This is a genomic window from Actinoplanes sp. NBC_00393 (genome assembly GCF_036053395.1).
GTDB lineage: Bacteria > Actinomycetota > Actinomycetes > Mycobacteriales > Micromonosporaceae > Actinoplanes.
Genome location: NZ_CP107942.1, coordinates 400,069 through 455,716, shown reverse-complemented (window position 1 = coordinate 455,716; position 55,648 = coordinate 400,069). Strand labels below are relative to the sequence as shown.

Here is a 55,648-nt window from a genome sequence, read left to right as displayed (position 1 = left end):
TAGTTCGGAGTCGAGGTCGAGTTCGGAGGGTTGCACGCCGAGCAGCTCGGCCAGCTGCCGGATGGCGAACTCGGGGCGGATCAGGTTCTCGAGTTCCGCCTCCAGGGCACGGGCCTCGGACTCCGTGGCGCCGATGATCGGCACGATGCCGGGGAGGATCTTGATGTGCGAAGGGTCGCGGCCGTGTTCGGCGGCCCGCCGCTTGAGGTCGTCGTAGAACTCGGTCGCGTCGGACCGGGTCTGGTGTGCGGTGAAGACCGCTTCCGCGTACCGGGCTGCGAAGTTGCGGCCGTTCTCCGACGAGCCTGCCTGGACCAGCACGGGGTGGCCCTGCGCGGAGCGCGGGACGTTGAGCGCGCCCGCCACCGAGTAGTACCGGCCACGGTGAGCGGGCGGATAGATCTTCTCGTCGTCGCCCCAGACACCGCCGGCCTTGTCGGCGACGATGGCCTCGTCGTCCCAGGAGTCCCAGAGCTTGAGTGAGACGTCGACGAACTCGGCGGCCCGCTCGTAGCGCTCCTTGTGGGCCGGCAGCGCGTCCAGGTTGAAGTTGCGGGCCGCGTCCAGACCGGCCGTGGTGACGATGTTCCAGCCGGCCCGGCCGCCGCTGATGATGTCCAGGGAGGCGAACCGGCGGGCCAGGTTGTACGGCTCGTTGTACGTGGTGGAGGCCGTAGCGATGAGGCCGATGTGTGAGGTTGCGCCGGCCAGGGCGGTGAGCAGAACCGTCGGCTCGAGGACGCCGGAGGGACGGCGTCCCACCTGGTCCCAGAGCACCGGGCCGTCGGCGAGGAAGAGCGAATCGAGTTTGCCGCGCTCGGCGATCCGGGCCAGGTTCTTGAAGTGCTCGACGTTCAGGTCGGCGTAGGGGTCGCTCTCCGGAAGACGCCAGGACGCCTCGTGGTGCCCGACGCTCATCAGGAACGCGTTGAGGTGCAGCTGTCCAGGACGGGTCATCACTGCACCTGCGGGGTGTAGTGGGTGGCCTCGTCGCCCTCGAGGATGTAGCTCTTGGTGCCGTCGAGGCTGACCGGGACGTCGCCGGCGACGGTCACCCGGTGCAGCTTGCGGGCCAGGTCCCCGTAGTCGTCGGCGGCGTAGTGCTGGGTGCTGCGGTTGTCCCAGACGACGATGTCGCCGACCTGCCACTTGTGGCGCAGGGTGTTCTCCGGCCGGGTCACGTAGTGCTGGAGCAGCCGCAGGATGTCCCGGGACTCGGTCCTGGACAGGCCGAGGATGCCGGTGACGAAGTTGCCGATGAACAGGTTCGGCACGCCGGAGTCCGGGTTGACGCGGACCACCGGGTGGGCGGTGCGGTAGCGGGTGGACTGGAAGACCTTCTGGTAATCCTCGGCCTCGGAGGAGCGGAACTGCGGGTGCTCGGCGTAGTCGTAGGCGTTGGAGTGCTCGGCCCACGCCCGGTCGGCCAGCAGGCGCAGGTGTTCGGGCAGGTCGGCGTACGCGGCGGCGGTGTTGGAGAACAGGGTGTCGCCGCCGTACGGCGGGATGACGAGGCTGCGCAGCGTGGTGGCCTTGGGCGGGGCGACCACGAACGTGACGTCGGTGTGCCAGGCGTTGGCCCGGGCGCCCTCGCCGCCGGCGACCTCGAGAACGCTGGCCTGGCCGTCGACGGACGGGACGGTCGGGTGCGCCAGGGTCAGCTCGCCGAAGACCGAGGCGAAGCGCTGGTGCTGCTCGTCGTCGAGGTGCTGGCCCCGGAAGACGAGGACCTTGTGCTCGACCAGGGCGTCGTGGATCGCCTCGGCATCGAACTCCGCTTTCAGGTCCACGCCGGTGATCTCGGCGCCGATGCGTCCGCCGATGCGGTTGACAGTGATGCTCATGACTGGGTCCTCCAGGTAGAGAAGCGGCGTTCGGTGACGACGAGGAGCTGGTTCACGGCCAGGCCGATGGCGGAGATCGTGATGATTCCGGCGTACATGTCGGGGACCGCGAAGTTGTACTGGGCGTAGTTGATGAGGTAGCCCAGGCCGGCCTTCGCGCCGACCATCTCGGCGGCGATCAGGATCAGGATCGAGGCGGCGCCGGCCAGCCGGATGCCGGTGAAGATGGTGGGCACGGCCGCGGGGAGGACGACCTTCTGGAAGAGCCGTACCGGGCCGAGCCCGAGGGACCGGGCCGATTTGATCAAGAGCGGATCAACGGTACGGACACCGCTCACCGTGTTGAGCAGGATGGGCCACGTGCACCCGTAGAAGATGATCGCGACCTTGGACGTCTCGCCGAGCCCGAGGATCAGGACGAAGACCGGCAGGATGGCCAGCGCCGCGGTGTTGCGGAACACCTCGAGCAGCGGGTTGAGCAGGTTCGCCACCGGGGTGTACCAGCCGATCAGCAGGCCGAGCGGAACTCCGACGGCGACCGCGAGCCCGAACCCGGCGGCCGATCGGGCGAGGCTCGCCGACGTGTGGCTCCACAGCTCGCCGGAGACGAGCAGGTCCTTCCAGGCGACGAGCACCTCGGACAGCGGTGGCAGGAAGACCGCGTCGACCAGGCCGAACCGCGGGAACACCTCCCAGATCACGGCCAGGGCGGTGATCGCGGCGATCCGGGTCAAGACGTTGCCGCCGGCACGCAGGATCCGGCGTGGCCAGTGCCGAGCCGGCGCAGCTGCGGCGACCGGTGGTGCCGGTGCAGGATGGACCACGACCGGGGTAGCGGTGAGGCTAGGCACGGGTGACCTCCAGTTCTTCGCTGCGGGCCTTGGTGACCTCGTCGCGCAGCAGCGTCCAGATCTCGTGGCGGTAGTGGGTGAACTGCGGGTCGGAACGCAGGTCCTCGGTGGCCGAGCGGGCGTCGATCGGGATGTCGACGATCTGCTTGATCCGCCCCGGCCGGGACGTCAGCACGGCCACCCGCTGGCCGAGGTAGACGGCCTCCTCGATGCCGTGGGTGATGAAGACGATGGTCTTGCCGGTCTTCTCCCAGATCCGCAGCAGCTCGTCCTGCAGGCCGTCGCGGGTCTGCGCGTCGAGGGCGGCGAACGGCTCGTCCATCAGCAGCACGTCCGGGTCGAAGGCGAGGCTGCGGGCGATCGCCACCCGCTGCTTCATGCCGCCGGAGAGCTCGTGCGGGTAGCGGTCGTGGAAGCCGGCGAGGCCGACCAGGTCCAGGTATTCGCGGGCCTTCTCGGCACGTTCCTTACGGGGTACGTGCTTCGCCTCCAGCCCGAACTCGACGTTGCCCTGTGCGGTGCGCCAGGGCAGGAGCGCGTACTGCTGGAAGACGATGCCGCGGTCCAGGCCGGGGCCGGTGACCGGTTCGCCGTCGACCAGGATCCGGCCGCTGCTGATCTCGGCCAGACCGCCGAGCAGGTCGAGCAGGGTGGACTTGCCGCAGCCGCTGGGGCCGACGATGACCAGGAACTCGCCCTCGTTCACCTCGAGGTTGATGTCCTGCAGCGCGGTGACCGTGGTGCCGCGGGCCTGGAAGGTCTTGCCGACGTTCTCGAAGCGGATCTTGCTCATGATGCGGCCACCTCGTTGTACTCGTTGGTGTAGAGGTCAGCCGGCTCGAGGTCGTTCTTCTTCAGCTCGCCGGTGTTGTTCAGCCACTCGATCCAGACGCTGAAGTCGGTGTCGGCGATCTTGCCGCCCGGGCTGACCACGCCGTAGCTCTTCCAGAACTTGACCTGGTTGGTGTCCTCGTTACGGCCGCGCTTGGAGATGATCTCCTCGAACTTGGCGTGGACTGTCTCGATCGGCTGCGAGCGGGACCAGTCGACGGCCTTCGCGACGCCGGTGGTGAACGCCCGTACCGTGTCCGGGTTCTCCTTGATGAAGTCGTTGCGCAGCACGTAGCTGCCGCCGTTGAAGTCGCCCAGCAGGTCGACGTCGGTGTAGAGCGGGCGGATGCCGCCGTGCTCCAGCGCGACGTCGCGCAGCGTTCCGCTCAGCGCCGCGACGTCGATCTGGCCGGCCCGCAGCGACTGCTCGGTGTTGACCGGCGGCACCACGATCAGCTCTACCTGCTTGATCTCCTCGGGGGTGAGGCCGGCCCGGGTCAGGTAGGTCTTGGTGATCGCCTCGGCGTGCGCGCCCAGCGTGTTGACGCCGATCTTCTTGCCGATCAGGTCCTTGGCGCTCTTGATCGGGCCGTCCTCCAGCACGAAGAAGCCGCTGTAGTTGCCCTTGTCCGACCCGTAGTAGCTGACCACCGCGGTGATCGGTGCCTTCGACACCTTGAGCTTCACGATCGCGCCGTTGAAGGCGCCGCCGAAGTCCGTGTCGCCGGTGGTCGCGGCCTGGATGTCCTGCGGGCCGCTGATGGTGTTGCCGATCCATCTGAGTTTCACGTCGCCGAGGTATCCGAGATCCTCGGCGAGTTCGGCGGGTGTGACGGCGCCGACCCAGCCCTGGTAGCGCAGTTCTTTGGCCTGCTCGCCGGAGGCGGCGGCGCCGGCTGATCCGCAGGCGGAGAGCAGGGAGACAGCGAGGACACCGGCTGCGGCGGCAGCGAGAACGGATCTGCGGGTGGTCATGGGACTCCTTCGCGGGTATGGGTCATCGACCGCGCGGCGGGCACGCCGTCGGTGGGAAGGCAGGGTTCATCGCGCCGGCAGGGGCCGGCGGTGTGGTGTTTCTGCGCCCGAGCGGGCATGGGCCGGGCGACGATGTGTGGCGAGGCGTGGAGCAGTCAGGGCGGCGGGGGCTTCGCCGTCGGACTCAACAGGCGCAGGTGCACACCCGGAGGTAGTCGACGAAGCGGCGCCGGGTCAGGCGCTTGCTTCGGTTCATGCCCTGAAACGTAGACGGCCCGGGGCATTGCCGTCAGCCACTTTGTGACCCAGCTCACATACATTTCCCATAGGGTGAGTGGGATATGGTTTCCGGCATGGATTGATCACCGCTCGTCATCGGCAGGCTGAGCAGCGCTTTCCGGCGGATTGACGGCCCGGAACACCAAACCTCCGACGAGAGGCCCGCGCCCGGATGGGGTAACCGGGACCACGCTGTGTTTCCCGGCGGCCGCGCTGGGGCCGCAACCAGGCTGGTGACCGCGTGGTGGCCCGGGGAGGTGTGGTCCGATCCGCTTGCGAGCGGCGGGGGCGGCGAAAAGGCGTACCGGAACGGGTTGTTGACCAAAAGCGAAGGGCGAGGGTCCGCAGACCCCCGCCCTCTGTGTGCCTCGATCTGGCTACTCGCCGAAGTCGCCGAACTCTTCCATGCCTTCCTCGATGGCCTCACCGGCCAGGTAGCCGGCAGCGAGACCGCCGGCGACGCCGAGCGCGGCGCCGCCCATGCCCATCCCGCCGCCGTGCCGGCGGTAGTGGCCGTGGTGACCGTGCCCGTAGCCGGGCTGAGGGTGACCGTAGGCGCCGTGGCCGCCGCCGAAGCCGGGCATGGACTTGCGCTTGTCGACCGCCTGGCGCACCCAGCCCTCGACGACCTGGCGCCAGTCGGTGGTGTCGGCGTCGGCGTGCGACACCGTGTAGCGGCCGTAGGTGTCGTGGCCCTGGGTGAACAGGCCGCCGCGCTTGTCGAACTCCAGCACCACCTCGACGGCGTGCGGGCTGGTCACGAAGGTCAGCTCGACCTCGTTGATGCCGGCATGCGCGTACTGAGCGGGCGGGTAGTACTCGATCTCCTGGTAGAACGGGAGCGTCTGGTGCACGCCGTAGATCTGGCCGTGCTCCAGGTCGGCGGACTTGAACTGGAAACCGAGCTGGGCGAACGCGTCCAGGATGCGCTGGTGGATCGGCAGCGGGTGGACGTGCACCGGGTCCAGGTCGCCCTTGTCGATCGCCCGGGCGATGGCCACCTCGGTGCGCACGCCCATGACCATGCCGCGCAGCTGCTGGCCGTAGACCGTGGTGATCGGCGTCTCCCACGGCATGTCGAACCGGAACGGCAGGGAGAGCTGCTGGCCGGCGGCCAGGCGCATCGGGCCGGTCACCGGCACCCGGAGGAAGTCGGCCACCGCGGAGTAGTCACCGCCGCCGCCCTCGACCTCCATGCGCGTGACCAGGCCGAGGGTGATGTGCTCGATGTCGGCGTCCTGGGTGCCGCCCACCAGGTTGACCTGGCCGGTCAGCGGCGCGCCCGGATAGGTGCTGGGGTTGGACAGCACAGTGTCCACGCTGAGGCCGCCCACCCCGAGGGCACCCAGCAACTTCTTGAAGACCACGATGTTTCTCCCGCTCGGAAACCGTCAGGATCGGAAAAGTAACAACGCCCGCTGAACAAACGCTGAGAACACTATTGTGCAAGGTCATGGAGCCCGTCGCCGTATTTCCCCTGGCCGAGATTGTGGTGCTGCACGAGCCGGCGGAGGCGGTGGTGAGCGGCAGCCCGACCACCGGCGCGGTCGCGGTCACCACCCTGCCGGGGCTGGGCGCGGAGATCGGCGTCTGGGAGATGACCGCCGGCGCGGCCCGCGACGTCGAGGCGGAGGAGGCGTTCGTGCTGCTCTCCGGGCGCGCCGAGATCGAGGTCGAGGGCGGCGGCCGGGTGCCGATCGGGCCGGGCGACCTGGTGCGGCTCGCCGCCGGCACCCGGACGGTCTGGCATGTCACCGAGCCGTTGCGCAAGGTCTACGTCACCGGCGCCTGAGATCCACTGAGGACGGCTTCCCCGGCCGCCGGGGACGGCATATTCTGCGCGGGCGACCTTCGGAAAGGGTTAGCGTTGCCCACGCTCGCGCCGCCCGTGCTGCCCGGCCTGCCGCCGGTCGATACCTCGCGCGGCAGCGGTGGTTCGACCATCGCCGTGACGATGCGGTACGCACCTCTCGCCTTCCTGCTCGGCCTGTTCACCCCGGTCCTGGAGGTGGACGGGCAGGACGTGCCGGCCACGTGGGGCCGGGTGGTGACGTCGGTGGGTCTCGGGCCGCACCTCGTCCACGTGCACGTGCCCTACCTGGTGCCGGCCCGGATCGGCACCGCGGAGACGACCGTCGTGGCCGCGCCGGGAAAGACCGTCGAGCTGGAGTACCGGGCGCCCCTGCTCTCCTTCATGGGTGGCGCGCTGGGGGCCCCGCCGCAGCGCTATCCGGGCCTGGCCGCCGCGGTCATCATGCTGATCTTCGCCGTGGTGCTGGCCGTCTGCGCCTGCCTCGGCCTGATCCTGTCGGCCGTCGAACCGGTCCCGTGATCACGGCTTGGCCTGCAGCTCGTCGTGCAGGGCGCGCATCAGCTCGGCGCTGGTGAACGGTTTCTCCAGCAGGTGCACGTCGGCCGAGAGGGTGCCGTGGGTGGTGAGGACCGGCTGGGCGTACCCGGACATGAACAGCACCTTGGTGCCCGGCCAGGACGCGAGGACCGCGTCGGCCAGATCCTTGCCCAGCATCCCCGGCATGATCACGTCGGTGAGCAGGACGTCCACCGGGTTCTCCCCGGCCAGCCGCAGCGCCTCCTCGCCGCCGCCCGCGGCCAGCACGGTGTAGCCGCCGCGACGCAGGATCCGGCAGGTCACCTCCCGCAGCGCGTCCTCGTCCTCGACGACGAGCACAGTCGCGCCGTGCCCGGTGAGCCCGGCGGTGGACTCCTCCGCCGTCACCTCCTGGGCCTCCACCTCGGTGGCGGGCAGCAGGATGGTGAAGGTGGTGCCGATCCCCGGCTCGGAGTAGATCTGCACGGTGCCGCCGGCCTGCGTCACGATGCCGTAGACGGTGGCCAGGCCGAGCCCGGTGCCCTGCCCGCTCGGCTTGGTCGTGAAGAACGGCTCGAACGCCTTGTCGATCACCTCCTTCGGCATGCCGGTGCCGGTGTCGGAGACCCGAAGACGGGCGTAGCGGCCCGGAGTGAGCCCGGCCCGGGCGGCGGCGTGCTCGGTGTCCACCTGCACCAGGGCGGTGTCGATGGTGAGCCGGCCGCCGGTGGGCATCGCGTCACGGGCGTTGACCGCCAGGTTGACCAGGACCTGTTCGAGCTGGCCGGGGTCGGCCATCACCGACGGCAGGCCGGCTGTGGTGCGTACGGTCAGCGAGATGTGCTCCCCGAGGGACCGCTCGAGCATCTGGTGCACCTCGGTGACCACGGTGTTCAGGTTGAGCGGGCGCGGCCGGATCACCTCGCGGCGCGCGAAGGCCAGCAGCTGGTGGGTCAGGTCGCTGCCACGCCGGGCGGCCCGGGCGATCTGTTCCGCGTCCACGGCCGGCTGGCTGCCCGCGGAGTCCTCGATGATGAACGAGGCGTAGTTGAGGATGACCGCCAGCAGGTTGTTGAAGTCGTGCGCGATGCCGCCGGCCAGCTGCCCCAGGCTCTCCAGACGCTGGGCCTGCTGCATCCGGGCCTCGAGACGCTGCCGGTCGGTCTCCTCGCGCAACCGGCGGCGCTCCTCCTCGGCGGCGAGCCGTTCGGTGATGTCGCGGACCACCACCACGATCACCACGCCGCTGTCGGTGTGCAGCGCGCTGCAGGCGATGTCCACGGGCAGCTCGGCGCCGCCGCGGCGCAGCGCCCGCCGGGTGGCCCAGCGCTGGTCGACGGGGTCGCCGGGGTTGGCGTCGGCGCGTTCGGTGTCCAGCGGCGTGCTGTCCCCACCGGTCCGCAGCACCGCCGAGACCGGGGGCAGGCCGTCCGGGAGCAGCAGGGCGAGCGGCATGTGCAGCAGGTCGTAGCGGGGCTGCCCGAAGAGCCGCTCGGCCTCGGCGTTGACCAGCACCACCTCGCCGGACTCGCCGACACCGAGCATCGCGTCCGGAGCGGCGTCCAGGAACGCCTGGACCCGGGCCTCGGCACGTTCCCGGTCGTTGATGTCACGCGCGATGCTGGTGGTGCCGAAGATGGCGCCGCGCTCGTCGAGCAGCGGGGAGATCAGCATGGAGACCGCGATGATCTCGCCCTTGGCGTTCTGCCGCAGGCTGCGGTAGCGGTCCACCCGGCCGCCCAGCCGGACCAGGAGCCGCACCTGCTCCTCGTCGGAGCGCCGGCCGACCGGGATGATCTGGTCGACCGGCTTGCCGATCATGTCGGCGGCCGGGTAGCCGTAGAGCATCTCGGCACCGGGGTTCCAGGAGAGCACCCGGCCCTGCAGGTTGGTGGTGACGATCGCGTCGTGCGACGACTGCACGATCGAGGCGAGCAGCGCGCGGGCCTGGGCGGCCTCCCGCTGGGCAGTGTCGTCGCGGAGGACGGCTGTCACGTATGTGTCGGCGCCGGCCACCACCGCGGAGAGCGAGACCTCGACGGGGAAGACGGTGCCGTCGCTGCGCAGCCCGCGCAACGGGAGCCGGCGCAGCGGCGGGTGCTCGCCGCTGAGGTAGCCGGCCCGCTGTGCCGGATGCCCCTCCCGGACCTCCTCCGGCACGAGGTCGTCGATGGAGGTCCCGACGAGCGTGTCGGCGGGATACCTGAACATGTCGTGCGCACGGCGGTTGGCCAGGGTGATGGTGCCGTCCGAGCGGCTGACGATGATCGCGTCCGGGGCGGTGTCGAGCAGGAGCCCCGGGATCTCGCGTGACTCCACCGCTACCTCCCGCTCCCAAACTACGGCTATTCGGATATTCCGGGTATGGGGATGGGGAATCTGGGCATCGTGACATGGTGAGCACCACGCCCGAGCTGCCCGCCAGCATCGACCCGAACCGGCCCAGCGCCGCCCGGATCTACGACGCGTTCCTCGGCGGGACCCACAACTTCGAGACCGACCGGGCGATCGCCGCCCGGGCCGTCGAACTGGTCCCGGAGATCCCGCTGATCGCCCGGGCCAACCGGGCCTTCCTGCACCGGGCCGTCCGGCACGCCACCGGCCTCGGCATCCGGCAGTTCCTCGACCTGGGCTCGGGCATCCCGACTGAGAGCAACGTGCACGAGGTGGCCCGGTCGGCCGCGCCGGAAGCGCGGGTGGTCTACGTCGACATCGACCCCACCGCGGTTCTGTACGCCCGGCACATGCTCGGCGACGACCCGCACACCGCTGTGGTGCACGGCGACCTCCAGCAGCCCGCGCTCCTGCTCGACCAGCCGGAACTGCGCGACAGGCTCGACCTGACCCGGCCGGTCGCCATCCTGATGATCGCGGTCCTGCACTTCGTCCCGGACAGCCCGGCGCTGGACTCGGCGATGCGCACCTACCGGGACGCCGCCGCGCCCGGCAGCCAGCTGGCGATCTCGCACGCCAGCACCGGGGGCCGGCGGGCCGAGGTCGACCGGGTCGCCGATCTTTACAACCGCACCGGTACGCCGCTCGTGCCGCGCAACGCCGCGCAGCTGACCCGGTTCTTCGAGGGGTGGCAGCTGGTCGCGCCCGGGGTGGTGCGCGGCGGCGACTGGCGGCCCGAACCGCAGGACCACCGGCTGCCGGATGCGGTCGGCTCGCTCACCCTGGCCGGGGTCGGCGTGAAACCGGAGTAGGGGACGGTGCGTCGGCTGGGCGGTCCCAGCCGTCGCAGCTGTCCTCCGGCTCGACCTCGATCAGGTCCAGCAGGTCCGGGCCGGTGTGCCCGGTGTCGACCGTGCCGCCGATCAGGCCGAGCAGGGCGGCACAGTTGCGCCCGTACCCCTGCACCATGCGGTCCACCCGGGTGGGGTGACCGCAGCGGCGGCACGGGCGCATCCGCGTGATCGGTTCCACGACACCAGTGTCAGCTCTCGCCGAGGGCCTCGGCCAGTTGATCGCGCGACATCTTCGAGCGGCCGGGGATCTGCTGTTCCTTCGCCTTCTCGTACAGGTCGTGGCGGCTCAGGTGCTCGTGACCCTGCTCAGGGGACCCGCCCGCGGTGGCCTCGGCGAACCGGCGGCCCATCTCCTCGCGTTCCTGGTCGCTGAGCCGCTGCTCGAGGATCGGCAGGAGCTCCTCCTCTTCCTCCTGCACGTGGTGGCGCAGCTCCCCGGTGATCGCGGCGAGCGTGCCGTCGTATCCGGGGTCGTCCGGGTCGCCGTCGAGCAGGTTGCGCAGCATCTCCTCGATCTGGTGGTGCTCGGTCGCGCCGTCGGCGACCTCCTCGCCGGCCTCGATCGCCGCGTCCCGGATCGCCGGGTAGACGAAGTCCTCCTCGGCGGCCGAGTGCGGCAGCAGCATGCCGGCCACCTGCTGCAGCAGCGCGGCGGTGTCGGCGTCCTCCTCGGCGGCCCGGGTCAGCAGCTCGTCCACCTGACGGTGCTGCTCCTTGATGATCTCGACGATGTCCGGCACGGCTTTCCCCCTCGAATGCTGGATGCGCCGTCCGAAATACCCGTTAAGCAGCGATTAATCCCACAGCAAACGCTCAACTTCGGGTGCGTACCCTCGCCTTTGCTCTTGATCGTCTGATCTCGAAAGGAAAGCGCGTGCAAGCGTTCCGGGTCTTCCGGGTGACCGCGGTCGCCGAGGCGATCTCGTGGACCGGCCTGCTGGCCGGCATGTACCTCAAATACGTCACCGAGACCACCGAAGCCGGCGTGTGGCTGTTCGGCCGGCTGCACGGGGCGCTGTTCGTCGCCTACCTGGCCGCCACGCTGTGGGTGGCCCGCGCCGAACGCTGGTCGCTGTGGCGCACCTTCTTCGGCCTGGCCTCGTCGATCCCGCCGCTCACCACGCTGATCTTCGAACGCTGGGTGACCAAGCGGCGCACCCAACCAGCCGTCGCAGCGGCCGGCTGAGGCCGGCGCCGGCCTCGCGTTCCGCCAACCGCGGGGCCGGCGCCCCTCATTCCTTCCCGCATCGGTACGGGGTGAGCGCACCCGGCCCAGCAGCCCCCGAAACCGGAACAATCGGGGCCACCATCTCCCACCCGGTCACCTCCGGCACGGCTGTCTCCCCGGCTGTTCATGCGCGCTGCCTCATGTCTGGCCGCCTTCCACCCGGCGGCCCCATGGCCGACTGTCTCCCACCCGGGCGCTCGTTGCCCGCCCGGCCTCACGCTTGGCCACCTCCTGCCCGGCCGCCTCACGCCCAGCCGCCCGTGCCCGGCTGCCTCCCGGCCGGCTGCCTCCAAGCTGGCCGCTCATGCCACCCGCCTCGCGCCCGGCCACCTCACGCGCGGCCGGTTCACGCCCGGCCACCTCGACCCGGATCCGGTTTGCCCCGACCGCGTCCCACCAACCAGTTCACGCCCGATCGCGTCACATCGACTGGTTCGGGGTCGGCGGCAAGTCGCTTGTGAGCGGTTCGCTCGGACCGCGAGGGATCGAGCTCAGCGACCGCCATCGACGTGCCGGCATGGCACTGTCGCCGTCTGAGATCCGGGAAGTTTGTTCTGCCATCCGGGATCGGAGCAGATCTTGGGCGGCCGACCACACCCGGGTGTGGCAGATGGCCGAAGATCGCGACAGAGGCTGAGAATTCCGGGTGAAGAGCCGCCCTCTCCGCAGCCGTTTCCGGCAGTCGCCGCGGCGATCTTGCCCGGCTGGCGCTCAGCGCTCTTTCCCGGGCCGGCAAACAACCGTCAGAGCCAGCCGAACGAACCCAGCTGACGCCCAGCGCTGCCTTCCGCGCCGGGAAGCAGCAGCCAGCGTCAGCTGAGAGGGCTCGGCTGACGGTCAGGGCTGCCTCCCGCGCCGGGAAGCAGCCGCCAGCGTCAGCTGAGAGGGCTCGGCTGACGGTCAGGGCTGTGTCGCGGGGCGGGAGGCAGCAGCCAGCGACAGCTGGGTTGGGCGCGACGGACCGCGCGGGTATGCCGGGCGGAACGAGGTGATCAGGTGGCTGGGGACGTGAGGGCTACTTGACGGCGATGGGGTTCACCGGGGAGCCGACGGCGCCGGTGATCGGGAGGGGCGCGGCGGTCAGCCAGAACTCGTAGACGCCGTCGGTGGCGCAGTCCGCGGCGAGCGCGTCCAAGTCCCACATCTCGCCGAGGAACAGGCCGATGTGTGGGATGGCGACCTGGTGCAGCGGCTGGAAGGCGTCGTCGAACTCGTTCGGGCGGACCTCGAAACCCCACGTGTCGGTGGCGATGGCGGCGATCTCGGTGCGGTGCAGCCAGTCGGCGGTGGTGAACGACAGGCCGGGGGCCGGCCCGCCCGCGTAGTCGCCCCAGCCGTCGCGGCGGGCGCGGGCGAGCTGGCCGGTGCGTACCAGGACGATGTCACCCCGGCCGATCGTGACGCCCTGCCGGTCCGCGGTGGCCTGGAGATGTTCCTCGGTGATGGCGAAGCCGTCCGGGAGGTCGCCGAAGTCCAGCAGCACGCCACGCCCGGCGATCACGTCGGCGACCGTCTCGATGCCGGTGCGGGAGTCGCCCAGGCTGGTCACCACTTCGGCCGCGGGGCGGCCGTTCCAGGCGATCCCGTGGTCGAAGATGTGGCCGAGCCCGTCCCACTGGGTGGAGCACTGCAGCGGCATGGCGATGACGTCGTCGGCGCCGCCGATGCCGTGCGGGAAGCCCTGGATGCCGGCGGCCGCGTCGGTGCCGGTGTCGAGCATGGTGTGCACCGGGTTGGTGCGCCGCCGCCAGCCTTTCTGTGGCCCGTTCGCGTCGAAGGACTGCGACAGCGAGAACGACACCCCGCGGCGCACCAGCGATGCGCCCTGCCTGCGCTTTTCCGGGGTCAGGAAGTTCATGGTGCCGCGTACGTCGTCCGCGCCCCACCGCCCCCAGTTGGAACAGCGTTTCGCCGCCGCCGCGATCGCACTCGACGGATCGGTGCGGTCGATCACGCGAACTCCCCCGCGACCCAGTCGGCGATGTACGTCTGCACGTGCGCGAAGTGGTCCAGCCCGATGTGCTCGGCCCCACCCTCGGCAGGCGTGAAGATCCGCAGTTCGCGACGAGGTGAGTTGACCGCCTGCTCGTAGGAGCGGTGCGCGTACTCCAGCGGGATCTGCCGGTCGTTCTCGCCATGGCAGATCAGGAACGGCACGGTGATCTGTTCGACCACCCCGTCCAGGTTCACCGCTTCAGCCTTCTTGATGAAGGTGTCCAGGTCGTCCTCGCCCCACACCCACAGCACGTGGTCCCAGTAGTGCGGGACCGGGTTCTCCCCCTCGCGCTCGAGCCGGCGCTTCTGCACCGCCCCCCAGTCGTGGTTCGCGCCCCAGGCCACGCAGAGCGCGAGCCGCTTCTCGAAGGCGGCAGCCCGCGGCGCGTAGTAGCCACCCAGCGACCACCCGATCAGGCCGATCTTCCCGGCGACGACATCGTCGCGGGTGAGCAGGTAGTCCACGCACGCCGCGGCCCAGTCCTCGGTCTCCACCCGGGAGGTGAGTCCCAGGAACCGCAGCGCCTCGCCACTGCCCGGGCAGTCGACCATCAGCGTGTTGATCCCCCGGGCCGCCATCTCGTGGGCGAAGCCGGACGCGTACATGTGCTCCTTGGTCGAGTCGAGCCCGTTCCACAGGATGATCGTCGGCGCCGGGCCATCGGTGGCCTTTTTGAAGTACGCCGGGAGCAGCGCGCCCTCGAACGGGATGGCGACCCGGGTGGTGGACGGGTCGATCAGGTCGAACGCCTTCTGCTGCAGGTCGAGCAGCCGCTGGTAGAACGCCTTGCGATCGGGCGACTTGGCGCTCTGCATCCGCTCGGCCTGGGCCAGGTAGTTGGTGGCCCGCTGGTACTTCTGCCCGGCGGTCCGCCGGTGCCCCGCCGCCTCGTCGGCCGCCGCCTGCGTGGCCAGGTCCTCCGCGACCGCGGCCCAGGACGCCATGAACTCCTTGGTCCCGACGTCGGAGCCCTGTGCGGCCAGCTCGCGGATCGGCCGGCAGGCGCGGTCCACCTCGTCGATCAGCCCGCCGCTGTTCAGGGTGGCGACGACGCCCAGGTTCCAGACGTAGTTGCCGGGAAAGTACTCGAACATTCAGTGCTGCCTTTCTGCACGGGCCCGCGCCGGGTCACGGCGGCGAACACCCGGAAGTTGATCGAAAGATGGTCCGGTCGCGACGCGGTTGGTGAGACTGCCGATGCCCTCGACGGTCAGGGTGACAACGTCGCCGTCACGCAGCGGCGGCGGATCCTGCCTGCCGTTGCGCCCCCACAGCTCGGCCAGGCAGCCGCCGTTGCCGACGGTGCCCGAGCCGAGCACGTCACCGGCCAGCACGCGGCTGTCCCGGGCGGCGTACACGAGCATGGTCTCGAAGGTCCAGCCCATGTTGCTGAGCAGGTCCCGCCCGACCTCGACGTCGTTGACCGTGGCCGAGCACCACAAGTCCAGGAAGCCGTCCTTTTTGAGAGGATCCAATTCGTCGGCGGTGACGATCCACGGGCCGAGCGTGGAGGCGAAGTCCTTGCCCTTGGCCGGCCCGAGGCTGACCTTCATCTCCCGGCTCTGCAGGTCCCGCGCCGACCAGTCGTTGAAGATCGTGTAGCCGAAGATCCGCTGGTCCGGACCGATCACCGCGGCGACCTCGAGCTCGAAGTCGCGGGCCACCGACGTGGCCGGGAAGGGCACCTCGTCGTCCGGGCCGAGCACGGTGTGCGGGTTGGTGAAATAGAAGGTCGGTGCGGCGTACCAGGCTTCCGGCACCCCCGCGGAACCGTCGATGCTGCGCCGGACCCCTTCGACATGCTCCTCGAACGCGACGAAGTCGCGGATCGAGCCGGGCCGCAGCGGCGCCAGCAACTGCACATCTTTCAGGGGTACGCCCGAAGCGGTCCCCCGCCCTGCCCAGCCGGTCTCGATGATCTCGAGCATGCCGGGGTCATCGAGGAACGGCCGCACCTGCTCGCCGTCGACGATGCCGGTCCGGGTCCGGCCCTCGTGCCGGAAGGTCGCGAGCCGCATCAGACCGGCGGCGCGACGAAGATGCCGCGGTCCACGTCGTTGAACGACTGCCGGGCGACGAACTCGTTCATCGGGTTCGCCGTCCCCCACTGGTCGCTGACCGCCGGGTCGGAGAAGTCGTAGAGGTGCGGGTGCCAGGTGTCCTCGTCGAGTTCCTCCAGCTCGGTGGTGTACTCGATGGTGTTGCCGTGCGGGTCGAGGAAGTAGCTGAAGGTGTTGTTGCCGGCCATGTGCCGGCCCGGGCCCCACACCTTCTCCACGCCGCCGCGCAGCAGCCGGCCGGTGCCGCGCATGTACTCGTCGATGCCGCGCATCTCGAACGACGCGTGGTGCAGCGCGACGTGCGGGCCCCGCGCGATGGCCAGGCTGTGGTGCCAGCGGTTGGTCCGCATGAACCACATCATCTCGCCCATCCGCGGGTGCATCAGGGTGTCCGAGAGAGCGAAGTTCAAATGCTGGTTGTAGAAGGCGACGGTCGCCTCCGGGTTCGGCGAGTTGATCACCACGTGCGAGAGCTTGACCGGTACGGACTCGCCCTCCTCCAGCTTGCGGTGCTGCCGGACCGCGACGTCGCAGGAGACCTCGACCGTGCGGCCGTCGATGTCGAAGAAGCGGAAGCCGTACCCGCCGCCGGGGGTCTGCAGCTTGCCGGGCTCGCCGACCAGTTGGACGCCGGCGCGGCCGAGGCGCTCGGCGAGCGCGTCGACGTCGGCCTCGTTCGCGGCGCCGAAGGCGATCAGGTCGAGACGCTTCTCGGCGGCCTTGCGCAACCGCACCGAGTACTGCTCCGGTGAGCCGGCCGCGGCCAGGAAGGCCAGGCCCTCGTCGGTGGTCTCGGCGTCCAGGCCCCACATGTTCGTGTAGAACTCGAGCTGCCTGTCGTAGTCCGGCACGGCCAGATCGACGTGGCGCAGGTGGGTGATCAGTCGTTCGTCGTTGCTCACAGCAGGTCCTTTCAGGCGGGCGAGGCGACCAGGTGCGCGATCCGGCCCATCAGGCCGGGTACGTCACCGCGCTCGTGGGCGAGCAGCCAGCGGGTCAGTTGCAGGGACGCCTCGACGACTTCGCGGGCCCGCGGGAGGCGGCGGCCGGTGAACTCGCTCCAGAGCTCGCCGGTGACCGCGTCCTCGCGCAGCAGCAGCTCGGCCAGGACCGAGGCGTCCTCGAGGGCCTGCGCGGCGCCCTGGGCGAGGGTGGGCGGGCAGCTGTGCGCGGCGTCGCCGATGACGACCACGCGGCCGCGGTGCCACGGGCCGTCCAGCACGTGGCTCTCGAAGGCGGTGTAGTTGACCGTCGCCGGGTCGGTGAGGCTGTCGCGGATCTCGTCCCACGGCCCGTGGTACGCCCCGGCGAGCTGCCGCATCGTCGCCAGCTTCTCGTCCGGGCTCAGGCCGGACCGGTCCTGGACGTCCTCGACCAGGTACGCGTAGATGCTGTCCGCGCCGGTCGGGCAGTACCCGGCGATGTAGGCGGGCCCGCCGTAGAACAGGTCGGTGCGGGTGACGCTCTCCGGGCGGCGGGTGAAGGTGCGCCAGATGCCCATGCCGACCGGCTGCGGTTCGCCGTCGATCCCGACCGCCCGGCGGGTCCACGAGCGCAGGCCGTCGGCGCCGATCACCAGGTCGTACCGGCCGGTCGAGCCGTCGTCGAAGGTGACGTCGCCGTCCTGGGTGAGGGCCGTCGGCCGGGTGCCGAACCGCACCTTCGCGCCGGCGGCGCCGGCCCGGTCGATCAGGATCTTCGCCAGGGTCGGCCGGTACATGCCGAGCGTCGCGGGCAGGTCCGGGCCGCCGGTACGGATGTCGGTCAGCTCGGCGATCAGGGTGCCGGCCGGGTCGGGAGCGCGCAGGCCGAGCGTGTCGAACTCGTACCCCTCGGCCTTGACCTGATCCCAGACGCCCAGCTCGCGCAGTACGCGCAGAGCGTTGCCCTGCAGGGTGATGCCGGAGCCGAGCGCGGAGACGTCGGGCTTGGCGTCGACCAGGTCGACGGAGACGCCGCCCTCGGCGAGCAGGATCGCCGCGGCGGCACCGGCGGCGCCGCCACCGACGACCAGAACATTACGAACTGCTGGCACGGCGGTTTCCCTTCTGTTTCCCTGTGACCGGTACCACTGTCCTTCGTCACAGGCCATCAGGGAAGTTCGAGTTAGTGATCCCAGCCATAGTCCCGGCTTATAGTGGCGGGATGGCAGTCGACCGGGTACTGGCGAATCTCGATCTGAACCTGCTCGTCACCCTCGACGCACTGCTGCGTGAACGGAACGTGACCCGGACCGCGGAATCGCTCGGGGTGAGCCAGCCGGCGGTCAGCGGCGCGCTCGGCCGGCTGCGGCGGCACTTCGGCGACGAGTTGCTGGTCCGCGTCGGCAACCGCTACGACCTCACCCCGCTCGCCGCCCGGGTCGCCGGCCTGACCGGGCCCGCCCTCGCCGGGGTGCGCCGGGTCTTCGACTCCACCGCCGAGTTCGACCCGTCCGGGCTGGACCGCGAGTTCCTCATCGTCAGCTCGGACTACGCCGCCACAGTCCTCGGCCCGCTGGTCGCCCGCCGGCTCGCCGAGGCCGCGCCGGGCGCCCGGCTGCACCTGCAACAGACCAGCCCGTACGCGGTGGACCACGCCGCCGAGACGCTGCGCTCGGCCGACGGGCTGTTCATCCCGCACGGGTTCGTGACCGGGCTGCCCTACCTCGACCTCTACGAGGACCGCTGGGTGTGCATCGTGGACGACAAACACCCCGACGTCGGCGACACCCTCACCCTGCCGCAGCTCGGCGAACTGCCCTGGGTGGCGCTGTTCAACGGCCCGACGGCGTTCGCCTCGGCGGCCCGGCAACTGCGCATGCTCGGCGTCGAGGCCCGGGTGGACGTGGTCGTCGACGGGTTCCTGCAGATGCCGTTCCTGGTCGCCGGGACCCGCCGGGTGGCGCTCCTGCAGGAACGGCTGGCGCGGCGGCTGGCCCCGGTCGCCGGGGTCCGGGTCCTGTCCTGCCCGTTCGACGTCGTGCCGGTGGCCGAGGCGTTCTGGTGGAACCCGATGTACCGCAACGATCCGGCCCACGTGTGGCTGCGCGAGCTCCTCACGAGCGCCGCGGCCGAACTACGTCATCAGCCCGGCTGATAGGCGGCATAACCGGATCCCCCTTCCGCGAATGACGGGTCACTGCACATAGTCATGGCCACCGCGTGTGACCTGGACCACCGGACCCCCTTTCGCTGGAAGGCTCTCCATGTCTGTCGCCACCTCCGCACCGCCACGCCAGGCCGGCCTGGCCCAGCTGGTGCTCCTCCTTGCCGGCAGCTGCCTGTCCGTCCTCGGCGCGGTGCTCATCGCGCCCGTGCTGCCGCAGATGACCGACCACTTCGCCGGCGTCGCGGGCGCCGACGTGCTGGTGCCGATCGTCCTCACCGTCCCGGCCCTGATCATCGGTCTCACCGCCCCGTTCGCCGGGGTCATCGCCGACGCGGTCGACCGCAAGCGGGTGCTGATCGCCGCGATGGTCGGCTACACGATCTTCGGGACCGCCCCGCTGTACCTCGAGTCGCTGCACGCCATCATCGGTAGCCGGGTCCTGGTCGGACTCTGCGAGGCGGCGATCATGACCTGCTGCACGACGCTGATCGCCGACTACTGGTCCGGGCCGAAGCGCAGCCGGTACCTCGGTCTGCAGACGCTGCTCTCGGCGGTCTCCGCGACGGTGTTCCTCGGCATCGGCGGCGCGCTCGGCTCGTCCGGATGGCGCACGCCGTTCTGGCTCTATTTCGCGGCGGTGCTGCTGGCCGTACCGATGGCGGTCATGATCTGGCAACCGGCGCGCGCGCCGCGCATCGGCAAGCTGGCGCCGATCCCGTGGCGGCAGCTGCGCACACCGTGCCTGGTCACGCTGGCCGGCGGGGTGGTCTTCTACGCCCTGATCGTCGAGCTGTCCTTCGTGCTGGACGAGGCCGGCGTCACCGCGACCGCCACCATCGGCGCGCTCAGCGCCCTGATGTCGCTGGCCACCGCGATCGCCGCGGGCTCGTTCGCCAAGCTCTCCGGGCAGACGCCGCGCACCCTGCTGCCGATCGCGTTCGGACTGTCGGCCGCCGGCCTGCTGGTGATCTGGGCCAACGGCGCGGTCCCGGTGATCACCGTGGGCGCGATCATCACCGGGGCCGGCACCGGTCTGCTGCTGCCGACCCTGCTGACCTGGGCCACCAACGGGCTCTCCTTCGAGCAGCGCGGGCGGGGTACGGGCCTGTGGACCGGAACGCTCTTCGTCGGTCAGTTCCTGTCGCCGGTGCTGATCACCGGGGTGGGCGCGGCGGTCGGCGGCCTGCGGCCGGCCCTCGGCATCCTCGGGATCGTCGTCGCGGTCCTGGCGGTCGCGATGCTCGCGGTCGTCCCGAAGGACGCCGCACCGCTGAACATCACCCAGGACTGACCGCCTCAGGCGGGCTGCGGAAGGACCCGGCCGGAACCGTACGAGGTTCCGGCCCGGTCGCGCTCCAGCCAGCCGGTCTCGACCAGCATCCGGCGCACCGCGGCCACGTCGTCGGCGACCACGGCGAGCCGCCGGTTCACCTCGTCCTCGGTGAGCACGCCGTCGACCGCGAGGAACCGGGCGAACAGCTCGCCGATCTGCTGGTAGCGCTCGCTCATGGTGGGCGGCAGGCTGCTCAGCCGGCCGTGCGCGAAATACGACTTCAGCTGCGGATAGTCCGCCAGCAGCGACCCCACCGGCTGCGCCCGGTCGAGGGCCTGGGCGGCCTCGCGCAGCACGTCACCCTTGGCCCGGAAGGTGCCGTTGCCGGTGCCGGTGGCCAGACCGGCGCCGACCAGCCGGCCGCAGAGCTCGCCCACCTCCGCTTTCGGCAGGTCGAGATGGATCGACAGCTCGAAGAGGGTGGCGCCGTCGTTCCCCGCCCGGACCAGCTCGGCGTAGGCCCGCAGCCGGGCCGGGTGGGACAACTGCATGAGGATCTCGGCGGCACGCGCGGCTTCAACGGACATCCCCACACCGTAGGCGCGCCGCCCGGGCCCGGCACCCGAATATCCGGCCGGCCGGTTTCCGCTGGTGACGGGCGGGTAATCGGTGAAGACCTCTCGGTTTGGCGACGCGGCGCAGGGCCGCGCCGTCCCGGCGCGAACCGGAGGCGATCATGAACATCCTGCCCCTCTCTGCCCTGATCGCGGTGGGCCTGGCGCCATCGGCCGCGGCTGCGGCGCCGGCCCAGGACGCGATCGCCCGGGTCTACGACGCGAACAGCCGGGTTCTGGCGGAGGCGTGGTTCCATTCCGCGACCGACAGCTTCGCGCTGACCAAGCGCACCGACCACGGCAGCCGGGTGTACCTGGAGTACGAGTACATCCGCAAGAACGGCACCGTGCAGGAGGCCACCCACTGGGGGTCGGGCACGGTCGGTGAGACCGTCCGGTTCGACCACAACTTCGGGGAGGGGCGCCGGGTGACGTTCCGGGTCTGCGTGCACGTCGAGAACTCGTTCGATCCGTGCAGCGGCAACGACCGGGAGAACTGGACCATCGGGCACGCGTGATCATGGGATTGACTTCAGTCGATCGTTAGGCAAGGCTGAGGCCACAGCACGCCGCCGGAGCCACGCGGCGCGCGGAGGCATGGGCACTTCCGCGCAGTCCACTTCTGCAGGCCGTCGCGCACGACGCGACGGTCCCGAGCTCACGGAGTGCTGAGCCCACATGTCCTCACCCGTACGTCGCAGGTATTTGATCTCAAGCATCGTCGCGGCCCTCGCCGCGGCTGCCGCCGTGCTCTTCGCACCGAGCACGCCGGCGGCCGCACACGGCAACGTGGTCGGACCGGCCTCCCGCAACTACGGTTGCTTCGAGCGCTGGGGTTCCAAGTTCCAGGATCCCGCCATGGCGACCGAGGATCCGATGTGCTGGCAGGCCTGGCAGGCCAACCCGAACGCGATGTGGAACTGGAACGGCCTGTTCCGCGAGAACGTCGCCGGCAACCACGAGGGCGCCATCCCGGACGGCCAGCTGTGCAGCGGCGGCCGCACCGAGGGCGGCCGGTACAACGCCATGGACACGGTCGGCGACTGGAAGGCCACCAACATCGGCAACTCGTTCACCGTGTCGCTGTTCGACGGCGCGCGGCACGGCGCCGACTACATCCGGGTGTACGTGTCGAAGCCGGGCTACAACCCGGTCACCACGGCATTGAAGTGGTCCGATCTCGAGCTGGTGAAGACCGTCCCGAACACCCCGGCGGCCAACTGGACCCAGCAACTGGCCAACGGTGTGCAGCAGGAGATCCCGGTGAGCGTGTCCGGGCGGTCCGGCCGGGCGCTGGTCTACACCATCTGGCAGGCCAGTCACCTGGACCAGTCGTACTACTTCTGCAGCGACGTGAACTTCGGCGGCAGCCAGCCGCCGACCTCGCCGTCGCCGTCCCCGTCGGTGTCCCCGTCGGTGTCCCCGTCGGTGTCCCCGTCGTCCTCGCCGTCGGCGTCGCCCTCCGCTTCGGTCTCGCCGTCCTCGTCCCCGTCCACGCCGGTCACCGGCACGTGCGGGGCGACCTTCGCCGTGACGTCGTCCTGGCAGGGCGGCTACCAGGGTGAGGTGAAGGTGACCGCGGGCAGCGCGGCGATCAAGAGCTGGCGGGTGCAGCTGACCTACCCGGGCACGCCGCCGGTCCAGCAGGCCTGGAACGCGACGCTGACCACGAGCGGCAACACGGTCACCGCGACCAACGCCGGCTACAACGGCGCGGTGGCGGCAGGAGCCAGCACCAGTTTCGGTTTCCTGGCCAACGGAGCTGCGGCAACGCCGACGCTCAGCTGCTCCGCAACTGTCTGACCCTCGCGCAGCCCGTTAAATTCAGTTACATTGATGTTAATGGGAGCGCTCCCAGTCCCCCGACACATCCCCAGCAGGAACGGAGGCAAAGCTAGACCGCGTGGTTCGGCTCCGTCCACGCACGTGCTGTGACTCCCGACGGGGAACGAGGCAGCCCCACCTCGTTCCCCGTCACTCCAGGCAGGGCTCCGGATAGGTGCCCACCAACTGCCCGTCCCGCGACTCCAGGCCGAGGAAACCGTCGGTCGAGTCGGTGAAGTGGTAGAACCGCAACACCGTGCCGTCCGGGTCCGCAATGTCCAGTCGCGGTCCGGCCGGTGTCTCCTCGATGCCGCTGTGCGCGACCCCGAACCGGGCACAGCGGTCGATCAGCTCGGCGAGCACCGAACGGCTGCCGGGCAGGAACGCGACCACGTCGAAGCCGCGCAGGTCGGGTGAGTTGGCGCAGACCGTACGGTCGCGCAGCGCGATGTTGAACCGGCCGAGCGGATCGATCAGCGCGGCCCCGCGGACCACCCCGTCCTCCCGGAACTCCGCCCACAGGCGCAGATCCAGCAGGTCGCGATACCAGGCGACGCTGCGGGCCAGGTCGGTCACCGGCAGCTTGACCTGCGCGATGCGATCGAGTCCGGCGATGCCGGCGGTCTTTGTGTCTGTCATGCGATCGACGCTAGGGGCGGCGGCGGGGACACTCCATCCGTGACCGTCCGCCGAACCACAGCGACCGTCTCGTGGATCTGCTGAGCACGATCCTGCGCGAGGCCCACTTCGCGAGCGCCGGATACCGGTGGCTCGAGTTCGGCACGCCGTTCCGGATCGGCTTCGACCGGCCTGGCCTGCGCGGCGTGCATCTCATCACCCACGGGCGCTGCGAATACCTGCTGGCCGGCGGCGACCCCGTGCCGCTCGGCACCGGCGATCTGGTGATCTTTCCGCGCGGTGACGCGCACGTGTTGCAGTCGCCCGGGGCCGGTACCGGGCCGGTGGTCGCGGGCTTCGAGCTGGCCACCCGGACGCCGGGCATCCGGGTGCGCGGCGGTGGGCCGGTCCCGGAGACCGTGGTGATGTGCGGGGCGTTCGTGATGGGCGAACCGGACCATCCCGCCCTGCGCGGGCTGCCGCCGGTGCTGCGGGTTCCGGGTACGGACGGACGGCCGCAACCCTGGCTCGTGCCGCTGGCCGAGGCCCTGGAGGCCGAGGCGCTCGACGGCGGGCCCGGAAGCGACCTGGTGATGGGGCGGTTGTCGGACGCGCTGCTGATCCGGGCGCTGCGCCGGCACGCCTCCGCCGGGCACGCGGGGTGGCTGGCGGGGCTCGCTGATCCGTACGTCTCGGCGGCGCTCGCGGCTATGCACACGGAACCCGCCCGGCCCTGGACGCTGGCCGCGCTCGCCGGTGTCGCGGGGCTGTCGCGGGCGGCGTTCGCGGCGCGGTTCACCGGACGGGTCGGTGAGCCGGCCATGCGGTATCTGCTCGCCTTGCGCATGCAGCGGGCCCGGAACCTGCTGCGGGACGAGCGGGTGACGGTCGCGGCGGTCGCCGGGCAGGTGGGGTACGGGTCGGAAGTCGCGTTCGCCGCGGCCTTCAAACGCGAGGTCGGTGTGTCACCCGGCGCCTACCGGAAAGCGGCCCTTCAGAACGCGCGGCTCTGAGCGCGCCGCTTCAACCGCGCGGCTTCAACAGCGCCGCCTCAACAGCGCGATGCGCGCCCAGCCCCGATGACAACAGGCTGTTGAACGAAGGCCGGCGGCGCGCCGTTGAGCCGCCGGCCTTCGTGGCCTCACCCCTTCGAGAGCGGCACGTCCAGGCGGGAAGCCAGCTCGTCGAAGGTGATTCCGAACGTCTGGGTGACCGTTACCCCGGATCGACCGAGATGGAACGTCGCCACCTCGGTGTAGACGCGGGTGACACAGGCCTTGCCGGTCAGCGGGTACGTGCACTCCGGCACCAGCTTCGGCTCACCGCTCTTGGTGAACAGCGTCATCATCACCCACACCTCCTTGGCGCCCACCGCGAGATCCATCGCGCCGCCCACCGCCGGGATCGCATCGGGCGCGCCGGTGTGCCAGTTGGCCAGGTCACCGCCGGCCGAGACCTGGAAGGCGCCCATCACGCAGACGTCCAGGTGACCGCCGCGCATCATGGCGAACGAGTCGGCGTGGTGGAAGTACGCCGCGCCGGGCAGTTCGGTGACCGGCTGCTTGCCGGCGTTGGTGAGGTCCCAGTCGGCCTGCTCGGCGGGGACCACCTCGCCCATGCCGAGCATGCCGTTCTCGGTGTGCAGGACGACCCCGCTGTCCTCCTCCAGGAAGCGCGCGATCGAGGTCGGCTGACCGATGCCGAGGTTCACGTAGGCGCCGGACGGGATGTCGCCGGCGATGAGCCGGGCCAGATCCTCCTTGCTGAGACTCATCGGGGGACCTCCACGAGCCGGTTCACGTAGATCGACGGGGTGACGACGTTCTCCGGGTCCAGCGCGCCGACCTCGACGATCTGCGAGACCTGGGCGATGGTGACCGCCGCCGCGGTCGCCATGACCGGGCCGAAGTTGCGCGCGGTCTTGCGGTAGACCAGGTTCCCCAGCCGGTCGGCGACATGCGCGCGGATCAGTGCCACGTCACCGCGGATCGGGTACTCCAGGACGTACTCGCGGCCGTCGATCGTACGCGTCTCCTTGCCCTCGGCCAGCATGGTGCCGACGCCGGTCGGGCAGAAGAAGGCGCCGATGCCGGCGCCGGCGGCGCGCATCCGTTCCGCGAGGTTGCCCTGCGGGACAACCTCGAGCTCGATCTTCCCGGCCCGGTAGAGCCCGTCGAACACCCAGGAGTCGGCCTGGCGGGGAAAAGAGCAGATCATTTTCCGTACGCGCCCCGCAGCCAGCAGCGCGGCCAGGCCGGTGTCGCCGTTACCCGCGTTGTTGCTGACGATGGTGAGGTCGCCGGCGCCGTGCTCGATCAGCGCGTCGATCAGCTCGACCGGCATGCCGGCCATGCCGAACCCGCCGATCAGGACGGTGTCGCCGTCCTTGACCGCCTCGACGGCGGCCCGGGCGTCAGAAATAGTGGTCTTCACACGTTCTCCAGGACGACGGCGAGGGCCTGACCCACGCCGATGCAGATGGCCGCGACGCCCCACCGCTGGTTGCGCTCGCGCAGCACGTGGGCGAGGGTGCCGAGGATGCGGGCGCCGGACGCGCCCAGCGGGTGGCCGATGGCGATGGCGCCACCCTTGGTGTTCACGATCTCCGGGTCGATGCCCCACGCGTCGACGCAGGCCAGCGACTGTACGGCGAACGCCTCGTTGAGTTCGACCGCGCCCACGTCGGACCAGCCGATGCCGGCCCGGCGCAGCGCCTTCTCGGCCGCCTCGACCGGGGCGAAGCCGAAGTCCTGCGGGTCGACGGCGTGCGCGGCCCGCCCGGCGATCCGGGCCAGCGGCTGGACGCCGAAGTATCCGGCGGCGCGTTCCGAGCCGAGCAGGACCGCGGCGGCGCCGTCGTTGAGCGGGGACGCGTTGCCGGCGGTGATCGTCCCCTCCTTGCGGAACGACGGCTTCAACCGGGCCAGCTTCTCGATGCTGCTGTCGGCCCGGATGCCCTCGTCGCGGGTCAGGTCGCCGACGGGAACCGTCAGATCGGCATAGAAGCCCTCGTCCCAGGCCTTGGCGGCCAGCAGATGCGAGCGTACGGCGAACGCGTCCTGCCGCTCCCGCCCGATCCCGTGCTTCTCCCCCAGCTGCTCGTTGCACTCCCCCAGCGACGCCGTCCACTCGGCCGGCATCTTCGGGTTGACCAGGCGCCAGCCGAGCGTGGTGGAGACCGCCTCCAGATTTCCGGCCGGGAAGGCACGGGACGGCTTCGGCAGCACCCAGGGCGCCCGGGTCATCGACTCGACCCCGCCTACCACGACGACCTCGGCGTCACCGGACGCGATGGCCCGCGAACCGATGATGGCCGCGTCCAGGCTGGAGCCGCAGAGCCGGTTCACGGTGCTCGCGGGCACGCTGGTCGGCAGGCCGGCGAGCAGCACCGCCATCCGGCCGACGTTGCGGTTGTCCTCGCCGGCGCCGTTGGCGTTGCCCCAGTAGACGTCGTCGATCCGGGCCGGGTCGAGGTCGGGGGCCTTGGCCAGCAGGCCGGTCAGGGCGGTGGCGGCCAGGTCGTCCGGGCGTACCTCGGCGAGCGCGCCGGAGTAGCGGCCGAACGGGGTCCGGGCGGCGGCGTAGACGAAGGATTCGGTCACAGGGACTCCTCAGCAAGGACACGTTGCGCGATGCGGAAAGCGGTGTTGGCGGCCGGTACGCCGCAGTAGATCGCGGTCTGCAGGAGCACCTCTTTGATCTCGTCGACGGTGAGCCCGTTGGTGCGGGCGGCGCGCACGTGCATCGCGAGTTCCTCGTGGTGCCCGAGCGCGACCAGGGCGGTCAGGGTGATCAGGGAGCGGCTGCGCCGGTCGAGTCCGGGACGGGTCCAGATGTCGCCCCAGGCGTACCGGGTGATCAGGTCCTGGAAGTCGCGGGTGAACTCGGTGGTGCCGGCGGTGGCCCGGTCGACGTGGGCCGCGCCGAGCACCTCGCGGCGCACCTTGATGCCGGCCGCGCGGTGCGCGTCGAAGTGCTGGTCCAGCAGGAACGCCACGATCTCCGGGGACTCGGCGGGGGCGAGGTGCGCGACGCCGTCGAGGACCACGAGCCGGCCGTGCAGAACGGCGTCGGCGATCGCGGCCAGGCCGTCCGGCGGGGTGGGCTTGTCGGCGGCGCCGGCCACGGCGAGCACCGGCGCGGCGATCTCGGCGAGCCGATCGCGTACGTCGAAGCTCGCCAGTGCCTCGCAGGCCCGCGCGTAGCTCTCGTCGTCGGTCGCGCGCAGCGCGTCCAGCAGGGGTTCGGCCACCGCGGGCGAACGGTCCACGAAGCCGGGCGCGAACCAGCGCTCGACCGAACCGGCGACCACGACACCGGTGCCCTCGGCGCGGACCAGCTCGGCGCGGTCGTGCCACATCTGCGCCTCGCCGATCTTCGCGCCGGTGCAGAGCAGCGCGGCGGCGGTGACCCGCTCCGGATGGTCGAGCAGCAGGTGCAGGCCGACGGCGCCGCCGATCGAGTCGCCGGCGTACAGGAACGAGGTGCCCGGCCGGATCCGGTCGGCCAGCGCGACCACCTCGCGAGCCAGGTCGGCGATCGTGTACGGGCCCGGCGCGGGGTCGCTGCGGCCGTGCCCGGGCAGGTCGAAACCGACCACGTGGTAGCTGCCGTAGAGCCGCTCGGCGCAGCGCGCCCAGAGCGTCTCGACGCTGGTCCCGACGGACGAGCCGAGCAGCAGCAGCGGCCGGTCCGGCGCCTCGGTGAAGGTGGTCGCGGTCAGCACGGAACAGTTACTCCTTCGCGCGGGCGAGCGCCGCGTCGATGATCTGGTCGATGGCCCCGAGGTACGGCTCGTCCGGCGCCGAGTCCGGCGCGACCGAGTGCTGTTCGGCGTCGATGCCGGGCCGGGCGGCAGCCAGGTTGGCGGTCATCCAGGCGGTCTCCACGTGCAGCCCGGCCAGCAGTTCGGCGGTCTGCGACCCGGCCACGACGGTGCGCCGGGCGAGGGTGCGCAGGGTGGCCCACTCGACGTGCCAGCCGCCGTCCGGCCGTTCGTCGACCGCGGTCGCCGCGCCGGTGTGCACGGTCGCGGCCAGCGGTGGCGCGGCCAGGGCGGCCCGGCGGACGAGGATCGACAGGACCGGGTTCTGCTTGTTCGGCATCGCGGACGAGCCGCCGCGCCCGTCCACCGCGCTCTCGGTGAGCTCGTGGGTCTCCGGGCGGGCCGCCACCAGCACGTCGTTGGCGATCCGGCCCCAGGCGTCGGTGCAGGTGACCAGCGCGTCGGCGGCGCCGGTCAGCGGCGCCCGGGCGGTGTGCCAGGGGGTGCGGGCCGGCAGCTCCAGGGCGGCCGCGGTGATGTCGACCAGGTCGCGGACTGCTTCCGGCGAGCCGGCCAGGGCGACCGGCGCGGCCAGGCTGCCGGCCGCGCCGCCGATCTGCACCGGCAGGCGCGCGGCCGCGGCGGCGAGGGCATCCCGGGCGTCGAGCACGCCGGTCAGCCAGGTCGCGGCCTTGAGGCCGAACGTGATCGGTACGGCGTGCTGCGTCAACGTCCGCCCGGCCATCAGCGTCGCCCGGTGCTCGTCGGCCAGCCGGGCCAGCGTGCCGACCTGCCCGCCGAGGTCGTCGCGGATCCGCGCGAACACGTCCTGCAGGCACAGGACGAGCCCGGTGTCGAGCACGTCCTGGCTGGTCAGGCCCTTGTGCAGGACCGCGGCCGCGGCCGGGTTGCGCTCGGCGAGCCGCGACCGCAGCAGCTTCAGCAGCGGGATCACCGGGTTGCCGCCGCCCTCGGCCGCGACCGCCAGGCCGGGCGCGTCCGCCGGGCCGATCAGCCCGCCCAGGTCGTCGCGGGCCTCCGGACCGGCCACCCCGTGCAGGACCAGGGCGTCCAGCCAGGCGGCCTCCACCCGCACCATCGCCGCGAGGACGGCCGCGTCGGTGAACAGGTCACCGGCCCGGTCGTCCCCCGGCCACAAGAGATCGCTCACGCCGTACCCCGCCCGGTTTTGATCATGCCCACGCGTCGCGCAAGCGGGGGTAGGTGAGAAAGACCGTTTCGGCCTCGCCCTGAAGCCGGACGTCGAAGACGAGACCGTGCGGCTCGCGGCGCGCGATGAGCGTGCCGCGGCGGTCCGGCGCCAGCGCGGAGAGGACCGTGTCGTTCGCGAGAAGGTCCTGGTCGTCGGGGAGGTAGGCGCGGGTGAAGAGCCGGTCGAGCAGACCGCGGGCGAAGACGGTGACCGCGAAGAACGGCGCCCGGCCCGGCTCGGTGGGGCCCGGTTCGAGGGTGGCGAACTGGTAATGGCCGTCCGGGTCGGTGGCGGCCCGTCCCCAGCCGGTGAAGGTCCAGCCGTCGCGGCGCAGCGAGCCGGGCTCACGGAGGATGTGGCCCTGCGGGTCGGCCTGCCAGATCTCCAGGACCGCGTCCGGGACCGGGTTGCCGTTGCCGTCGGAGACCCGGCCGTGCAACCGCACCGCCTTCGGGTGTGTGGGCGGGACCAGCTCGTTCATCCGGTCGTACTCGAGACCGAGGTGGAAGAAGGGGCCGACGGTCTGGCCCGGAACCGCGCTCATGAAGGGTCCTCGATGTCGGATTCGAGCGGAGTGCGGTGGGTGCCGGTGAGCACGATGTCCCAGCGGTATCCGGTGCTCCACTCAGGGGTGGTCACGTCGTGGTCGTACTGGGCGATCAGCAGCTCCCGCGCCTTCGGGTCGGTGATCGACTGGTAGATCGGGTCCAGCGGGAAGAGCGGGTCGCCCGGGAAGTACATCTGGGTGACCAGGCGCTGGGTGAAGTCGCTGCCGAAGATCGAGAAGTGGATGTGCGCCGGCCGCCAGGCGTTCAGGTGGTTGCGCCACGGGTACGGCCCCGGCTTGATGGTCTGGAACCGGTACGTCCCGTCCGGGCCGGTCAGCATCCGCCCGACGCCGGTGAAGTTCGGGTCGTGCGGGGCCGGGTGCTGGTCGCGCTGATGCCGGTACCGGCCCGCCGCGTTCGCCTGCCACACCTCGACCAGCTGGTTGGCGACCGGGCGGCCGTCACCGTCCAGAACCCGGCCGGTCACCACCATCCGCTCGCCCAGCGGGGTGCCGGCGTGCTGGATCGTCAGGTCGGCCTCGTCGTCGGCGACGTCGCGGTGACCGAACGCCGGCGCCCACAGCTCGACCGACTCCGGGTCGATCAGATGCAGCGGCTGCTTCGGGTGCCGCAGGACGCTGCTGCGGTACGGCGCGTAGTCGATCCGCGGCTGCGGGCCGGCCGGCTGCTGCGCCGCTGCCTCGATCTCCCGGTTGATGTCAGCTTGTGACAGCTCCATGTTCACGCTCCGGACGCTAGGCGGTCATGGGGACTCCGGCGATACTCTTCTTCCACTCAGCGGAAGGAGGGGCAAGTGGGCGCCAGCGTCACGTCCCGCGCGCTCGCCCTCCTGGGCGCCTTCGACGGGGAGCACCGCAGCCTCTCCCTCACCGACCTCGCCCGCCGTGCCGACCTGCCCCTGGCGACCGCCCATCGCCTGGTGGGCGAGCTGCAGCGGTGGGGCGCGCTGGCCCGCGAGCCGAGCGGCGACTACGTGATCGGGCGCCGGATCTGGCAGCTCGGGCTGCTCGCCCCGGTGCAGAGCGGGCTGCGCCAGGCGGCGTCACCATTTTTGCACGATTTGTACGGGACAACCCTGTCGACGGTGCACCTCGCCGTCCGCGACGGGCTGGAGGTGCTCTACATCGAGCGGCTGGCCGGGCACGTGTCGGTGCCGGTGGTCAGCCGGGTCGGCTCCCGGCTGCCGATGCACGCCACCGGGGTGGGGAAAGTGCTGCTGGCGTACGCGCCGGACGAGGTGCGGGTGGAGGTTCTGAAATCGCTCACCCGGATCACCGCGTACACGGTCACCCAGCCGGCCCGCCTGCTGGAACAGCTGCGCCGGGTGCGCGCCGAGGGGTACGCGACCACCGGCGAGGAGATGAGCCTGGGCGCCTGCTCGGTGGCCGTGCCGGTGCGCCGGGGCGACGCCGTGGTGGCCGCCCTGGGCATGGTGGTGCCCGATCTGCGGCGCCAGTTGCCACGCCTGGTGTCCGCGTTGCAGGTGGCGGCCAACGGGATCGGGCGAACGCTCACCGCTTCCACTGAGTGGAATTCGGGTCTTGCCGCGGTGCGTCCGGCTGCCGAAGGCTGAGGGCATGCGTACCCAGGTCGCCATCATCGGCGCCGGCCCGGCCGGCCTGCTTCTTTCCCACCTCCTCGCCCAGGGCGGGGTCGAGTCGGTGGTCCTCGAGACCCGCTCGGAGGAGTACGTCGCGGCCCGGATCCGCGCCGGCATCCTGGAGCACTCCAGCGTCGAACTGCTGGAGTCGGTGGGGCTCGGCGACCGGATCCGCGCGGAGGGCGACCACCACCGGGGCATCTATCTGCAGTGGCCGGGCGAGCGGCACCACCTGGACTTCGTGAACCTGGCCGGCCGCAGTGTCTGGGTCTACGGCCAGACCGAGGTGCAGAAGGATCTGATCGCGGCCCGCCACGCGGACGGTCAGGAGATCCACTACGAGGTCTCGGACGTCTCGCTGCACTCCCTGGAAGATCGTCCGTTCGTGACGTTCACCGACAAGGCGGGCGTGTCCCAGCGACTGGACTGCGTCGTGATCGCGGGCTGTGACGGCTCGTTCGGGCCGTCGCGCAACGCCGTCCCGGCCGCGGAGAAGTACGAGAAGGTCTACCCCTACTCCTGGTTCGGCATCCTCGCCGACGTCGCGCCCTCCACCGACGAGCTGATCTACGCCTGGCACCCGAACGGTTTCGCCCTGCACTCGATGCGCTCGGCCACGGTGAGCCGCCTCTACCTGCAGGTGCCGAACGGCACCGACCCGCAGTCCTGGTCCGACGACCGGATCTGGGAGGAGCTGGCCACCCGGCTGGGCCACGGGCAGAACGGCTGGAAACTCACCCCCGGCCCGATCACCGACAAGAGCGTGCTGCCGATGCGCAGTTACGTGCAGACCCCGATGCGGCACGGCAACCTCTACCTCGCCGGCGACGCCGCGCACATCGTCCCGCCGACCGGCGCCAAGGGCCTGAACCTGGCGATCGCCGACGTGGCGCTGCTCAGCAAGGCCCTGATCGCGTCCCTGGTCGAGAAGAACGAGACCCTCGCCGACCGGTACTCCGACGACGCCCAGCGCCGGGTCTGGCGGTGCACCCACTTCTCCTGGTGGATGACGACCATGCTGCACACCTCGGGCGACCCGTTCGACGCCCAGCTGCAGCTCTCCCAGCTGCGGTGGGTGGCCACCAGCGAGGCCGGCGCGACCGGACTGGCGGAGAACTACGCCGGTCTGCCGATCGGCTACTAGGCCGGAGGGGTGCCCGACGGCGGCACCGCCGCCGTCCCCTCGGGCGGGTTGGTCGCCTCGATGGTGGGCGGCGGCGGCGCGTGGTCGACCGCCTCCCGGTAGGTGCCCATCGGCAGCGTGGACGGGCTGGCGCCGGGCGGCACCTGCCCGTTCGGCGCGGCCGGCTCCCGGGCCAGCAGGCCCTTGCCGAGCGCGGCCAGGGTGGCCAGCGCGGCGACGTTGAACGCGGAGCCCCAGTCGAAGGTGGTGACGTCGAAGACCCCGGCGACCATCGCCCCGGCCAGCGTGCTGAGGAACGTCTTGGCCAGCCGGATCAGCAGGTCCGGCCAGAACGCCAGATGCGTGAACTTGCCGAGGTACTGCACACCGGTGAGCAGCAGCGAAGCGAGGAAGGCGCTGATCGCCAGGGTCGCCGCCTGCTTCCACGGCAGCTGCCCGACCGCGCCGACACCACCGGCCAGCAGGGTCGCCACGAACACCTGCCCCGCCGACCAGCCGGCCCGCTCCAGGAAGTCCAGGACGACGGCCCGCCACTTCGGAACTGTCTCCACCATGGGTATAGACACTGCTCGCTTCGAAGATCACCGATAATCGTCCGAACGGCCGAGCAGGCCGCGGATCGCTTCCCCGATCGCCGGATCCACCGGAAAGCGCCGGCACAACCACTCGAACGTGGCGCGGGCAGCCGCCAGGTTCGCGGTGTAACCGGGCACCATCGCGGCCAGCGGCAGCACCTCCGCCGGGTACGCCCGCTCCACCCGCCGGGCCGGGTCGAAGGGATCCCGGTACGGCGTCTCGCCCTCACTACGGCGCAGCAGGGCGATCACCCCGTCGACGGCGCGGTTCTGGATGAACCTCGCGGCGGCCAGGTGCTCGCCGCGCAACTCCAGGTGCAGGCCCGAGTAGAGACAGGTGAGCGCGTCGTTCAGGTGGTAGTCGACGGTGTCGTACGGGTCGCGGGGCACCGGCGCCTCGCTCTGCGCGAGCCCGGCCGGGGCGTCGTCACGCCGCCACACCACCCGCGCGCCGGAGAACGGCACCCGCGGCAGCTCCGCCGGAGTGAGCACCAGATATTCCGCGTAGATGCCGTCCTGATAGAGAGCCTTCCGGCCGGAACGGGCATGGGCGAAGCTGTAGACCACCGGGCAGGGCGCCTCCAGCCAGTCCAGCCGGTCCACGTACCGCCACTTCGCGCCCTCGGCGACGATCAGGAAGAAGTCGAGGTCGGAATGGTCGTCGAGGCGGGCGCGCTGGGCGCCCGCCGAACCGAGGCCGAGGACCGCGACGGTGTCGTCACGGGTGGCCAGATGGGCGGCGAGCTCGTCGATCCGCTGCAGGATTCGGTGCATCGTCCCCTCCGGGATATCGGTGGATCCCTAAGGAGCATCACCGATCCGCCGCGCGTACCCAAGACCCTAGGTTGATCGATATGGGCTGGCTGAATGATCTTCTGGGCGGGTTGCCACCGGCACTCGTGTACCTCGTCGTCGCCGTCCTGGTCACCGCCGAGACGGCCCTGATCGCCGGGCTGGTGCTGCCGGCCGCGACCGCGCTGGTGGCGATGGGACTGCTGGCCAACGCCGGCGTCGTCCCGCTCGTCCCGGCCCTGGCGGTGGCGGTCTTCTCCGCCCTGCTCGGCGGCAACCTGGCCTATCTCTCCGGCTCCCGCCGCGCGGTCGCGGTCACGAACTCACGCTGGCAACGCGCCGAGCGGCTCTTCGCGCGGCACGGCGGGCGGGCGATCTTTCTCGGTCAGTGGGTGGTCGGTGCGCGGACCCTCATGCCACGGTTGGCGGCTCGTTCGGGCGTACCCCGCGGTCGCTTCCTTGCCTGGCACACGCCGGCGGCGATGCTGTGGTCTCTGTGGATGGTAGGCGCAAGCTACCTGGCGGGCGCCTCCTACGACATCCTTGCCGCCCGCGCCGGGCGTGCCGCCGGCGCGCTGGCGGCGCTGACACTGATCCTTCTCGGCCTCATCCTGGCCGGCCGATGGTTCGGTCAACACCCCGATCCGGTACGCGCATTCGCCCGTTCCCTGTCCTGGCCGGCGAACCCGTGGCCGCCCCGGCTGTGGCATCCGGTTGCGGCGGCCGGGCTGAGCCTCGGGCTGCTCACCAGCCTCGCGGTGCTGCTGGTCGCGGCGATCCCGGCGGTCGTCCGCTTCAGCGGCCTCGCCGCGACGGACCAGGCGGTGGCGGAGTGGGCCCGATCCCAGTGGACGTCGGACGGGTATCTGTTCGCCCTGGAAACCGCCACCACGCTGGTGCCCGAGGTCCTGATCGCCCTCGCGGTCGCGGTCTCCCTGATCCGCTGGTGGTGGCCCCGCACGTCCCTCTTCCTCCGCTCCCCTGCCGGCCTCACCTCGCCCTCGCTTCGGTCCGCTGCAGGCTTGGCCGGGCTCGGTGCGCGGGGCGGATGGGCCGGGCTGCGGCGCGGTGGCGGGTCCGGGTTGCTGGAGGCGCTCGGGCCGGTGCTGCCCGCGGCGATCCTGGCGGCCGTGCTGGCCATGGCTGTCCCGCCCGGCTGGCAGGCTGCCGAGACGCTGGTCTTCCCAACGCCCGCCGAGTTCGACGGGAACGTGCCGCTCGACGCGGCGGCGCTCGCCCTGGCCACCATGTCGGCCGGACAGACCGCGCAGGTCGCCGCCGCGGCCGGGCTGCTCGCCTGGCTGGTGGCGCGAGGTCTGCCCTGGTCGTGGCAGGTCGCGGTCTGGACGCTGGCGGCGGTGGGCACGGTGTTGTGCGCGGGGTCATGGGTCTATCTCGGCTGGAGCCGGATGAGCGAGACGGTGGCCGCGCTGGTGCTCGGTGCGGCCTGGGCAGCGGTCAACGCCGCAGTCTGGTCCGGCCGGGCCGGCCGTCCCCGCCCGGTCCCACCGCCCGCCGACGATTCCCCGGAGCCGGCCCAGCTGGCGCTGACCGCCGCGACCCCCTGACAACCGGCTGACGCCCAGCGCTGCCTCCGCCGCCGCGAGGCAACGCTGGCGGTCAGCCGAGCCTGCGGGCTGACGCCCACCGCTGCCTCCACGGCCGGGAGGCAACACTGGCGGTCAGCCGAGCCCTGCGGGCTGACGCCCACCGCTGCCTCCGCCGCCGGGAGACAACGCTGGCGGTCAGCCGAGCCTGCGGGCTGACGCCCACCGCTGCCTCCGCCGCCGCGAGGCAACACTGGCGGTCAGCCGAGCCCTGCGGGCTGACGCCCAACGCTGCCTGCGCCGCCGGGACGCAACACTGGCGGTCAGCCGAGCCTGCGGGCTGACGCCCGGCGCTGCCTGCGCGGCCGGGAGGCAACGCTGGCGGTCAGCTGGGGTTGGTGGGTGTTGGTGGGAGGGTGGGCAGGAGGGTTCGGCTGCGGCCGGGGCGCGGGTAGGCCTCGGCGGCTGCGGCGAGGCGGGCGGCGTGGTCGCGCTGCTTCTGCCAGTGGCCGTAGAGGGCGCCGCGCCGGGAGAGGCGGTCGACCTCGCGGATGGTGTCCGGGTCCACGTCGCCGGGTGGGGCGTCCCGCCACGGGGTGCCGGGAAGCGGCATGAACGTGTGGGCGTGAATGCGGGCGCCGAGGTCGGCCAGTTCACGGGCCAGGCCGAGGGACGCGTCCACGTCGGTCCGGTCCTCGCCGGGCATTCCGAAGATCATGTCCACGTTGATCCGGAAGCCTTCTTCGACGCCGAGGCGGACGGCACGGCGTACCTCTTCGGTGTCGTGCCCTCGCTTGGCCGCGCCCAGCACCCGGTCCGATCCGGATTGCGCGCCCACGATGATGTTGTTGTTGTTGCAGTACTTCTTGACCAGCCGCAACGCCTCGCGGCTGACGTGCTCGGGCCGGATCTCGCTGGGGAAGGACCCGAAGAACACCCGCCCGTTCGGCCCGATCCCCTCCCGGCAGGAGGCCAGCAGTTCCTCGACGGCGGCCAGGTTCGGCTCCTCGGTCTGGGTGCCCCAGGACAGCGCGGTCGGCGTGATGAACCGGACGTCACGCAGGCCACGCGCGCGCATCTGGTCGACGTGCCAGCGCACGTTCTCCAGGCTGCGGTGCCGGAACCGGGCGGAGAACATGAACGGCGTCTGACAGAACCGGCAGGCGTAGATGCAGCCGCGGGTGATCTCCAGGGCGTTGAACTTGTCCCATTTCAGGGCGAAGCCCGGGAACTCGTCGAGGGGTAGCTGCCTCGCCTTGCCGGTCTTCTTCACCTCGCCGGCCAAACGGTAGGCGAGGCCGGTGATGCCGGCCGGGTCGCCTTTCGCGTCGACCAGGCTGAGCAGGGTGGACTCGCCCTCGCCGATCGCTGCCATGTCCCAGCCCGCGTCGAGCGTCTGCACCGGCTCGGCGGTCGCGTGCACGCCGCCGGCCAGGTGGGTGACGTTCGGGCCGTCGGCGAGCGCGCGGATCTGCTGGAGCTCCTCGGCGAGCGCGGCCGCGTCCGGCGAGTAGAACGACCAGAGCACCAGCACCCGGGTGTCGCCCGCCTCCCGGATGTGCCGGGCGGTCTCCTCGACGTTCTCCCCGAACCGGACCTCGTACCGGGTGGCGGTCTCGTGCTCGCCGAGCGCGCCCAGGAGGACGTGGAAGCCGTACGTCACCGCCTTGCGATAGCGCAGCACCAGGACCAGGTCAGGACCGTTCATGCGGTGATTCTGGCAGCTTCTGGATGAGGATCCGACTGCCCGGCCGCTCGCAGGGCCGGGCAGTCCAACCGTCACAGCTCGTCAGTGCCGGTGACCGAGGGCGAGCCGGAAGGTTCCCTCGCCCACGCCGGTGAGCGTTCGGGTGTATTGCCGCAGGTAGGTGTCGAGGAACGGCGACCGATCGCCCTGAGTCGGGACGTCGAACCGCGGGTTCTGCAGCGCGAGGCTCAGCCGCGCGCGGGTGATCTCGATCGTGTTGCCGCTCGGGGTGTCGCGCCAGCTTCCGCTGTTGATCGTCCCGATCTGAACGCCCAGCTGGTGACCCACCTCAAGCGTCCAGTCGGTGGATTTCAGGTCGAACGCGACGCGGCCCGCACGTTCGATCAGCGCTACGTTCTCGTCGAACATCACCGCGGTCCCGTCCGGAGCGACGTCCCACAGCCGCACCATGACGTTGCCCGTCGCGCTCGCGTTCATCGTGATCCGCGGCGTGGCGGTGATCCGCAGCCGGGACTCGACCGGCGTGGACCAGGTGAAATAGCTGTGCGCGTCGGCGGCAGCGCGGCTCTTGGCGGCGGGCGGGGCGGGATCCGTGTAGTGCTCCATGTCCCACTCCTGACCGGCGGGTGCGGCCAGCGTCGCGGCGATGCCGTCGTCGACGTACTCTCCGTCGGCCAGGGCGGGCCTGGCGTACGAGGTCGGCGCCGGCCAGGTCGGCTGCGCGCGCCACGCCCCGGTGTTGTCCTCGATGGCGTAAGCCGGGTCGTGCACCGCCGGCCGGATGCCCTTCAGGTAGCGGTCGTAGAAGCGTATGACCTCGTCGAAGAACCCGGCCCGGCCCATGAGCAGCTGACCCTGATCGTTCGTCTCGTTGCCGCGGACGTGCTCCCACTGCCCCAGCCAGCCCCGCTCGACGCCGCGGTGGTTGTCGAGGTACTCCTCCATGTCCTCGGGCTTGGTGTTGTTCTCGATGAAGCCCTGCGTGACGAAGAGCGGGGTGTTCGTGCCCCTCGCCTGGGCCGCGAGGTCCCGGGCGCGCCAGTAGGGCGAGTCGTTGTCAGGGTTGTTGTTGTTCGTGAGGTTGTCGGCGAGACATTCGGGGTGGTTCTGCTCGTACGCCGCGTTGGCCTGGTAGCGGTCGGTGTCGTCGGGCAGCGGCGCCAGCGTGGCGATGCCGTTGTAGGCGTTCGGCGTGCCGGTCACATTGGGCCGGGGAACCTTGTTGCTGAACAGGTAGTTGTACATGTCCCACACCGGCTCCTGGGCCACGACGGCCTTGAGCGCTCGGTGGCGCAGGTTGTTACCGACGAGGCCGGTGACGGCGTCGTACGACTTGCCGTACATGCCCACCTTGCCGGTGGACCACGGCTGAGTCGCCGCCCACTGGATCGCGGCCTTCACGTCGGCCTGCTCGCCCGGGCCCGCCCAGTCGAGGCAGCCGGTGCTCCCACCGAAGCCGCGCAGGTCGACCATGACGTAGGTGTAGCCGCGGGCGAACAGGTCCGTGCCGCTCGTGAAGTCCGCGAACCGGCTGGACGGGCCGGTCTGCGGCCACCCCTCCGGCCCGGTCTGGCCCGCGTGGCTGAAGTACGGGCCGACGGCGAGGATCACCGGTGTCTTGGCGCGCGACGGCAGGTTCGCCGGCCGGAGGACGTCGGCATGGAGTTCGACGCCGCTGTTGTCGGCGGACGGGAAGTACGCCTCCGTCCAGACCGCGCCCTCCGGTACGCGGGGATTCTCCTCGTGGGTGACGCCCGTCGGGGCGGGCGCCGGCAACGGAGCGGCGGCGGCTGCCGTGCCACCCACCGCAAGGGTCGCAACCGTGATCAGCGCGCCGGCGGCGGCCATGGTCCGTGCACGTACGCTCATCTGACCTCCCAGAGATAGATCAGCTCCTATACAAGCCTTGACGCTAGCGTGTTGTCGTCCTTTTGGAGGGAGATGACGTGTGTCGATCGCACCGGCTAGTCTCTGGCCGCGAGCCCTTTCGTAGCGAATCGGAGGACACCGGTGTCCGAGTCGAGCAGCGCCATTTCGAAGCTGGACAGCGGGGTGCCGCACTCCGCGCGTCTCTGGAACTACTGGCTGGGCGGCAAGGACAACTTCGCCGTCGACCGGGCGGTCGCCGATCAGATCCTGGAGATGGTCCCCGAGATGGTCGAGTCGGCCCGTGCCGACCGCGCCTACCTGGGCCGGGTCATTCGATATCTGGCCGGTGAGGTGGGTATCCGGCAGTTCCTCGACGTCGGGACCGGCATCCCGACCGCGAACAACACGCACGAGGTCGCTCAGGCGGTCGCTCCGAGCAGCCGGGTCGTCTACGTGGACAACGACCCCCTGGTGCTGGTCCACGCCCGCGCCCTGTTGACCAGCCACCCGGAGGGCCGGACCGACTACCTCGAAGCCGATCTGCGCCAGCCGGAAGTGATCATCGAGGGTGCGCGCAGCACCCTCGACTTCGACCAGCCGATCGCGCTGACCATGCTGGGCATTCTGAACTTCGTTCCCGACGATGGCGAGGCCGCCGGTCTGGTCGCCCGGCTCGTCGGCGCGCTTCCCGCCGGCAGCTATGTGGCGATCTCGCATCCGACCACGGAGATCAACGGGGCGACCATGGTGGAGGCGCTGCGGCTGTGGAACGAGGGTCCGGCGGCCAAGATGGTGCTTCGCAGCGCCGAGCAGGTTCAGCACCTGTTCGGCGACCTCGAGCTCGTTGCGCCCGGCGTCGTCAGCTGCTCGCGCTGGCGGCCCGACACCGGCAACGAGGACGCGCAGCCGGTTCCGCACTACGGCGGTGTCGCCCGCAAAGCGTGAACCTGACCAGGACAACAGACCGGAGGGCGGCTCGACGTGGGTGAGGTCTCGATCCGACTCCTCCAGGGGGAGCCGGACGCCGGCACGCTGCGCAGGCTGTACGACGCGGTGATCGCGCCGAGCTTTCCGCCCGCTGAGCGGGAACCCTTCGAGAAGCTGAAACAACGGCTCTCCGCTGACGAACTGCTCGGGGCGGTGGCGACGACGCCGGACGGGGAGCCGGTGGGTGCGCTCTTTCTGGAGTGGTTCGCCGACGTCCGGGCTGCGCTTCTCTGCTATTTCGCCGTTCGGCCTGATCTGCGCGGCCAGGGCATCGGCCGCCGGCTCGTCGCGGTCGCGGGGGCGCACTGGCGGGCGGCGCTCGAGCCCCACGTGGTCTTCGCCGAAGCCGGGGACCCCGGTGCCGCGCGAGACGGCGGTTCCGAGTACGGCGATGACGATGCGCGGCTGCGGCTCTACGCGGGGTTCGGCGGACGACGCCTGCCGATCCCCTACCTGATGCCTGAGCTGATGCCGGGAGCGGGACGCCTGCCCGACCTGTTGCTTCTCGTGATCGAGGCCGACGAAGCCGTGAGCCCGGCACCGGACCGGATCCGGAGCACGCTCGTCGAGGACTTCCTGGTGCGCTACTTCGCCCGGGTGGAGGGCCGCGCGGTGTCCGAGAACGACGACCAGCTACAAGAACTGCTGGCAGCATGCCGCCGGACCGCTTACCTGCCGCTGCTGGGCCTCTCCGGGGTCGATCAGCGCGCCGGGGTAACCAGGCCGGACTCGTAGGCGGCGATCACCAGCTGGGCGCGGTCGCGGGCGGCGAGCTTGTGCAGCAGGCGTCCGATGTGGGTCTTCACGGTGCCAACGCCCAGGTGCAGGTGCTCCGCGATCTCGGTGTTGGAGAGGCCACCGGCGATCAGGGTCAGCACCTCGCGTTCCCGCTCCGTGATCGTTTCGAGGCCGCGCGGCGTACCGGACCGGGGTTTGCCCTGTTTGGTGAAGGCGTCGATGAGCCGGCGGGTGACGCGGGGCGCGAGCAGCGCCTCGCCGGCGGCGACCAGCCGGATGCCGTTGAGCAGCTCGGCCGCTGTGGCGTCCTTGACCAGGAAGCCGCTGGCGCCGGCCTGGAGTGCGGCATAGACGTATTCGTCGAGGTCGAAGGTGGTCAGGATCAGCACGCGTACGGCGGACGTCTCCGCACAGATCTGCCGGGTCGCCTCGATCCCGTCCATCTCGGGCATCCGGACGTCCATGAGCACCACGTCCGGCCGCAGCTCCCGGGCCAGCCGGACGGCCTCGGCGCCGTTGCCCGCCTCGCCGACCGGGGTGAGGCCGGGTGACGCGTCGAGCAGCGCCCGGAAACTCTCCCGCATCAGGGGGTGATCGTCGGCGAGAAGGACGCTGATGCCGGTCACGCGGTCTCCTCCGCTGCGGTGTACGGAATGGCGGCCACGACCCGGAACCCGCCTTCCGGGCGGGTGTCGGTGGCGAGGCTGCCGCCGTACATGGTCACACGCTCCCGCATGCCGATCAGGCCCTGACCCGCACGCCGTTTCCGGGCCGGCTGCCGGCCGCGGCCGTCGTCGGTCACCTCGATGTGCACTTCGCCGTCGCCGGCCCGGACCAGCACCCGGCAATGGCTCGCGTCCGCGTGTTTGATGACGTTGGTGAGCGACTCCTGGACGATGCGGTAGACGGTGAGGCCGACCGCCGTCGGCAGTTCCCCGGCGCCGCTGAGCTCGAGGTCGATACGCAGCCCGGCGGAGCGCAGCCGTTCGACGAGGTCGGGCAGGTCGGCGGCGCCCGGTGAGGGGGCGAGTTCGGCGGCCGGGTCGTCGTCCTCGCGCAGCACGTCGAGCAGCCGCCGGATCTCGGTGAGCGCGGACCGGCTGGTCTTCTCGATCGTCAGCAGGGCCGCCCGGGTCTCGGCCGGTTTCTCCTCGGCGATGTGGTTGGCCACGGTCGCTTTCACCGCGATCAGGCTGAGGCTGTGCCCGACGATGTCGTGCAGTTCGCGGGCGATCCGCAGCCGTTCGTCGGCGACCGCGTCGCGGGCCAGCCGGCGGGCGGAGTCGGCCTGCAGGGCGCGCCGCCACCGGATCAGGCGGCCGGTGGTCCAGGCGACGGCCAGGATCACGACGACCACACCGAGTTCCACCTGCCACCACAGTGGCGCCTCGCTCTCCGGCGCCGTGGCAGGGCTGACTCCGGTGCGCAGGTACAGCCAGGGAATGGTGATGCCCGGCGCGGCCAGACCGCCGGCCAGGATCAGAACTGACGCGATCCGGCCGGCCACAGCGGCCGCTGAGTAGAGCGCGAGCACGACCGGGACCCAGGTCAGGACAATCACTCCGAAGCCGACGACGCCGGTGGCGGTGGCGATCGCGGCGGCCGCGGCCACGACGGCGAACACCGGCAGCGGCCACCAGCGGCGGGCCACCAGCGGCAACGCGATCGCCGCGCCGGCCAGCCACGCCACGGCAGCGGGACCGGTGTACGCCGGACCCGGCGGGTCGAGCGTCGCAGTGGCGATCAGATAGGTCAGCAGGGCGGCGGTGGCCCCGTCGATCAGCGTGCCGCGTGCCGGTTTCACGCGCTCAAGCTATCCGGCGGACCGGGACGGCGCGTCTGACCCAGGTCATACCTCCATTTCCGACTCCGGGCAGACTCGCCGGCCCCACCCCCGCTGACACGCTTCTCGGCATGATCGAGCTACGGGAGCTGACCAAACGGTACGGGGCCACGACGGCCGTCGACCGGTTGTCCTTCGAGGTCCGGCCGGGCGTGGTGACCGGTTTCCTGGGGCCCAACGGGGCCGGCAAGTCCACCACGATGCGCATGGTGCTCGGCCTGCACCGGCCCACCTCCGGCGAGGCCCTGATCGGCGGCCGCCGGTACGCCGGGATCCGCCGCCCGCTGCACGAGGTCGGCGCGGTCCTCGACGCCGACGCCGCCCACCCCGGCCGCAGCGCGTTCACCCATCTCGCCTGCCTGGCCCGCAGCAACGGCATCGGCAGGGCGCGGGTGACCGCGGTGCTGGAGCAGGTCGGCCTGGCCGCGGTGGCGCACAAACGGGTCGGCGGGTTCTCCCTCGGCATGCGCCAGCGCCTGGGCATCGCCGGCGCCCTGCTCGGCGACCCGGCGGTGGTGCTGCTCGACGAGCCGGTCAACGGCCTGGACGCGGCCGGCATCCGGTGGATCCGCTCGACGCTGCGCTCGCTGGCCGCGGAGGGCCGTACCGTGCTGCTCTCCAGCCACCTGATGAACGAGATGGCAGTCACCGTCGACCGGGTGCTAATCATCGGCAAGGGCCGGCTGCTCGAGGACACCTCGGTGGCGGAGATGCGCGAGCGGTTCGAGCGCGACGTGCTCGTCCGCACGCCCCGCACCGCTGAGCTGGCCGGGGTCCTGACGCGGCTCGGCGCCACGGTGACCCGCACCGACGATGGCGATCTGGTCGCCGTCGGGGTGGACGCGCCGGCCATCGGCGACGCCGCCGCAGCGGCATCGATTCCCGTCCACGGGCTGACGCCGCGCAGCGCCACGCTCGAGGACGTCTATCTGGAAATGACCGACGAGGCTTTGGAGTACCGATGACGACGTCGATGCGCGACGCTGTGGCCGCCGAGTGGATGAAGGTACGCACCCTCCGGTCGACCTGGGCCTTTCTCGCCGGCGGGGTGGCCGCGACCGCGCTGGGCGCGCTGATCCTGTTCTTCCTTGTCCAGTCGTACGACGCGGCCACCCCGGCGGACCGCGCGAACTACGAGACGGCCGACCCGACCGTGGTGACCATGCCGTTCGTGATGTTCTTCGTCGGAGCGATCGGCGCGATGCTGATCACCAGCGAGTACACCACCCGGTCGATCGGTCCGAGCCTGCTGGCCGTACCCCAGCGGCGTCTGCTGATCGGCGCCAAGGCGACGGTGGCCGGCCTGGTCGGCCTCGGCTGCGGCGCCCTGTTCGCACTGCTCGCCTTCGCCGACGCGAGGCTGCTGCTCGGCGACCGGCCGGCACCGATCAACCCGTGGCCGCAGTGGACCGACGCCGTCCCGACCGTCCTGTGCGCAACCCTGATCGTGACGGTGACCTGCCTGGTGGCGATGGGTCTGGGCGCGCTCCTGCGGTCCACCGCGGCCGCGCTGACCACGCTCGGCGCGCTCGTGCTGGTGGCGCCGATCTTCGCCCACTTCCTGCCGACGGTGTGGCAACTGCGGCTCGCCTCGGTCCTGCTGCCCAACCTGACGCCGCAACTGGCCGGCGGCAACCATCCCTACCTGCTCTCACAGGGCGGCGCGGCGGCGGTGACGGCCGGATATGTGCTTCTCGCCCTCATCGCCGGCGCGATCAGCTTCAGCCGCCGCGACGCCTGACCCACTCACCCGAGGAGAAGAACGATGTCCTTCGCTTCCTTCGCCGGCCTCATCCTGTGGTTCGCCAGAGGCCGGTCGCCGGCCCCCCAGCGATAGTCGTCAGTCGATAGGATCCCTGTCTCATCGATCAAGATCAAGGGGGACGAGATGAGACGCTTCCTCGCGGTGGCCGGCCTCGTACTCGCATCCACGCTGGTCGCCAGCCCGGCGCAGGCGTACAGCAACCTGTCCTACCGGGCGGCCGTCGTGGACACCGACGACTGCTGGCGGGCCTCCGGTGTGCTCACGGTGGTGCGCGAGAGCAACGGCTGCCGGCTCGCCGACTCGGCCGACGGCACGCTCTTCCGCTTCGATGCCGGGGGCATCGCCATCAAGGTGGAGATCCGCGACGGCAGCGGCCTGGTCGGCAAGGCGGAGTTCCATCCGTACGGCGAGAAGTTCTGGTTCTACGACACGCGCAACGACGGCGACACCGTCTACTACGAGCTGTGCACCGGGTACCGGGACGTCTGCTACGGCACCTACCAGGCTCCGGGCACCAACAATGCCATCGATTACGGCACCAGGGAGTTCTCCTTCGCCGAGGGCACCCGGATCTCGGTCAGCGTCTACTACGACCACACGCGGACCAAACTGATCGGCAGTTTCGGGTACGGCGCCGCCTGACCCGTACGGCCGGCGTGCACCCCGCACGCCGGCTGCGGCGGTCAGGCCGAGCCGACGAGAGCCCGGTAGTCGGATTCCCGCAGCGGATCACTGGACAGCGTCAGGTCGCCGCGCGGCACCCGCAGCTGCTGACCGTCGCGCACGAACGTGACCGCGGCGACGTCGGCGCGCGAGGTGAGGGTGCAGACGATCTGGCCGTACGCAAGCATCTCGTCGGTCCGGGCGGTGCCCTCCTCGGCCTCGGCCACCTCGACCGCGACCGTCCCCCCGCCGCTCGGCAGGCCCACCCGGAGCGCGGCAGCGCTCAGCGCCGTCGACAACCCGACGGCCTGCTCGGCCGCGGTGGGCCCGGCGATCAGCTGGTCGAGTTGCTCCTGCGGATCGGGCATCTCCGCGAACCGTCGCACGGTCGGCACCAGGCGGTTGTCGCGAATCAGGTACATCACCTGCGCCACGTCGCCGACCACGCCCGACGCCGGGGCTGACGAGGTGCCGTTGAGCGGGCGCCGGGGCAGGTCGACCGAATGCGGCTTGTCCTGCGCCGGAACGCCGCAGCCCGCGAGGAGCAGCACAGCGGCGCAGGTGGCGGCGAGACCACGGATGGACACCAGGCGAGGCTACTCCTCCTCGGCGAACACGACCTCGCGTCGCCGGCGGATCACCGGCAGCGCGGCGATGATCAGCGCCACCGCGGTCAAAATCAGCAGGGTCGCCGAGATCGGCCGGGTGAAGAAGATCAGCGGGTCGCCGCGCGAGATGATCAGCGCCCGCCGCAGGTTCTCCTCCAGCAGGGGGCCGAGCACGAAGCCGAGCAGCAGCGGCGCCGGCTCGCAGCCACACTTGATCAGGACGTAGCCGAGAATGCCGAAGAAGGCGATCGCGTAGACGTCGAACGCGTTGAAGCCCAGCGAATAGGTGCCGATCACGGCGAACAGCACGATCATCGGGAACAGCACCTGGTAGGGGATCCGCAACATGCGCACCCAGATGCCGATCAAGGGCAGATTCAACAGTACGAGGAGCACGTTCCCGATCCACATGGACGCGATCAGGCCCCACACCAGCGCCGGCTCATCGGTGATCACGTTCGGGCCGGGGGTGATGCCGTGCACGATGAACGCCCCGACCATCAGCGCCATCACCGGGTGCGCGGGCAGACCGAGCGTCAGCAGCGGGATGAACGACGTCTGCGCGGCCGCGTTGTTCGCCGACTCGGGGCCGGCCACACCCTCGATCGCGCCATGCCCGAACTCGTCCCGGCGCTTCGAGATCCGCTTCTCGACCGCGTACGAGGTGAACGAGGCCAGCACGTGCCCGCCGCCGGGCAGCACACCCAGCGCGGCGCCGAGCCCGGTGCCACGCGCGATCGGGCCGGCCATCCGGCGCCGGTCCTCCCGGGTCGGCCAGAGGCTCGTCACCGTGCCGAGCAGGGCCGGGCGGTCCCGCTCGTTCTCCAGGTTGCGCAGGATCTCGGCGATGCCGAACATGCCGACGGCCACCGACACGAAGTCGATGCCGCCGTACAGTTCGCGCTGGCCGAGCACGAACCTCGGCGTACCGGTGTAGATGTCCTGCCCGACCGTGCCCAGCAGGATGCCGAGCGCGATCATGGCCAGCGCCTTGAGCGCGGAGCCGCGCGCCAGCGCGATCGAGACGATCAGACCGAACAGTACGAGCGCGAAGTAGTCCGCCGGACCGAACTTCAGGGCGACGTTCGCCAGCGGTGGCGCGGCGACGGCCAGCACAACAGTGGCAACCGTGCCGGCGATGAACGAGCCGATCGCGGCCGCGGCCAGCGCCGGGCCGGCCCTCCCCTGCCGGGCCATCTCGTGCCCGTCGAGCGCGGTGACCGCGGCCGACGACTCGCCGGGCAGGTTGATCAGAATGGCCGTCGTCGAACCGCCGTACTGCGCGCCGTAGTAGATGCCGGCCAGCATGATCAGTGCGGTGACCGGCTCGAAGTTGAACGTGATCGGCAGCAGCATCGCCACCGTCGCGGTCGGGCCGATGCCGGGCAGCACGCCGACCGCGGTGCCGAGCAGCACCCCGACGAAGCAGTACAGAACGTTCTGGACCAGGAAGGCCGTCGAGAAACCCAGGACCAGGTTGTCGAGAAGATCCATCACCAGCCCCACAACGGGAGCCGCAGCTGGAGCCCGACGACGAAGATCAGCGTGGCGGCCACGGTCAGTCCGGCCGCCACCGCCACCGCGGTGAGCGGCCGCACGCGCTTACTGGCCAGCGCGGTGAGCAGCGCGGTCACGAACGACGTCGGCACGAACCCGAGGCGCCGCACGAAGAACCCGAAGAACACGACCGCAACCACGATCAGTACGACCGCACGCCACGGAACCTTCTCGAAAGGGATCTCCTCACCGGCGACCAGCCCCTTGACCACGATCGCCAGGCCCAGGACGGTCACGATCACGCCGACCAGCAGCGGGAAGTAGCCGGGGCCCATCCGCAGCGGGGTCCCCCGGTCGTAACCGAGAGCCCCCACCACGAACACGCCACCGATCAGGACGAAGATTCCCCCGGCGAGCACGTCCGGGAGGGATCGCCGCTGCTGCACCTACGAAGCCTTGACGCCGGCGTCGGAGATGACCTTCGCCCAGGTCGTCAGCTGTTCCTCGAGGTGCGCCCGGTGCGCCTGCGGGGTCGCGTCCCCGGCGGCGACCGGGGCGGTGCCGAGTTTGGCCATCTGGTCGATGACCGCCTGATCGGCGAGGGCCGTCGTCAGCGCGCCGGAGAGCTTCTGCACTATCGCGTCCGGGGTGCCGGCCGGGACGTACAGGCCGTGCCACACGCTGACCGCCAGCTGCGGCATCCCGGCCTCGGCCGTGGTGGGCAGGTCCGGCAGGCTCTTCACCCGTTCCGGGGTGGTCACCGCGTACGCCTTCACCTTGCCCGCGGAGATCTGCCCGGTGGTGTTGGTGGTCTGGTCGCACATGAAGTCGACCTGCCCGCCGACCAGGTCGGTCAGCGCCGGGCCGGTCCCCTGGTACGGAACCTCCTGCAGCTTGACGCCGGCGGCCGCCTGGAACAGCAGGCCGCACAGGTGCGACGCGGCGCCGATGCCGGCGTTGGCGAGGGTGACCTTGTCCGAGTTCGCCTTCACGTACGCCGTCAGCTCGGCCAGCGACGTCGGCGGGAAGTCCTTGCGGGCGACGACGGTCATCGGCACCTCGGTGACCAGGCCGACGGTCGCGAAGTCGTCGAGCGGCTGGTAGCCCAGATCCTTGTACAGGGCGGGCGCGGTCGACATGCCGATGTGGTGCATGAGCACGGTGTAACCATCCGGCTCGGCCTGCGCGACCTGGCCCGCGGCCACCGTGCCGCCGGCGCCCTCGACGTTCTGCACGACGATCTTCCCGCCGAGCGCCTTGGCCATCGGGTCGGCGATCATCCGGGTGACGGTGTCGGTCGGGCCGCCGGCGCTGAACGGCACGACGAAGGTGATGTTCTGCTCCGGGTATCCCGCGGCGTCACCGCCCTCAGCGCCACCACCGCCGTCCCCGTCGCCGGAACAGGCGGCGATGAGAGAGACGGCGACGGCGAGCGCGGCGATCATCCGCGGCCTGCTGCTCGTACGCATGTCCTGACCTCCGTGTCGGTGGTCGTGCTTTCCCGGTCTTGCGATACATCGACGACCGTATTTGACCGTGAGGTAGATCACTAGAGCGCCCACAGCTCTGTCGCCGAACTGCGATCACTCAGCGCAACGACCGCCCAGGGTGCGCTGGCGCGGCGCACCCCGGTGGCGGCGCTGAAGAGCTCCCGGCGTCGAGGTATCGCCGTCCGCCCGACGCCGGCAGTCGTCCGCAGCCCGCCCCGACCGATCACGGCCCGGCAGCCGGGCGGGCCGGCTTCTGGCGCCGCGCCGCGGCACGGGCACGGGCACGGGCACGGGCACGGGCACGGGCACGGGCACGGGCACGGGCACGGGCACGGGCACGGGCACGGGCACGGGCACGGGCACGCCGGCATTTTCCGAAACCACGGACACCCGCAGCACGGTGAGAGGGTGGTTCGGTGGTCTTCGCGTTGATCTATGTGTTGGGTCCGGTTGGGGATCATTCCAGAGGTTTGTCATAGATGGTGATCACTCGAAGGATTGAAAGGTGAGCCTCGATCGCGACCGGGAGATCATGGCAGCGTTGCGCTGGTCATGAGTGATCGACAGCGGTATCCGAGCGACGTGACCGACGCGCAGTGGGACCTGATCGGGCCGTTTTTGCAGGCGTGGCAGGCGAAACGCGTCTCGGTGACCGGCCAACAGGGCGGCGGCTACGAGTTGCGGGAAATCGTGAACGCGATCCTCTACCAGACCCGGACCGGCTGCCAGTGGGCCTATCTGCCGCACGACCTGCCGCCCAAATCGGCGACGTACTACTACTTCGCGTTGTGGCGTGACGACGGTACTGACCAGGCGATCCATGACCTGCTGCGCTGTCAGGCGCGAGAGAAGGCCGGCCGCGCCGAGGACCCGAGCGCCGTCGTGCTGGACACCCAGTCGCTGCGCGCCGCCAACCACGTCCCGGCGGCGACGACCGGTAAAGACGCCGGCAAGAAGGTCCCCGGCCGCAAACGAGGCCTGGCCGTCGACGCCCTTGGCCTGATCATCGCCGTGGTCGTGACCGCCGCGTCGATCAGCGACAACGTGCTCGGCATCAAGCTGCTCGACAAGATCGCCGAACACACCCCCACGGTGACCCGAGCATGGGTCGACGCCGGGTTCCAGCAGGACTTCGCCCTGCACGGCGCGGTTCTGGGCGTCGACGTCGAGGTCGTCAAACGATCCGACACCACCGCCGGGTTCGTGCCGGTCAAGAAGCGGTGGATCGTCGAGCAGGTCAACGGCACGTTGATGCTGCACCGGCGGCTGACCCGCGAATACGAAAGCCGACCCGAGTCATCGGTGTCACGCACCCTCTGGGCCTCGATGGCCAACATCGTGCGCCGACTGACCGGCACCAGCACCCCGACCTGGCGGTGAACCCGCCAATGAACATCACCACGATCCTCGACCTGATCGCCATCCGCGAAGCCGCCGCCAACCAAACTGCCACCGGCCTGCGAGAACAGATCACCGCCCTGACCGCGCAACTCGCGCAGACCGACACCGAACTCGCCGACCTCGCCACGACCCGCACCACCCTGCAAGCACTCACCGCAGCCGAGTTCACCGCCGAGGACCCGACCATCGCCAGCACGCCCTACCAGCAGATCCTGGCAGTCCTGCACGCCGCGCCCGCCGGCATGCGGGCCAAAGACATCTGCCTCGCCGTCGGCGTCGACCCCGCACCCAGCCACGTCGAAAGCGCCCGCGCCCGCCTCAAACGCATGGTCAGCCGCAACATCCTCACCGAAAACGAACCCGGAGTATTTGCCCTACCCGAGAAACGGACCTAAGCCCTCAAACCGGCCTCTGAGCGCTGCGACGCTCCTGGCGGATCAGTTGGTGACAGCGCCAGCGCGCGGCTGAGGCCGCCATGCCGACCCGTTCGATCACTCAGCCGCCCGCCAGCGTTGCCTCCCAGGCGGTAGGACAGCACCACCGCACGGCCGACCGATCAACGGAGCCCGAAACTAGGCCCCAGCCGCCCGGCAGCGACGTCACCCCCCTCGACCAAGGTCGTCCGCCTGCCATAACTCCCAGCTGAGCCATCATTTGCGGGCTTTTGGATCATCCGGCTGGGAGGTGCGCACCTTTCCGGCCGGTGGAGGCAGCCGCAGTTCCCAGCCGGCGCTCGGGAAACGGCCTTTGGGGCCACCCGGCTGGGAGTTACGGCTGCCGGGTGATCCACAACGCAACCACCGCCCGCCGGGCGATCCACAACGCAACCACCGCCCGCTGGGTGATCCACAACGCGACCACCGCCCGCCGGCGCGTTTTCCCGACTGATTGTGGAGGTAGAGAGCGATGCCGAATGGCAGCCGGGCAACCCGGCTGACTATCAGGGCTGGTTGCGGAGGCGGGAAACGCCCCTGCGCGACAGCTGGATCGGGTCTGCCCGGCTGTACCGAGACGACGCCGGCCAGCGGGCGGACCTCGATCGCGGAAGCTGTCTACGCCGGGGGTAGTGGGAGCAGAGCCAGGGGCACGTGGTGCTGGCCCGCATGGATGTCGCGGTCGTGGAGGCTGCCCTGGACGACCGGGCGCGGGAACGAGATCTTGACGACGTTCAGCGAGGGGATCCGGAAAAACTGGACGTTCTCCGTCGGCACCCCGTACAGGCCGGCGATCACCTCGGGGTTCAGGAAGCCGGCGTCGGCGACCACCGCGTAGGCGGCGGCGTCGCGGGCGAAGACCTCCATCGTGACCCAGAACGGGCCGGCGTTCTTGGAGCGCACTTCAAAGGCAAGATCAGCCACGGTACGCGTCATCGCGGGCCTCCGATGCGAAACAGGCTGGTCGGTGAGTCGACTTCGATGGCGTGGTTGAGGACGAACTCGTACGCCGCGCCGCGTTCGGTCTCGGCGGGTGAGGTGGCGAAGGCGAGGCTGGGCAGGTAGTCCATGTCCGGGGTGGGCAGGTGCAGCATCAGCGGGTTGGCGATCTTCGCGATGGCGGTGGCGGTCTGCTGGTCCGCGGCCTGCACCAACAGCATCACGCCTACCTCGCGGGGTGGGCCGGTGTCCGGTTCCAGGTCGCCGAGGATGGCGTCGTGGCCGTACAGGCGGATGTCGACGGTGTAATCCACCGGGCCGAGCGCTTCGAAGACCCACTCGGTGATCATCTTGCGGAGCAGCGCGGCCCACGTGGTGATCTGGCCGAGGATGTGCGGGTCGCGGATCGCGGTGAACGACATCGTCTGGTACCCGGTGATCCGGGCGCCCTCGAGTTTGATGGTGTGCTGCGGCGCGAGCTCGAAGCGGGAGCCCTCCACCCGGACCCGCCGGTCGTCCAGGGCCGTGTAGACCGCACCGGTGACGTCGATGGTGCCGGCCGGCTCACGCATGGTGAACGGGTTGACCGTCTCGTAGAGCATGTGCGCGGCGACCGAGGTGGGGGTGCAGGCGACGTCCGGGTCGAGCGGCTCGATGATGAAGCCGGTGGCGTCGATGGTGGCCAGCACCCCGCCGGCGCGCGGGTTGGTGGTGCACTGGCCACCGCACTCGACGATCTTGGCGGCGTGCCAGGTCGGCCCGGCCGGCATGCCGTGCAGCAGCGGGTAGGCGGCGGCGACGGCGGTGTCGGTGGCCCGCCCGGCCAGGACCACGTCGGCTCCGGCAGCCAGCGCCTCGGCGATCGGCTCGTGGCCCATCATCCCGACGATGTTGGTGCAGCTCTCCAACGTTTCCGCGGCGAGCGCACCAGCAGGCGGCAGCGGCCGGATCCGGCCGAGGTCCAGGTCGGCGGCCCGCAGCGAGCTGTAGATGGTGGCCACCCGCAGGTTCAGCCCCTCGGCGGCGAGGATCTCGCGGGTGATGCCGGCGACCCAGTCGACGCCGGAGTCGGTGCCGCTGGTCCCGCACGAGCCGATGACCAGTGGAATCCCGGCCGAAGCCGCGGCGCGCAGCAGCAGCACCCGCAGGTCCCGGGCCACCGCGGCGGCCGCGGTCTTCGCCGTGCCCGACCCGAGGTAGTAGGGGCCGGAGTCGGTGGAGCCGCCGTCCACCGCGATGACGTCGGCGCCGAGGGCGATTCCACGCTCGACGGTCGCGGGCGGGAAACCGGCGCCGAGCATGCCGCTCGGCACGAGTACTCGTACAGATCTCATGGTCTTCCGTTCTTGCTGGAAAGCTCGGGATTGCCGGCCAGGGCGGCGACGAGTTCGCGGGCGCCGTCGAGCCCGGCGTTGCGGCGGGCCTCGGCGGTCTGCCCGGCCATGTGTGAATAGACGGTGATGCCGTCGACGCCGCGCAGGACGCTGTCGGCGGGCAGCGGTTCGACGTCCACCACGTCGAGGGCCGCGCCGGCGATGCGGCCCTCGCGGACCGCCGAGGCGAGGGCGGCTTCGTCGACGATCGGTCCGCGCGCGGTATTGATCAGGTGGGCGCCCGGTTTCATCCGGGCCAGCGCGGCGGCGTCGATCAGGTGCCGGGTGCGCTCGGTCAGCGCGGTGTGCAGGGAGACGAAGTCGGCGGCGCCGAGCAGCTCGTCGAGCGGCACGAACCGGACCGGCGTCTCGCCGCGCTTCCCACCGGGACGCCGCTGGTGCACAGCACGGTCATGCCGAACGCACCGGCGAGCGGCGCCACCAGCCGCGCCGCCGCGCCCCAGCCGATCAGGCCGAGCGTCTTGCCGCGCAGCTCGAAGCCGTCGCGGCGCGGCCAGGTCCCGGCGGCGACCCCGGCGGCCATCGGCGCCAGGTTCCGGGCCTGGGCCAGGAGCAGCGCGACGGTGTACTCGGCGACCGCGTTGGCGTTGATGCCGGGCAGGTTGCTGACGCTGATACCGAGCCGGGTGGCCGCTTCGACGTCGACCGAGTCGTAGCCGACGCCGGTGCGCACGATCGCGCGCAGGTCCGGCGCCGCGGCCAGCACCTCGGCGGACATCGGCTCGTTGGCGATCAGCGCGCCGGTCACGCCGCTCAGAGCGGCGATCCGGCTGGAAGGCGCCAGATTCCACAGGGCGACCGCCGCGTTGATCGAGAAGCCGGCGGCGCCGGCGGCGCCGATGCAGAGGAGCACGATCGTGGCGGTCGGGGTTCGCACGACGGTCGCGGCGGCCAGCGCGCCGGCGAAGACCGCCATACCGACAGCGATCGTACGCAGCCGCCCGAACCGCTCCGCCGCGAGCGCGACCGGATAGGCGGCGAGGAGGAACGCGACCCCGCTGGGCAGGGTCAGACCGCCCGCCTCGCCGCGGGACAGGCCGAGAGCCTCCATCCCGTACGGGGTCATCAGCGACCGCGACGCGAACCACGCCCCGCCGAACAGGAAGACGGTCAGCAGCAGGAGCACCCGCCGCCGGTCGCTGCTGGTAACCAGTTCGACGACGACCGTCCAGAGCGGCGAGCGGGTCTCCGCGCGACCGGCCTGCGCGTCTTCGGCGAGCGCCGCCTGATAGGCCGGGGACCGGCTGTCGCGGACCTTCGCGACCAGCACTGCGGTGGCAACCAGCATGATCACCGCGGGAATGACGAAGGCGGCCCGCGGGTGCTCGTCCACCACGAACAGGCTGATCAGGGACGCCACGATGATGGTCAGCGAGGCGGCGATCTTCACGACCGCGTTGGTCCGGCCGCGCCGCTGCGGCGGGATGAAGTCCGGTACGAGCGACTCGGCCAGCGGTCGCATGGTGTTGGCGACCAGCGCGTAGCAGACCATCACCGCGATCAGCGTGATCGCCGACGTGGTCCAGGGCAGCAGCAGGAAGAGCAGCGCGGCGAGCGGCATGCCGATCGCGAGGTACGGCATACGCCACCCCCACCGGGTCCGGGTGTTGTCGGACCGGTTGCCGATCCACGGCTGGACGAAGATGCCCAGCAGGTTGTCCATGCCCATCAGCACCCCGACGAGCGCCGCGCTGGTGACGTGCTCGCGCAGCAGGACGGGCACCTGGTTGTCGTAGAAGTTCATGACCGTTGCCGAGACGCTCGCCGACCAGGCGTACCGTCATGTCCGCACCGCCATCGCCACCGGTGAGCTGGCCCCCGGGGAGAAGGTGACTGAACGCGGCATGGCCGAGCGGCTCGCAATCAGCCCGACCCCGGTCCGGGAGGCGCTGCGCCGCCTGGAGCTCGACGGGCTGATCGAGCGGATCGGGCCGCGTACGGTCCTGGTCGCCGCGATCCGCGACGCCGCCATCGACGACCTCGCCGAGGTGGAGGTCGGCCTGCGCGGCCTGGTCGCCCGGTTCGCCGCCCGGCACGCCACCCCCGCCCAGCTCGACGCCCTCGACGCGATCCTCGACCGGGCCGACGATCTGCTGATCCTGCTCAAGGAGCGCAGCCCCCAGGGCCGGCCCACCGACCGTCACCTCACCGCCCTGCTCGACACCATGCAGGAGTTCAACGACACAGTGGACGCCTGCGCGCACAATCCGGTCCTGGTGCGGATGCTCGAGCAGAGCCGGGTGTTCAGCCGGCCGCAACGGCGGGAACTGTTGCTGCGACGGGTGGCCGAGGACGACACCTTCGGCCTGGAGCGCTACACCAGCCACCGCGCTCTGGTCCGGGCCCTGCGCGCCGGCGACGAGGTCACCGCGGAACACATCGCCATCGAGGACTCACAGGGCGGCCTCGCGGCATTGAGGGAGGACCGATGAACTCGTACCGGATCGCTGTCATTCCCGGCGACGGCATCGGCAAGGAGGTCGTTCCGGCCGGTCTGGAAGCGCTCGACGCCACCGCCGGGCGGTTCGATCTGCGGTTCGATTTCGAGCAGTTCGACTTCGCCAGCGCGGAGTATTGGCAGCGGCACGGCACGATGCTGCCCGCCGACTGGGAGCAGACGCTGCGCGGGTTCGACGCCATCTTCTTCGGAGCGGTCGGCTGGCCCGAGGTGGTGCCCGATCACGTCTCGCTGTGGGGCAGTCTGCTGCAGTTCCGGCGTACCTTCGATCAGTATGTGAACCTGCGCCCCTGCCGCCTGATGCCCGGCGTGCGCAGCCCGCTGGCCGGGCGTGAGCCCGGCGACATCGACTTCCTCGTGGTGCGGGAGAACACCGAGGGTGAGTACTCCAGCGTCGGCGGGCGGATCTTCGAGGGCACCGAGCGCGAGACCGTGCTGCAGGAGACCGTGATGACCCGCATCGGCGTCGACCGTGTCCTGCGCTACGCCTTCGACCAGGCACAACGCCGCCCGGCGAAGCATCTGACCTCGGCCACCAAGAGCAACGGCATCTCCATCTCGATGCCGTACTGGGACGAGCGCGTCGCCG

At 70.9% G+C, this 55,648-nt stretch carries 58 protein-coding genes (2 of these 58 running past the window's edge); 21 read left to right on the top strand and 37 right to left on the bottom strand.

From position 1 onward, the window contains the following. The 6 genes from OHA21_RS02055 to OHA21_RS02030 all read right to left on the bottom strand — a co-directional run. On the bottom strand, positions 1–957 hold the 5' portion of the coding sequence (locus OHA21_RS02055; RefSeq protein ID WP_328469524.1) for an LLM class flavin-dependent oxidoreductase. 408 nt of this gene lie to the left of the window's left edge; only the first 957 of its 1,365 coding nucleotides appear in the window; the start codon lies at positions 955–957; its stop codon lies beyond the left edge, outside the window. Then, entirely contained in the window at positions 957–1,844 is an 888-nt protein-coding gene (locus OHA21_RS02050; protein WP_328469522.1) for a TauD/TfdA dioxygenase family protein, read from the bottom strand. The genes OHA21_RS02055 and OHA21_RS02050 overlap by 1 nt, the downstream gene beginning before the upstream one ends. Further along, complete coding sequence (locus OHA21_RS02045) at positions 1,841–2,695, bottom strand: ABC transporter permease (protein WP_328469519.1); 855 nt, start codon at positions 2,693–2,695, stop codon at positions 1,841–1,843. Before OHA21_RS02045 ends, OHA21_RS02050 begins: the two co-directional genes overlap by 4 nt. Then, a complete protein-coding gene (locus tag OHA21_RS02040) occupies positions 2,688–3,488 on the bottom strand; it encodes an ABC transporter ATP-binding protein (protein ID WP_328469517.1) in 801 nt (266 codons plus the stop codon). Before OHA21_RS02040 ends, OHA21_RS02045 begins: the two co-directional genes overlap by 8 nt. Next, on the bottom strand, positions 3,485–4,501 hold the full coding sequence (locus tag OHA21_RS02035) for an ABC transporter substrate-binding protein (RefSeq protein ID WP_328469515.1): 1,017 nt from the start codon (positions 4,499–4,501) through the stop codon (positions 3,485–3,487). Before OHA21_RS02035 ends, OHA21_RS02040 begins: the two co-directional genes overlap by 4 nt. Positions 4,502–5,157: 656 nt before the next feature. After that, positions 5,158–6,147, bottom strand: a complete 990-nt coding sequence (locus OHA21_RS02030; protein ID WP_328469513.1) for a sporulation protein — start codon at positions 6,145–6,147, stop codon at positions 5,158–5,160. Positions 6,148–6,233: 86 nt separating this feature from the next. Between OHA21_RS02030 and OHA21_RS02025 the strand changes: the two genes are divergently transcribed. Both OHA21_RS02025 and OHA21_RS02020 read left to right on the top strand, forming a co-directional pair. Beyond that, positions 6,234–6,572 carry a cupin domain-containing protein gene (locus OHA21_RS02025; protein WP_328469511.1) on the top strand — a complete coding sequence of 113 codons (339 nt, stop codon included), beginning with the start codon at positions 6,234–6,236 and terminating at the stop codon, positions 6,570–6,572. A 75-nt stretch (positions 6,573–6,647) separates the two neighbouring features. Continuing rightward, complete coding sequence (locus tag OHA21_RS02020; protein ID WP_328469509.1) at positions 6,648–7,112, top strand: hypothetical protein; 465 nt, start codon at positions 6,648–6,650, stop codon at positions 7,110–7,112. Here the strand turns inward: OHA21_RS02020 and OHA21_RS02015 are convergent, their stop codons facing one another. Beyond that, positions 7,113–9,428 carry a PAS domain-containing hybrid sensor histidine kinase/response regulator gene (locus tag OHA21_RS02015; protein ID WP_328469507.1) on the bottom strand — a complete coding sequence of 772 codons (2,316 nt, stop codon included), beginning with the start codon at positions 9,426–9,428 and terminating at the stop codon, positions 7,113–7,115. A gap of 74 nt (positions 9,429–9,502) precedes the next feature. Between OHA21_RS02015 and OHA21_RS02010 the strand changes: the two genes are divergently transcribed. Then, complete coding sequence (locus tag OHA21_RS02010; RefSeq protein ID WP_328469505.1) at positions 9,503–10,315, top strand: SAM-dependent methyltransferase; 813 nt, start codon at positions 9,503–9,505, stop codon at positions 10,313–10,315. Here OHA21_RS02010 and OHA21_RS02005 read toward each other — a convergent pair. Beyond that, positions 10,281–10,535, bottom strand: coding sequence for a hypothetical protein (locus OHA21_RS02005; protein WP_328469503.1), 255 nt, complete (start codon positions 10,533–10,535; stop codon positions 10,281–10,283). The two genes, OHA21_RS02010 and OHA21_RS02005, sit on opposite strands and share 35 nt — an antisense overlap. Before the next feature lie 10 nt (positions 10,536–10,545). Then, positions 10,546–11,097, bottom strand: coding sequence for a hemerythrin domain-containing protein (locus OHA21_RS02000; RefSeq protein ID WP_328469501.1), 552 nt, complete (start codon positions 11,095–11,097; stop codon positions 10,546–10,548). Positions 11,098–11,231: 134 nt separating this feature from the next. Here OHA21_RS02000 and OHA21_RS01995 point away from each other — a divergent pair, with 134 nt between their 5' ends. Next, positions 11,232–11,543, top strand: coding sequence for a DUF3817 domain-containing protein (locus tag OHA21_RS01995; protein ID WP_328469499.1), 312 nt, complete (start codon positions 11,232–11,234; stop codon positions 11,541–11,543). A 1,057-nt stretch (positions 11,544–12,600) separates the two neighbouring features. On the opposite strand, the gene OHA21_RS01990 is transcribed toward OHA21_RS01995, so the two are convergent. Genes OHA21_RS01990 through OHA21_RS01970 form a run of 5 tightly spaced genes read right to left on the bottom strand, consistent with a single transcriptional unit; the run spans position 12,601 to position 17,676 of the window. Continuing rightward, positions 12,601–13,539 carry a cyclase family protein gene (locus tag OHA21_RS01990; RefSeq protein WP_328469497.1) on the bottom strand — a complete coding sequence of 313 codons (939 nt, stop codon included), beginning with the start codon at positions 13,537–13,539 and terminating at the stop codon, positions 12,601–12,603. After that, a complete protein-coding gene (locus tag OHA21_RS01985) occupies positions 13,536–14,675 on the bottom strand; it encodes an alpha/beta hydrolase family protein (protein WP_328469495.1) in 1,140 nt (379 codons plus the stop codon). Before OHA21_RS01985 ends, OHA21_RS01990 begins: the two co-directional genes overlap by 4 nt. Continuing rightward, complete coding sequence (locus OHA21_RS01980; RefSeq protein WP_328469493.1) at positions 14,676–15,599, bottom strand: fumarylacetoacetate hydrolase family protein; 924 nt, start codon at positions 15,597–15,599, stop codon at positions 14,676–14,678. Continuing rightward, entirely contained in the window at positions 15,599–16,543 is a 945-nt protein-coding gene (locus OHA21_RS01975; protein ID WP_328469491.1) for a VOC family protein, read from the bottom strand. The genes OHA21_RS01980 and OHA21_RS01975 overlap by 1 nt, the downstream gene beginning before the upstream one ends. 11 nt (positions 16,544–16,554) lie before the next feature. Beyond that, the gene (locus OHA21_RS01970; protein WP_328469489.1) at positions 16,555–17,676 is read right to left on the bottom strand and encodes an FAD-dependent monooxygenase; all 1,122 of its coding nucleotides are present in this window, start codon (positions 17,674–17,676) and stop codon (positions 16,555–16,557) included. 110 nt (positions 17,677–17,786) lie between these two features. On the opposite strand from OHA21_RS01970, the gene OHA21_RS01965 reads away from it, so the two are divergent. Then, the gene (locus tag OHA21_RS01965; RefSeq protein ID WP_328469487.1) at positions 17,787–18,719 is read left to right on the top strand and encodes a LysR family transcriptional regulator; all 933 of its coding nucleotides are present in this window, start codon (positions 17,787–17,789) and stop codon (positions 18,717–18,719) included. 109 nt (positions 18,720–18,828) lie between these two features. Then, the gene (locus OHA21_RS01960) at positions 18,829–20,022 is read left to right on the top strand and encodes an MFS transporter (RefSeq protein WP_328469485.1); all 1,194 of its coding nucleotides are present in this window, start codon (positions 18,829–18,831) and stop codon (positions 20,020–20,022) included. A 5-nt stretch (positions 20,023–20,027) separates the two neighbouring features. Here OHA21_RS01960 and OHA21_RS01955 read toward each other — a convergent pair whose 3' ends face one another. Beyond that, positions 20,028–20,591 (bottom strand): DUF2087 domain-containing protein, encoded by a 564-nt coding sequence (locus tag OHA21_RS01955; RefSeq protein ID WP_328469483.1) that lies wholly within the window; start codon positions 20,589–20,591, stop codon positions 20,028–20,030. A 149-nt stretch (positions 20,592–20,740) separates the two neighbouring features. On the opposite strand from OHA21_RS01955, the gene OHA21_RS01950 reads away from it, so the two are divergent. Next, on the top strand, positions 20,741–21,136 hold the full coding sequence (locus OHA21_RS01950) for a hypothetical protein (RefSeq protein WP_328469481.1): 396 nt from the start codon (positions 20,741–20,743) through the stop codon (positions 21,134–21,136). A 160-nt stretch (positions 21,137–21,296) separates the two neighbouring features. Next, a complete protein-coding gene (locus OHA21_RS01945) occupies positions 21,297–22,421 on the top strand; it encodes a lytic polysaccharide monooxygenase (RefSeq protein WP_328469479.1) in 1,125 nt (374 codons plus the stop codon). Between the two features lie 171 nt (positions 22,422–22,592). On the opposite strand, the gene OHA21_RS01940 is transcribed toward OHA21_RS01945, so the two are convergent. Then, positions 22,593–23,081, bottom strand: a complete 489-nt coding sequence (locus OHA21_RS01940; protein ID WP_328469477.1) for a VOC family protein — start codon at positions 23,079–23,081, stop codon at positions 22,593–22,595. Between the two features lie 71 nt (positions 23,082–23,152). Here OHA21_RS01940 and OHA21_RS01935 point away from each other — a divergent pair, with 71 nt between their 5' ends. Continuing rightward, complete coding sequence (locus OHA21_RS01935; protein WP_328469475.1) at positions 23,153–24,073, top strand: AraC family transcriptional regulator; 921 nt, start codon at positions 23,153–23,155, stop codon at positions 24,071–24,073. A gap of 128 nt (positions 24,074–24,201) precedes the next feature. On the opposite strand, the gene OHA21_RS01930 is transcribed toward OHA21_RS01935, so the two are convergent. Genes OHA21_RS01930 through pcaH form a run of 7 tightly spaced genes read right to left on the bottom strand, consistent with a single transcriptional unit; the run spans position 24,202 to position 30,325 of the window. After that, positions 24,202–24,834, bottom strand: coding sequence for a 3-oxoacid CoA-transferase subunit B (locus tag OHA21_RS01930; protein ID WP_328469473.1), 633 nt, complete (start codon positions 24,832–24,834; stop codon positions 24,202–24,204). After that, on the bottom strand, positions 24,831–25,493 hold the full coding sequence (locus tag OHA21_RS01925; protein ID WP_328469471.1) for a 3-oxoacid CoA-transferase subunit A: 663 nt from the start codon (positions 25,491–25,493) through the stop codon (positions 24,831–24,833). Before OHA21_RS01925 ends, OHA21_RS01930 begins: the two co-directional genes overlap by 4 nt. Then, positions 25,490–26,662 (bottom strand): thiolase family protein, encoded by a 1,173-nt coding sequence (locus tag OHA21_RS01920; protein WP_328469469.1) that lies wholly within the window; start codon positions 26,660–26,662, stop codon positions 25,490–25,492. Before OHA21_RS01920 ends, OHA21_RS01925 begins: the two co-directional genes overlap by 4 nt. Continuing rightward, the gene (gene pcaDC, locus OHA21_RS01915) at positions 26,659–27,786 is read right to left on the bottom strand and encodes a bifunctional 3-oxoadipate enol-lactonase/4-carboxymuconolactone decarboxylase PcaDC (protein ID WP_328469467.1); all 1,128 of its coding nucleotides are present in this window, start codon (positions 27,784–27,786) and stop codon (positions 26,659–26,661) included. The genes OHA21_RS01920 and pcaDC overlap by 4 nt, the downstream gene beginning before the upstream one ends. Positions 27,787–27,793: 7 nt before the next feature. Continuing rightward, positions 27,794–28,996 carry a lyase family protein gene (locus OHA21_RS01910; RefSeq protein WP_328469465.1) on the bottom strand — a complete coding sequence of 401 codons (1,203 nt, stop codon included), beginning with the start codon at positions 28,994–28,996 and terminating at the stop codon, positions 27,794–27,796. 22 nt (positions 28,997–29,018) lie between these two features. Continuing rightward, positions 29,019–29,582 (bottom strand): protocatechuate 3,4-dioxygenase subunit alpha, encoded by a 564-nt coding sequence (gene pcaG, locus OHA21_RS01905; protein WP_328469463.1) that lies wholly within the window; start codon positions 29,580–29,582, stop codon positions 29,019–29,021. Beyond that, a complete protein-coding gene (gene pcaH, locus OHA21_RS01900; protein WP_328478254.1) occupies positions 29,579–30,325 on the bottom strand; it encodes a protocatechuate 3,4-dioxygenase subunit beta in 747 nt (248 codons plus the stop codon). Before pcaH ends, pcaG begins: the two co-directional genes overlap by 4 nt. Before the next feature lie 75 nt (positions 30,326–30,400). Here pcaH and OHA21_RS01895 point away from each other — a divergent pair, with 75 nt between their 5' ends. Next, positions 30,401–31,180 (top strand): IclR family transcriptional regulator, encoded by a 780-nt coding sequence (locus OHA21_RS01895; RefSeq protein WP_328469461.1) that lies wholly within the window; start codon positions 30,401–30,403, stop codon positions 31,178–31,180. Positions 31,181–31,184: 4 nt separating this feature from the next. Then, positions 31,185–32,351, top strand: coding sequence for a 4-hydroxybenzoate 3-monooxygenase (locus tag OHA21_RS01890; RefSeq protein WP_328469459.1), 1,167 nt, complete (start codon positions 31,185–31,187; stop codon positions 32,349–32,351). Here the strand turns inward: OHA21_RS01890 and OHA21_RS01885 are convergent. After that, complete coding sequence (locus OHA21_RS01885) at positions 32,348–32,905, bottom strand: hypothetical protein (protein ID WP_328469456.1); 558 nt, start codon at positions 32,903–32,905, stop codon at positions 32,348–32,350. The two genes, OHA21_RS01890 and OHA21_RS01885, sit on opposite strands and share 4 nt — an antisense overlap. 27 nt (positions 32,906–32,932) lie before the next feature. After that, on the bottom strand, positions 32,933–33,700 hold the full coding sequence (locus OHA21_RS01880; RefSeq protein WP_328469454.1) for a hypothetical protein: 768 nt from the start codon (positions 33,698–33,700) through the stop codon (positions 32,933–32,935). 80 nt (positions 33,701–33,780) lie between these two features. Between OHA21_RS01880 and OHA21_RS01875 the strand changes: the two genes are divergently transcribed. Further along, positions 33,781–35,286, top strand: coding sequence for a DedA family protein (locus OHA21_RS01875; protein ID WP_328469452.1), 1,506 nt, complete (start codon positions 33,781–33,783; stop codon positions 35,284–35,286). Positions 35,287–35,650: 364 nt separating this feature from the next. On the opposite strand, the gene OHA21_RS01870 is transcribed toward OHA21_RS01875, so the two are convergent. After that, positions 35,651–36,973 carry a TIGR04013 family B12-binding domain/radical SAM domain-containing protein gene (locus OHA21_RS01870; RefSeq protein ID WP_328469450.1) on the bottom strand — a complete coding sequence of 441 codons (1,323 nt, stop codon included), beginning with the start codon at positions 36,971–36,973 and terminating at the stop codon, positions 35,651–35,653. An 81-nt stretch (positions 36,974–37,054) separates the two neighbouring features. Continuing rightward, positions 37,055–38,842, bottom strand: coding sequence for a CocE/NonD family hydrolase (locus tag OHA21_RS01865; RefSeq protein WP_328469448.1), 1,788 nt, complete (start codon positions 38,840–38,842; stop codon positions 37,055–37,057). Between the two features lie 141 nt (positions 38,843–38,983). Between OHA21_RS01865 and OHA21_RS01860 the strand changes: the two genes are divergently transcribed. Then, positions 38,984–39,787, top strand: a complete 804-nt coding sequence (locus OHA21_RS01860; protein ID WP_328469446.1) for an SAM-dependent methyltransferase — start codon at positions 38,984–38,986, stop codon at positions 39,785–39,787. Positions 39,788–39,823: 36 nt separating this feature from the next. Further along, complete coding sequence (locus OHA21_RS01855; protein ID WP_328469444.1) at positions 39,824–40,564, top strand: GNAT family N-acetyltransferase; 741 nt, start codon at positions 39,824–39,826, stop codon at positions 40,562–40,564. On the opposite strand, the gene OHA21_RS01850 is transcribed toward OHA21_RS01855, so the two are convergent. Continuing rightward, entirely contained in the window at positions 40,531–41,193 is a 663-nt protein-coding gene (locus OHA21_RS01850; RefSeq protein ID WP_328469442.1) for a response regulator transcription factor, read from the bottom strand. The two genes, OHA21_RS01855 and OHA21_RS01850, sit on opposite strands and share 34 nt — an antisense overlap. Continuing rightward, a complete protein-coding gene (locus tag OHA21_RS01845; RefSeq protein ID WP_328469440.1) occupies positions 41,190–42,371 on the bottom strand; it encodes a sensor histidine kinase in 1,182 nt (393 codons plus the stop codon). Before OHA21_RS01845 ends, OHA21_RS01850 begins: the two co-directional genes overlap by 4 nt. Before the next feature lie 110 nt (positions 42,372–42,481). Here OHA21_RS01845 and OHA21_RS01840 point away from each other — a divergent pair, with 110 nt between their 5' ends. The 3 genes from OHA21_RS01840 to OHA21_RS01830 all read left to right on the top strand — a co-directional run bounded on the left by OHA21_RS01840 (position 42,482) and on the right by OHA21_RS01830 (position 44,817). Beyond that, entirely contained in the window at positions 42,482–43,375 is an 894-nt protein-coding gene (locus tag OHA21_RS01840) for an ABC transporter ATP-binding protein (protein ID WP_328469438.1), read from the top strand. Further along, complete coding sequence (locus OHA21_RS01835) at positions 43,372–44,151, top strand: ABC transporter permease (protein ID WP_328469436.1); 780 nt, start codon at positions 43,372–43,374, stop codon at positions 44,149–44,151. The genes OHA21_RS01840 and OHA21_RS01835 overlap by 4 nt, the downstream gene beginning before the upstream one ends. Before the next feature lie 147 nt (positions 44,152–44,298). Then, positions 44,299–44,817 carry a hypothetical protein gene (locus OHA21_RS01830; protein ID WP_328469434.1) on the top strand — a complete coding sequence of 173 codons (519 nt, stop codon included), beginning with the start codon at positions 44,299–44,301 and terminating at the stop codon, positions 44,815–44,817. Positions 44,818–44,858: 41 nt separating this feature from the next. Here the strand turns inward: OHA21_RS01830 and OHA21_RS01825 are convergent, their stop codons facing one another. The 4 genes from OHA21_RS01825 to OHA21_RS01810 are packed head-to-tail and all read right to left on the bottom strand — an operon-like array spanning position 44,859 to position 48,412. Next, positions 44,859–45,425 carry a GerMN domain-containing protein gene (locus OHA21_RS01825; protein ID WP_328469432.1) on the bottom strand — a complete coding sequence of 189 codons (567 nt, stop codon included), beginning with the start codon at positions 45,423–45,425 and terminating at the stop codon, positions 44,859–44,861. Positions 45,426–45,434: 9 nt separating this feature from the next. Then, positions 45,435–46,940 (bottom strand): tripartite tricarboxylate transporter permease, encoded by a 1,506-nt coding sequence (locus OHA21_RS01820; protein WP_328469430.1) that lies wholly within the window; start codon positions 46,938–46,940, stop codon positions 45,435–45,437. After that, on the bottom strand, positions 46,940–47,389 hold the full coding sequence (locus OHA21_RS01815; RefSeq protein WP_328469428.1) for a tripartite tricarboxylate transporter TctB family protein: 450 nt from the start codon (positions 47,387–47,389) through the stop codon (positions 46,940–46,942). Before OHA21_RS01815 ends, OHA21_RS01820 begins: the two co-directional genes overlap by 1 nt. Next, positions 47,390–48,412 (bottom strand): tripartite tricarboxylate transporter substrate-binding protein, encoded by a 1,023-nt coding sequence (locus OHA21_RS01810; RefSeq protein ID WP_328469426.1) that lies wholly within the window; start codon positions 48,410–48,412, stop codon positions 47,390–47,392. A 573-nt stretch (positions 48,413–48,985) separates the two neighbouring features. Here OHA21_RS01810 and OHA21_RS01805 point away from each other — a divergent pair. Together OHA21_RS01805 and OHA21_RS01800 are read left to right on the top strand one after the other, a co-directional pair. Further along, positions 48,986–49,813: an IS5 family transposase gene (locus OHA21_RS01805; RefSeq protein WP_328460648.1), complete on the top strand. Its 828-nt coding sequence runs from the start codon at positions 48,986–48,988 to the stop codon at positions 49,811–49,813. A gap of 8 nt (positions 49,814–49,821) precedes the next feature. Next, positions 49,822–50,229 (top strand): hypothetical protein, encoded by a 408-nt coding sequence (locus tag OHA21_RS01800; protein ID WP_328460650.1) that lies wholly within the window; start codon positions 49,822–49,824, stop codon positions 50,227–50,229. A 657-nt stretch (positions 50,230–50,886) separates the two neighbouring features. Here the strand turns inward: OHA21_RS01800 and OHA21_RS01795 are convergent. From OHA21_RS01795 to OHA21_RS01780, 4 genes are read right to left on the bottom strand one after another with little or no spacing between them, the layout of a single operon-like run. Then, positions 50,887–51,204 (bottom strand): DUF4387 family protein, encoded by a 318-nt coding sequence (locus OHA21_RS01795; protein WP_328469424.1) that lies wholly within the window; start codon positions 51,202–51,204, stop codon positions 50,887–50,889. Continuing rightward, on the bottom strand, positions 51,201–52,541 hold the full coding sequence (locus tag OHA21_RS01790; RefSeq protein ID WP_328469422.1) for an acyclic terpene utilization AtuA family protein: 1,341 nt from the start codon (positions 52,539–52,541) through the stop codon (positions 51,201–51,203). Before OHA21_RS01790 ends, OHA21_RS01795 begins: the two co-directional genes overlap by 4 nt. After that, positions 52,538–52,933, bottom strand: a complete 396-nt coding sequence (locus OHA21_RS01785) for an NAD(P)-dependent oxidoreductase (RefSeq protein WP_328469420.1) — start codon at positions 52,931–52,933, stop codon at positions 52,538–52,540. The genes OHA21_RS01790 and OHA21_RS01785 overlap by 4 nt, the downstream gene beginning before the upstream one ends. Then, on the bottom strand, positions 52,876–54,345 hold the full coding sequence (locus OHA21_RS01780) for an MFS transporter (protein WP_328469418.1): 1,470 nt from the start codon (positions 54,343–54,345) through the stop codon (positions 52,876–52,878). The genes OHA21_RS01785 and OHA21_RS01780 overlap by 58 nt, the downstream gene beginning before the upstream one ends. On the opposite strand from OHA21_RS01780, the gene OHA21_RS01775 reads away from it, so the two are divergent. After that, positions 54,344–55,033 carry a GntR family transcriptional regulator gene (locus OHA21_RS01775; protein WP_328469416.1) on the top strand — a complete coding sequence of 230 codons (690 nt, stop codon included), beginning with the start codon at positions 54,344–54,346 and terminating at the stop codon, positions 55,031–55,033. The genes OHA21_RS01780 and OHA21_RS01775 overlap by 2 nt on opposite strands. After that, positions 55,030–55,648: the 5' portion of a tartrate dehydrogenase gene (locus tag OHA21_RS01770; protein ID WP_328469414.1), read on the top strand. The gene runs 473 nt beyond the window's last position; 619 of the gene's 1,092 nt are visible here — the first part of the coding sequence; the start codon lies at positions 55,030–55,032; its stop codon lies off the right edge, out of view. Before OHA21_RS01775 ends, OHA21_RS01770 begins: the two co-directional genes overlap by 4 nt.

Coding starts and splice junctions, on each gene's coding strand:
- OHA21_RS02050 (WP_328469522.1), bottom strand. CDS start 1,844: ATGAGCATCACTGTCAACCGCATCGGCGGACGCATCGGCGCCGAGATC.
- OHA21_RS02040 (WP_328469517.1), bottom strand. CDS start 3,488: ATGAGCAAGATCCGCTTCGAGAACGTCGGCAAGACCTTCCAGGCCCGC.
- OHA21_RS02035 (WP_328469515.1), bottom strand. CDS start 4,501: ATGACCACCCGCAGATCCGTTCTCGCTGCCGCCGCAGCCGGTGTCCTC.
- OHA21_RS02025 (WP_328469511.1), top strand. CDS start 6,234: ATGGAGCCCGTCGCCGTATTTCCCCTGGCCGAGATTGTGGTGCTGCAC.
- OHA21_RS02010 (WP_328469505.1), top strand. CDS start 9,503: ATGGTGAGCACCACGCCCGAGCTGCCCGCCAGCATCGACCCGAACCGG.
- OHA21_RS01985 (WP_328469495.1), bottom strand. CDS start 14,675: ATGTTCGAGTACTTTCCCGGCAACTACGTCTGGAACCTGGGCGTCGTC.
- OHA21_RS01980 (WP_328469493.1), bottom strand. CDS start 15,599: ATGCGGCTCGCGACCTTCCGGCACGAGGGCCGGACCCGGACCGGCATC.
- OHA21_RS01965 (WP_328469487.1), top strand. CDS start 17,787: ATGGCAGTCGACCGGGTACTGGCGAATCTCGATCTGAACCTGCTCGTC.
- OHA21_RS01960 (WP_328469485.1), top strand. CDS start 18,829: ATGTCTGTCGCCACCTCCGCACCGCCACGCCAGGCCGGCCTGGCCCAG.
- OHA21_RS01955 (WP_328469483.1), bottom strand. CDS start 20,591: ATGTCCGTTGAAGCCGCGCGTGCCGCCGAGATCCTCATGCAGTTGTCC.
- OHA21_RS01950 (WP_328469481.1), top strand. CDS start 20,741: ATGAACATCCTGCCCCTCTCTGCCCTGATCGCGGTGGGCCTGGCGCCA.
- OHA21_RS01945 (WP_328469479.1), top strand. CDS start 21,297: ATGTCCTCACCCGTACGTCGCAGGTATTTGATCTCAAGCATCGTCGCG.
- OHA21_RS01940 (WP_328469477.1), bottom strand. CDS start 23,081: ATGACAGACACAAAGACCGCCGGCATCGCCGGACTCGATCGCATCGCG.
- OHA21_RS01930 (WP_328469473.1), bottom strand. CDS start 24,834: ATGAGTCTCAGCAAGGAGGATCTGGCCCGGCTCATCGCCGGCGACATC.
- pcaG (WP_328469463.1), bottom strand. CDS start 29,582: ATGAGCGCGGTTCCGGGCCAGACCGTCGGCCCCTTCTTCCACCTCGGT.
- pcaH (WP_328478254.1), bottom strand. CDS start 30,325: ATGGAGCTGTCACAAGCTGACATCAACCGGGAGATCGAGGCAGCGGCG.
- OHA21_RS01890 (WP_328469459.1), top strand. CDS start 31,185: ATGCGTACCCAGGTCGCCATCATCGGCGCCGGCCCGGCCGGCCTGCTT.
- OHA21_RS01885 (WP_328469456.1), bottom strand. CDS start 32,905: ATGGTGGAGACAGTTCCGAAGTGGCGGGCCGTCGTCCTGGACTTCCTG.
- OHA21_RS01880 (WP_328469454.1), bottom strand. CDS start 33,700: ATGCACCGAATCCTGCAGCGGATCGACGAGCTCGCCGCCCATCTGGCC.
- OHA21_RS01875 (WP_328469452.1), top strand. CDS start 33,781: ATGGGCTGGCTGAATGATCTTCTGGGCGGGTTGCCACCGGCACTCGTG.
- OHA21_RS01870 (WP_328469450.1), bottom strand. CDS start 36,973: ATGAACGGTCCTGACCTGGTCCTGGTGCTGCGCTATCGCAAGGCGGTG.
- OHA21_RS01865 (WP_328469448.1), bottom strand. CDS start 38,842: ATGAGCGTACGTGCACGGACCATGGCCGCCGCCGGCGCGCTGATCACG.
- OHA21_RS01840 (WP_328469438.1), top strand. CDS start 42,482: ATGATCGAGCTACGGGAGCTGACCAAACGGTACGGGGCCACGACGGCC.
- OHA21_RS01835 (WP_328469436.1), top strand. CDS start 43,372: ATGACGACGTCGATGCGCGACGCTGTGGCCGCCGAGTGGATGAAGGTA.
- OHA21_RS01830 (WP_328469434.1), top strand. CDS start 44,299: ATGAGACGCTTCCTCGCGGTGGCCGGCCTCGTACTCGCATCCACGCTG.
- OHA21_RS01820 (WP_328469430.1), bottom strand. CDS start 46,940: ATGGATCTTCTCGACAACCTGGTCCTGGGTTTCTCGACGGCCTTCCTG.
- OHA21_RS01810 (WP_328469426.1), bottom strand. CDS start 48,412: ATGCGTACGAGCAGCAGGCCGCGGATGATCGCCGCGCTCGCCGTCGCC.
- OHA21_RS01805 (WP_328460648.1), top strand. CDS start 48,986: ATGAGTGATCGACAGCGGTATCCGAGCGACGTGACCGACGCGCAGTGG.
- OHA21_RS01800 (WP_328460650.1), top strand. CDS start 49,822: ATGAACATCACCACGATCCTCGACCTGATCGCCATCCGCGAAGCCGCC.
- OHA21_RS01795 (WP_328469424.1), bottom strand. CDS start 51,204: ATGACGCGTACCGTGGCTGATCTTGCCTTTGAAGTGCGCTCCAAGAAC.
- OHA21_RS01790 (WP_328469422.1), bottom strand. CDS start 52,541: ATGAGATCTGTACGAGTACTCGTGCCGAGCGGCATGCTCGGCGCCGGT.
- OHA21_RS01775 (WP_328469416.1), top strand. CDS start 54,344: ATGACCGTTGCCGAGACGCTCGCCGACCAGGCGTACCGTCATGTCCGC.
- OHA21_RS01780 (WP_328469418.1), bottom strand. CDS start 54,345: ATGAACTTCTACGACAACCAGGTGCCCGTCCTGCTGCGCGAGCACGTC.